We start from the raw sequence: 53,284 nt of genomic DNA, 5'->3' as shown, positions 1-53,284 counted from the left end.
GTCTCTTATCGCATCTAACACAACTTCAGGTGTCGCGAAATCCATATCAGCTATCCACATACGAATCAGTTCATCATGTTCTTCTAAATCTGAAGTATCTGCGTCTCCAAATAAATAGCCTTTATAACCTTCTACATTCATCGCATTTGTAGAACGACGGTCTATGATCTCATCAAAATTGTACGTCACATGAATGCCTCCTAGAATCATTGTTTAATAAGTCTTATTGTAATACTTCCCATTTATGAATTCACTTTTTAAGATTTCCACTTCTAAATATAAAAAGTGGGAGAAAGACAAAGAATTCATATAAAATTCTGCCTCTCTCCCTATTCTAAAAATTTACGCAAGTCCATCAATAACGTAAGTCACACCTAAAATTGCAAATGTGATGGCTATCATCGTTGATACTAGAATCATCCCCATCATAGGGTTAAAAAGTAAAATAATTCCTAATAGTAAGCCTAAAACGTTAACAATGATAGATAGTCCCTTCAAACGGCTTTGTTTTGAAATGGTCATTAGTCCAATAACTGAACTTACAATAAACCATGCGGCAAACATAAATATGAAGAAGGTTGAACTTGCCCCAACGTTAAATATCACAAGTAGTCCAAATATAATATCAATAATTCCTATGACAACAATTAATCCTGAACCGCTACCGGAAAGCGCTCTCGCAGCACGACGGAATAATAGTTGAATCACACCATTAATAAGAATTAATAAGCCAATAAGCCAAGTAAGTGTGTAGAAATTTTTAACAGGATAACTGAAAATAATAACTGCAACAATTAATAGTAACGTTCCCATAATTAAGCTTGACCATTTTAATTTTCCATTATCTTGTACCATTCAAAATCCTCCTCTCATTAAAAAATAGCCATTATATCAAGTATATTGAAGTTGCGTTGGACTAACAACGAATACATCTTACATCGTTTTACATGAAACATATTATATTTAATTCACGACTCTTCAGTTTCTTACTTTTCCAAAAAGGGTAGACTAAACGTAGTATAAAATTAGGAGGCGTATCAATGAATACAAAAAGAGCATTAGTTGTAGTAACAAGTGTAACGAAATATCCTGATATGAATCGTCCAACTGGATTATGGTTTGGTGAGGTTGTTCATTTCGCGGATGTCTTATATAAAAATGGTTATAAAGTACATTATATTAGTCCAGAAGGTGGCTATACTGCCATTGACCCTCAAAGTTTACAAGAAGATATGATGACAGATTTAGACTGGGAATATTATCAGAATAAAGACTTTATGACACGTCTTGGTCATACAGTTACACCTGACGCAGTTAAAGCTGAAAATTATGACGTCATTTATTTCGCTGGTGGTCATGGTACAATTTGGGACTTCAAAGATAATGAAGATTTACAAAAGCTAACTCAAGAAATTTATGAAAATAACGATGTTGTTGCTTCAGTTTGCCATGGTGCAATTGGCTTATTAAATGTAAAAGATGCTGAAGGTAAACATATTATCGATGGCAAAACGGTTACTGGCTTCTCAAATAGTGAAGAACAAGCAGTGGGCTTAGCCGACGTTGTTCCTTACCTTACTGAAGATGAACTTAAAAATCGTGGTGCAAACTATGAACAAGGTGATAACTGGACTGAGTTTGCAGTCGCTGATGGTCGCATTATTACTGGTCAAAATCCACAATCTGGTAAAGCCGTAGCAGAAAAATTCTTAGAATCACAAAAGTAAATTCTTAGACTACCCGCATAGTAAAATTTACAAAGATGCCTACATGATTTGGAACAATAACGCTTTGATTCCAATATGTAGGCATCTTTATTTATCTATATTAAATTACAACATATTCACTTTTAAAAAATCAATGACACCGCTAGAGGCACTAGTGAAAGCAAAGATTAATTTATTTAAATCTTGTGCTGTTATGCGTTGATTAATAATAAATACAAGTAAATGTACTAAATCAGCTGCATCGACGCCATATATATCTGCGCCAACAAGTCGTTTCTCTTCATCTAAAACGACATACATTTCTGCATCCGTTTCATTTTTATATTCAAATACCATTTGTTTACCAAACGGAATATGTTTAACTGTGTAACGTTCACTTTGCTCAGCTTCTTGAACACTAACACCAATTTGAGAAAGACGTGGTAACGAGTACAATACTGAAGGAATCGCTGGGTATTGTATTTCATCTTGCGTCATTCCTAAAATGTGAGCCGCTATATAATTTGATTCAAATGTCGCTGTTGGCGTTAATTTAGGTATATCTTTATCTAAGACATCGCCACTTGCATAAATATTGCTCACATTTGTTCTTAAATGACCATCTACTGAAATACCTTTCTTACTATATTCGATACCTACTTGATCTAACCCAATACCTTCTACATTTGGATTTCTACCTGTCGCATCTAAGACATAATCTGTATCAATCGTTAATCCAGATGCTGTTGAAACCTTGTATGCTTCACCTATTTTTTCTACTTTTTGCGTCTCTTCATCAAAGTAGAAATGTACGCCTTCGTCTTCTAATTTTTTAATGAGTTGTGTTACGTGTGTTTGGTTAAAACCTTTAAGTGGTTTATCAGAGTGGTGAATCATAGTCACTTCTACGCCTGATTTGATCATTATTGATGCAAATTCCACACTTATTATACCTACACCTATAAATGTCATACGTTTTGGAAGTTCATCCATAGATAAGAAGTCACGACTATCATGAGTTAGTTCTTTACCTTCAATATCTAATTTATTACTGTGCTGACCTGTCGCAATGACAATGTTCTCAGTTTGTAATGCCTCATCATTCACTGTCACTGTGTGTGCATCTTTAATTACACCAGCACCCATATAAACATCGATACCTTGTTGCTCGAACATACCTTTTAACATGCCGTTCATAGGATTAATCACTTGTTTTTTATAATCCATTAAGTTTTCCCAGTTCACATGCAAGTCTTGTGATTGAATAATACCGTTATATTGTGCTGATTCTTCTAACACTTCGTAAGGTCCTTCAAGTAAGATTTTAGCGTTACAACCATAATTTGTACATGTACCTGCAATCGTATCTTTTTCGATAATGGCAACATCTTTGCCTGCATGTTTAAGTGTTAGTGCTGCATGCCATGCTGCGTGTCCGCTTCCTATAAATACAACATCGTATTGTTTCATTTAACTCATCCTTTTTTATTTATTCGTGAGTGCTTTTAAGGACTGTTCTAAATTGCTTAAGACTGCTTTCGTTTCGTTATATTGAGTTTCATCAAATTTTGGAGGTAAACATTGTGCGACTGCCTCAAAGACTGCTTCTTGTTGCTCATGCCCCTTTTGCGTTAAAGAGACGACTAATTGACGTTTATCTGCCTCTGAACGTTGTCGTTTAACCCACCCTGACTGCTCTAATCTCTTTAAAAGTGGGGTCAATGTATTACTTGATAAATCTAACTGTTTACCTACTTCATGTAAGGGTTGATTATCGTGTTCCCATAAAGCGAGTAAAACCAAATACTGAGAATACGTTAATCCAAATGGTTTCAATTGTTGTTCATAAAATTTCGCGAATAAACGACTCACATTATAAGCAGAAAAACAAAGTTGATTTGCGAGTTTCATATCTTCGTTATTCATGGCATCACCTCTTTTCAATCGTGTACGATTAATTAAAGCTTAAACAATCGCGCACGATTAATCAAACAATCTGTTTAAACAGACATAAAATAACCTCCATACCTTTAAATAGTAGGAGGCTATGGGGTAATACATATTTATCTTAACTTTAAGCTATAATAAAGCATATTTTAAATTTATTATTTATCTAAGAAACCGTTTGGGTACACCATTACTTTCAAGGCATCACCTTTACTTGTACGTGTTAATTCCATGGCTTCTTTCGTATCATTTAATTCGAATTGATGTGTGAATAATGAATCAATATCAGCATCTGTTGTACTTAAAATTTGAATGCCTTGTGGGTACGTATTCGCGTATCTGAAGACACCCACAATATTAATTTCATGGTTCGCAATAAATGGCACATTGATTTCGTTCATATCTTCTTGAGGTAAACCAACAATAGCTAAAGTACCGCCATCTTTTAATGAATTTAATGCGCTTCTTAAGGCGATCGGGTTACCTGCTGTTTCGATTGCATAGTTAACACCTTGACCGTCTGTTAATTCTTTAATGCGTTCAACGACGTCTTCATTTTTAATATTTATTGCTGTTGTTGCCCCTAAACGTTTAGCCGCTTCTAAACGATTATCTTCTAAGTCTGAAACGATAATGTTTGTTGCGCCATAAGCTTTAGCAGCTACAACTGCCATTAAACCAACTGGACCCATACCCATAATCACAACAGTTGATCCTGGTTTAATATCCGCACGCTTACATGCTTGTAAACCTACTGAGAATGGTTCAACAAGGGTTGCTTGTTCATAAGTCACTGAGTCTGGTAAATGATAAAGGAAGTCTGCCGGATGGCTTACGTATTCACAGAACGCACCATCGTATGGTGGTGTCGCCATAAATTCCATATGTGGACATAAATTATATTGTCCAGATTTACAATATTCACATTCACGGCAAGGTTCACCTGGTTCGATAGCAACACGATCTCCTACTTTAAAGTCTGTTACTTCATCCCCAACTTGTGCTACCATACCAGCACATTCATGTCCTAATACGATTGGTTTTTCGACTACGAATTCACCAACACGACCATGTGCATAATAGTGAACGTCAGAACCACAAACACCTACTGCCATCATCTTGATTAAGACATCTTTAGGTCCTACTTTTGGCATATCTCTTTCGACAATTTCAATATCATAAGGTTCATGCATTAATGCAACGTTCATTTTCTCCGGAATAGTTTCACTCATAAATAACATCCTCCTAAGTTTATGTATCTTTTATTATTCTTTCACTGAAAAAGATATATGTAAACGATTTCATAAAAATTTATATAGTACTTTTAAACAAAAATAATGAATTCACAAGAATTTTTCGATAAAAAATACGCTTCCCTAAAAAGAGAAGCGCACATCATCTACTACATATTACCTATTGATAAATATTTCGTTTCTAAGTATGGTTCGATGCCTTCTGTACCACCTTCACGACCATAACCACTTTCTTTCATACCGCCAAATGGTGCATGAGCTGCTGATGGACCGCCATCATTCCAACCAATGACACCATAATCAAGTGAGTTATATAGATGGAAGCCAGTACGATAATCATTTGTGAAGAAGTAAGCAGCTAAACCAAATTGTGTATCATTCGCCATTTGAATGGCATCTTCTAGATCTGAGTATGTTGCAATCGGTACGATAGGTCCAAATGTTTCTTCTTGCATTGCAAGCATATCTTGATTCGCATTTGAAACGACGACAGGTTTTAAGAAATTGCCGCCCATTTCTTGTGCTTCGTCTAATGAGCGTGATAATTTAGCGCCCTTAGATTCTGCATCTTTCAATTGATTAACCACTTTCTTCACGCCATCTTCGTTAATCAATGGTCCAATAGTCACGTCTTCATCCATACCATTTCCGACTTTTAATTCATGGACTTTTTGCGTTAATTGTTGAACAAATTCTGCTTCAACCGCTTCGTGAACGTAAACTCGGTTCGCACAAATACAAGTTTGTCCTGCATTACGGAATTTTGAGGCAATTGTTTGATCTACGGCATATTCAATATCCGCATCTTCGTGAACGATTAATGGCGCTAGCCCACCTAGTTCCATTGTGACATTTTCAACTGATTCAGCAGCTTGTGCGATAAGTTTCTTGCCGACATTTGTTGAACCAGTAAATGTAACTTTCTGCATTACAGGATGTTTTGTGAATAATTCACCTGCATCTTTACCAGGCATAATGACATATTGAACGGCATCTTCTGGGATTCCCGCTTCATGCGCCAATTCAATGAGACGAATAGTAGTTAATGGTGTTTGCGTCGCAGGTTTACATACAATCGTACAACCTGCAGCTAATGCTGGCGCAATCTTACGCGTAATCATTGCGGCTGGGAAGTTCCATGGTGTTATTGCTCCTACTACGCCTACTGGGAATTTTTTCACAATAATATTTTTATTAGGTGTATTTGCTGGAATTGTACGACCGTAAATACGTTTAGCTTCTTCGGCATACCAAGAAACATATGAATTCGCATAATCCACTTCACCTTGTGCTTCTTTTATAGGTTTACCACCCTCTTTAGTAATCAGTTCTGCCAATTCATCTTTATGTTCATTAATTAAAGAGAACCATTTATACAACTTATCTGCACGTTCATGTGCATCTACTTCTCTCCAAGATTTGAACGCTTTATGCGCTTTCTCAATTTGTTGTTTGGTTGTTGATTCACTTGTATATTCTAATGTTTCAATTACTTCGTTCGTCGCTGGATTTAAGACTTCTAATGATGCCATATTCATCCACCCCTTTTAGAATTATTGATATAAGTATATACCCCTAGAAATAGATTATCTATCAAACCGTTTTCTATCATTACTAGTTTCACTTTCCTGTACCTACTTTACTTGATAAAATATGTAGACTACATATAACAATTAATGTAAGGAGTTTTTTATGAATAAAAAGATATTTGTCAAAGGATTCATACGAACTTGCACTGAATGATTGGTTAGGATCGGCACAATTTGACCGTCCAGATGATGAGGACTATTGGGCGAAACAATAGGCTGAAGCGTACGTGCGATTTGCCACTTTTGAAAAGAAAAACTATCTAAAAGAGATGGGCGTTCGCTTAACACCTATCTTAGTTTGGGCTGAACGTGGTGGCGCATCAGCTTCTGGTCATGGCAACTCTGTACCACGTGTCCATATTACTTGGAGTACAGGTCCAGGATTAGTGGAACCCTTTAGTCGTTTCGTACTTGAAAAAGAACAAGAAGGTCAATTTAAATTTTTGCCACGTCGCCAAGTGACTGACATTGGCATTGAACATAATCAAATCACTCACATTTCTGGCAACATTTTAGAGCCAAGTGACGTTGAACGCGGAGAGAAATCATCTCGTACCGTAATAGATACGTTCCAAAATGATGTCGATGAGTTGTTAATTACATCAGGCGGCATTGGTGCCAACATGCCACTTATTCGAAAATATTGGCCTAAACGTTTAGGTAATCCTCCACAGACAATGATACAAGGCGTACCTGTTTCAACTGACGGTCGTTTAATTCAAGTTACAGAAGATGCCGGTGCCAACATCGTGAATAAAGATCGCATGTGCCACTATACTGAAGGCATTCAAAACCATAGTCCCATTTGGTCTAATCATGGTATTCGTATCATTCCTGGGTCATCATCAATGTGGTTCGATGCGACCGGTAAACGTATGGCTGCACCAGATTACCCTGGATTTGATACTTTGCATACGCTAGAAACAATCATGAAGACAGGTTACGATTATTCATGGTTTATATCAACGGAAGATATTATAAAGAAAGAATTTGTACTTTCTGGCTCTGAGCAGAATCCAGATTTAACTGATAAAGATATCAAATTATTACTTCAAGAGCGTTTAGGTAGTAAAGCAACGTCTCCAGTAGAAGTCTTTATGGATAAGGGACCTTACTTCATACTTGCCGATGATTTAGGTACGCTAGTTCGAAAGATGAATGACTTAGCAGATAATGACTTACTTGACTATGAAACAATCAAACATGAAATTAAAGCTCGCGACTTACAAATTGATAATCCATTCACTAAAAATCCACAAGTCGCATTTATCAATAATGCATATCAATTCTTAGGTGATAAACTCGTTCGTACTGCTAAACCTCATAAAATATTAAGTGGAAAAAACGGACGTTTAATTGCCATAAAATTAAATATCATTAGTCGTAAAACGCTCAGCGGTATTCAAACGAATCTCGATGACCAAGCACTTAATCCAAGCATGCAACCGATTCAAGGACTATACGCTGCTGGGGAAGCATCTAGTTTTGGTGGTGGCGGTGTTCACGGATATCGTTCATTAGAAGGTACTTTCCTAGGGGTTTGTATCTTTAGTGGTATTCGTGCAACTGAAGGTATCCACCATCATATACAGTAAATTTCATAAATATACACTTCTAAAATAAAGTATTTTCAAAATGTATATCCCACCACTTTTTATGCATTTTGTTGTAAAATTATATTAAATATTATTTTTTAATTAATAGTTATCAATTTTACAATTTTTTGCAAAAGAAGGTGATGGTATGCCTCGCGATAGCTTGAAATCTTTGAAAAATAAAACTGTAACCGTAATAGGTCGAATTGAACATATTACTATAACACCTAAAGTAAAAATTCCAAACAAGCCTATTTTCTCAAAAATTTTATTATTAGATGTTAATATTGGCGGTCAGTATTTCGATCACGTTTGGGTTTATGCATCAAAGAGATACTTTCATAACCAAGAACCCTTTTTACAACAAGTTGTAAAGTTTAAGTCTAAAGTAACGCCTTATGTTAAACATGGCCAACGTGGCTACGTCGAAGATTATGGTATTGATTATGTCAAAAGCCTAAACATACTGCCTAATACATCAATGGAAGAATATGACGAAAGATATTATGATGATGATCTTACTGTAGACTTTTTCTTAACGAATTAAAAGCACATTGCAAAGCTTGATTAACTATCAAGTGCAATGTGCTTTTGTTATTTTATTTTACTTTTAAACCACGATAACGGTTCAATATTCCGATAAATTCTTGCTTACGAGGAAGCGCTAAATTACCAGGATGTCCATCAAAGTTAGATATCGCTTCGATGCCTTCTTCGTCAATTAAGTCGTACATTTGATTCGTTGCATCAATAAGACTCTTATGATTATCTATAAGGTGATGTCTAAAGTAATTCATCATAACGGTCAACGCATTGGTTTGACTGTCATCCACTAATTGTTCTAAACCAGATATATCTATTGCATCTTTGCCGTACATCACTGTGTGTAGCCCTTTGGCTTTCATTCGATCATCTTTCCCTTTTTTAGAGAATGAAGCATCTAAAGGGACACGAGATGGAATCGCACCAAATTGCGTATTTGCCTGTAGGTCACGTTGGTATCCATCTGATTGAGCAATCTCTTTCGCCTCAGTAGTTACATCTTTCAAATGATACTCATCCATCATCAAGACTTGATCGGCCACGTCAAAATAATCACCAGACCCACCAACAATTAGAATAGTTGAAACTTGATGCGCTTCAAAAAGTGGTCTCACTTTATTAGAAAATGGTGTTATTGGTTCTTTATCAGGCGCAATTAACTTCTGCATACGTCCATCACGAATCATAAAGTTCGTCGCCGATGTATCTTCATCAATAAGTAGCGTTGACGTTTGTGTTTCTAATGCTTCCATGACATTAGCTGCTTGTGACGTGCTCCCACTCGCATTGTCAGTCGAAAAGTGCGTTGTATCTTTCTTGCCAGGTAAGTTATCTATAAATGGACTGATGTTAACATTTTGAATTCCACGTCCATCTTCAGCTCGTATCTTCATAGCGTCATGACGCGTAATAACAAACTCACGGCCATCATTTGGAATATGGTCATAGACACTACGTTCAAGCGCTTCTAATAGGGTCGATTTACCGTGATAACCACCGCCAACAATCAACGTTATGCCTTCAGGAATAGACATCCCTGTGACTGCCCGACCACTTGGTAAGTTGAATGTTGTTTCGAAAGCTTGCGGGCTCGTAAATTGAATAGCACCTTTCATTGGCTCATCGGATACACCGCTTTTTCGTGGTAAAATGGCGTTATTTTCGACAAAAGCGACTAAGTGTTGTTGTTCAAGTTGATTCCTAATATACGTTTGGTCTAATTTTAATGTTACTTGATGTTGAAGTGCTTGTTGATCAATATTTTGATACATGATAGCTTGATTTACTATCTTTGGTAAGCCATTTATAAGTGTATGGGCCGCAACTTTTCCAAGAATCTTACGTCCTGTTGCTGGCATACCAACTTCAATGCGCACTTCAATTTCTTTATCATTAATTACGACTGATGTACGTTCTAACATTTCTTGACCACAATGATCGATGAAAATTTTACCGTTTTTAACTGAACCTTTAACAGTACGATTAAATGCCGAAGTTTGATGGCCAAATGCTCTAGTTAAGAAATCTGATACTGCAATACGTTTGTCTTTCTCATCTAATAATTCACTTGGAATTTTGGCGACATCACGTTGAATGATAAGACGCATTTTTGAAGGTGGCGCATAAGGATCCACCTGTACATGATCGATTGCTAAGTGAAATTGATCAAAGGCATATATACCTTTCATTCGTTTATACGCTCCATATTTTTGTCCATCTAACGATTTTAATGTCTTTTCGAGATCTATTGAGCGCTTCATCATTATTCCTCCGTTCAGTAAGTGTCTATTCACAGTTTACCCAACCTAACCGGCACGCATAACTTCATTCAAGAAATTCTTGATTTGAATATAAAAAATGCATCTCAAGCATTGGATTTTCAACCTTCAGCTGAGATGCATATCATCGAATTATTAAAACCTCTCAAAAAATTCTTTTCACTAATAATGAAAAAGTACAAAGACTCATCTTGCACTTTTCCAAATATAATTATAATGCAGTATAACCACCATCAATTGTAAATACGCTACCTTGTGCGAATGATGAAGCGTCAGATGCAAGGTATACAACAATGCCACCTAATTCTTCTGGTTCACCTGGACGACCCATTGGTGTCGCCCCCATCCAATAATCGATCATTTCGCCTCCAGTATTAAACATTGGTTCAGTTAGTGCCGTTTTCATGTATCCTGGCGCAATTGTGTTTACTTTGATGCCATATTTTGACCATTCCATTGCTAAACTTTTCGTTAACATGATAACGCCTGCTTTAGATGCATTGTAAGATGCTTGTTCTTGTGGTTTATTGGCAATTAATCCTGACATTGATGATGTATTAATGATTGAACCATAGCCTTGTTTTATCATTTGACGTCCTACTGCTTGTGCTACTAAGAAGACACCATTTAAGTTTAAGTTAATTACTTTTAACCAGTTTTCGTAAGATACGTCTTCTGCTTTTTCATTAATTGTCATACCAGCATTATTTACTAAGATATCAACTTTACCGTACTCATTCACGACGTCGTCTACCATTTTGCTAACATCTTCTGGATTTGTAACATCTACTTTTAATGCTGTCGTTTTAACGCCTTCATTATCTGTAATTGCTTTTGCTGTTTCTTGAGCTAAATCTAATTTAATGTCTGCAATAACAATATCTGCACCTGCTTGTGCTAATGCTTCTGCCATAGCTTTACCTAGTCCCATGGCACCGCCTGTTACGATTGCTACTTTACCGTTTACTTTAAATTGATCAATAATGTTTGTCATTTTTATCATCCTTTTTAATTTGATTGTGTATTAACTGTTGTTTTTACTTGTCTTCCAGCCTGTTGTACTTTCATAAAGAATGTAAGAACAAAGCCTAATACATATATCACTGCATATGCCCAAATCGTTACTTCAGCTGAAGCGAATATAAGCATGACACTTGCAAGTCCATAACCTAGGAAATTACTTAAACCAGCTGCTAAGTTATGTACGGACACAGCCGCCCCTTTATGTTCAGGTACCAACGTTGGGAAGATGGCTGACATTGGAACGAATGCAGCAACAGCGAAGCCGAACATCAGTGCAATTAAAGTTGTCACGAATATATTAGGTCCACTCCATGCAGGGAAATAATAGAACGCTAACGTAGAAACGGCCATACCAATACAGCCAAACCAGCGTACTTGGCGTACCCAACCAATTTTATCTCCCATAATACCCCAGAATAAATTAGTGAAGATTGTAATAATGTACATTAATCCCCAAACACGTAACCATTCTGACGTAGTGAAGCCGAAATCTGCTGTATAAACGTGTGGTAAGAATACAACCAATCCGAATAATGACAGTTGGTTAATGATTCTTACGACAAAGGCAACTGCAACGTTCTTATTCTTAAGAATTGTGATACCTCGGCCAAATTCTCTTAACATTTCTTTCTTAGTCATGCGTTGTGCTTCGACATCTTCGCCTTTTTTATCTTTAACTAAGAACATCGCGATTAATCCACCAATTAAGATGAAGATTAATGATGACCATAAAGTACCCATTTCACCAATGATTGGAATTGAAAAGCTTGGTAAATATGAACCTAGTACTCCAATACCGATTGAATACATTGCCCAGAACCAACCCATTGCTGAAGCTAGTTTGTAACTTGGTGAAGAATATGTAATCCATACGACAAAGCTATAAATAAACATTGGATATGCTAAACCACGAATACCATACATAATCATCATCATGGCATAGTTTTGTTGTTCTAGACCAAAGACTAAAAATCCAACATGGAAGATCATCCAAATAATAAACGCGAATGTCATCACACGTCGTGGACTGAAAATCTCAGCCATCACACCTGATAACCATGAAGCGATAGCTACGACTAAACCGTAAACGGTTAAGACATTGCCGGCTTCAGAATTATCAAAGCCAAGACTCATAATATATTTAGATAAAAATGCTTGCTCCATACCGTCTCCGGTCATAAAGATCGCTACGGCAATGTATCCCCATATTAATACCATAGGCAATCCTAGAAATTGACGTTCTCGTTTGTCTATCTCGTTCGCCATTTTAATCCCACTTTCTACCTTTGTTTTATTCATTATTTTTGTTCTGAATTAAATTGTTCATGTGCAAGACGTTCAAGTGGAATGCCTTGTTTAAAGCGTTCTGTATATTGCTCAAAGCTTGCAACTTCATCTTTAGTTGATTCGATTGTCATTGATTCTGTTCCTTTAAACGCAAAGTCATTCAAATATGTTGCTAAATTTGATGTCTCTGTTTCAATCATGTATCTCGCCAATACTGAGATACCCCAAGCGCCACCTTCACTTGCAGTTTGCATAACACGAATAGGACTGTCTAAGGCAGCTGCTAAGAATGATTGCGCAACTTTTTCAGTTTTAAAGATGCCACCATGACCAAACATTGAATCAATATGAATATTTTCTCTTTCTTTTAATAAATCAATACCAATCTTCAACGTACTGAAAGCACTGTAAATATGTGTTTTCATTAAGTTAGCTAAGTTAAAGTTACTGTCTACTGATCGTACAAGCATTGGATAACCATGTTGTACATCTGTGATAAATTCACCAGAAATATAACCATATGACAATAACTTACCTAAATCTTCGTCACCTTTTAAGGCACGTTCAAATAATTTGGTGAACAATTCACCTTTATCGTATTTAACTCCCATTGTTTCAAATACTTCTCCAAACAAATCGACCCAAGCGTTTATATCTGATGTACAGTTATTCGCATGAATCATTGCTACTTCATAACCATCTGGTGTTGTAACAATATCTACCTCTGGATAAACATCTTTGATTGGCTTTTCAAGGACAATCATCGAGAAGATACTTGTACCTGCTGAAATATTACCAGTTCTTGGTGCAACACTATTTGTAGCTACCATACCTGTAGCTGCATCCGCTTCAGGTGCACATAATGGACATCCGGCTTGTAGTTCACCGTTTGGATCAACTAATTTCGCACCCGTTTCAGTAAGACGTCCGGCATACTCCCCTGCTACAACTACTTTAGGTAAGATATCTCTAACATCTTGTGTGTAACCCTTTTCAGAAAACTTCTTATTAAAGCGTTCAATAATATCGTCACGATAGTCTTGTGTCTCACTATCAATTGGGAACATACCAGACGCATCTCCAATACCTAATACTTTCTCATCGGTTAGATACCAGTGTATGTATCCCGCAAGTGTCGTCATATAGCTTACTTTCTCAACATGCGCTTCTTGATCTAATGCAGATTGATAAAGTTGTGCAATACTCCAACGTTCAGGAATATTCACTTGAAAGCCCTCTCGTAAGATTTCAGCTGCTTTATTAGCATTGTTATTACGCCACGTTCTAAATGGAACGAGTAAATCGTCATTGTCATCAAACGGTAAATAGCCATGCATCATACCACTAATACCTAAAGAAGCAAGTTGTTTCACGGTTGCATCGTATTTCTCTTTTAACTCTTGAGTCATTGCGCCATATGCTTTTTGAATGCCTACCCATGCATCGTTCATCGAATACGTCCAATAACCATTACGGTAACTGTTCTCCCATTCGAATGAACCTGTTGCGAGGGTTTGACATTGGTCATCAATCGCAATTGCTTTAATACGCGTTGAACCGAACTCAATACCCACTGTTAAATGACCATCTTCAATAAATTGTTTGATTTGTGTATTATCCATCGTTTCACCTTACTTTTTATTATGAAAACGTTATCACAGACTTATCCTAGCATATGTATTTTTGATGAAACAAGAGAAAAGTAAGCGTTTTCCAAATTTGTAAGTAAAAAGACACCTTTATCTTCTATTTACAACAATGAAGATAAAGGTGTTTGCTTAAATGTATTATTCAATTATGTTTATTTTAAAATGTGATAGTCTCTCATACAGTCAACAGATGCTAGAATGGCTTCTTCTTGAGTGTAACTTGGCGTCCAACCTAAAACATTTCGTGCTTGCTGATTACTAACATTTCTATTCATTTCAAGTAATAACTTACCTTCTTGTGCTTCACTATTAAATCTAGCGCCTAGCTTAATTGCGAAATCTGGAATGGTCTTAGTTGAAACTTTACTTGCTAATTCAGGGCGTTCTTTTTTAATTAATTGTGCGATTTCAGGCATAGAGATTTGTCCATCTGCAGTGGCGATAAAACGTTTACCATTTGCTTCTGGCGTCTTCATTGCCAAAACATGTAATTGTGCAACGTCTCTGACATCTACGATATTCATTGGAATATTAGGGATACGTTTCATTTTGCCACTAGCAATATTTTCTACAAATTGAAAACTTAATGACATATGTTGATTTAATGATGGTCCAAGTATAGCAACAGGATTGATTGTCACAAACTCAATGTGATTTTCAGTAGCATTCACAAAGTCCCACGCTGCTCGCTCAGCAATTAATTTAGACTTCTCATAAACAGAAAGTCCTTTTTCATTTGGATTAGTCCAATGTTCTTCTGCTGTCACACTAGATTTATCTTTATTACTAAATCCTACTGCGCCAAAGTTTGCAGTCATTATTACACGCTTCACATTCGTTTTCTCGGCAGCTCTCAAGATACGCTGAATACCTTCAACGGCTTGTTTATTGATCGATTGTTCATCAGTTACGCTGACACTACCCATCACTACAGGCGATGCTACACTCATCACATAGGTGCAATCTTCCATAGCATCTTCCCAGTTATCATCTTTAGATAAATCCGCTTCAACAAATGCTAAATTTTGCGTATCAATATTTTGTGCCTTTAATGTTTCTAAAATAGTATCTTTCTTAGATAACGAACGAATTGTTGCACGTACACCATAATCTTGCTTTAATAATTCCGCGACAATACGTAAACCTTAAAAACCTGTCCCTCCAGTTACTAAAACTTGTTCCTTCATGAAACTTCCTCCCCTATCTTTCTCTTGGTAGGTACAGATTATAGCAGTTTTATCATATTAGTTTGATGAATTACACTTGCTTTCGACAAAGTTCATTCTTAAGTTGTAGACGCTCAACTTTATAACTGTATTTACTACTCTTTTGATACGCCTTGGTCGGATAATGCAATCTTAATGTGCTCTAAATGATGACGCTCATGCCATGATAATTTCGCAAGTAATTCTGAAACCGGTACATTGCTACCATCTGATAACTTGATAGAACGATTTAATTCACCTTCAGTAACATGATTTCCCATCTCTACAATGCGTTGGTTGAGTCCCTCTAAAATAGTAATTGAAACTTGCATAGGTAATTTAGAGTCTGGCAACTCTGCCCAACATTCTTGATTAAACATGAACGCCGTTACGTCATCTTCAGTCAGTGCCATTTTCAATCTTTCATACAAATTAATCTGAGAATCTGCAATATGATGTACTAATTGTCTAACCGTCCAACTTCCTTCTCGATAACGACGTTCTAACTGCTCATCACTCAATTGATGAACCGTTTCCTTCAACTGATCACTATATGCTTCAATTTCACTCATCCATTGTTTCACATCAATTAATGTTGAATTTGTTGGCGCTTCAAATTCTCCTATCGGAAATCTTACATCCATTATAAATCCCCCTTAGCTATCTTTATCTATACCTTCTATATACCCTTATTAAGGATAAATAAAAAAGAAGCGAGCACAGAAATTAATCATTACATTAATTTCTATCCCACTTCCTCTGGAAATTTAAGATATATATAATTTTCTCAAAATATTAAGCTAATAATAAAGGGCTTGAGAAAATAACTAAAAATACAATATTTAAAATTAACATTGTAATATTTATGGCTTTATTGCCTTTCAAGATGCCTAAGACATTTGCAATAATAGCTAATAACATCACAAACAATCCTGGAAGAAACCAGAACATGCTCGTAAACATGATAGAAACTACTAATAAAAATGATAATAAGCATAAAATACCTGAAACTAAATTAATACTATTTAAGTTCATAAGTTGCTCCTTTCAAATGGTGTTACACAGTATTATATACTAAAACTATTTTGAATTGAGCAAAATCTTTATAACAAAATCGACACATCTTTGTTATGTGTTGTTTTATAGATTTTTATAATCTTTTAAATAATTGATAAATCCAAGCATTTAAAGGGCGGGTTCCTATTTATTTAGAAACCCTCCTTTACATTGTTATGACAGCGTTTGTTAGACGTAATTCCTACTAACTTCAGACAAGCGTTAGTCTTACCTATCAAGCCTTTAAACAAATTTCCAAGTGCTTCTTGAGAAATTTTTAATAACCAATTATAAGCGCAATCGACATCGCCACAGCACAAATAATTACCCATAATAGTATCAACTTCCACACAAATTTAATCCATTGAGTATAAGTAATTCGTCCAACAGCTAATGCTCCCATTAAGATTGCTGAAGTTGGGAATAAAATGTTACTGATTGAATCACCATATTGGAAAGCGAGTACCGTTAACTGACGATTAATATGCAGTAAATCTGATATTGGTACCATTAATGGCATTGTTGTTAATGCTTGACCCGATCCAGATGGTATAAAGAAATTAAGTAAGAACTGTAATATAAACATAGCAATAATAACAAATGAAGCTGGTATATCTGATAGCAATGTTGTCATGCCATGAACAATCGTATCGATGATTTTACCATTTTCCAAAATAACAACGATTCCTTTAGCGAATCCAACAATCATTGCGCCAAATAAAATGTTCTGCATTCCTTCAATTAATGCGTCAAATGTACCATTTAATCCAAGTCCGCTTACTAAACCTGCAACAATACCAGCAAGTAAGAAATTGGCGCTCATCTCATTAAACGTCCAATCGAATACAAATATGCCAAATACGTTAAATAGAATTGTAGCAACTATAATAAGTAAGCTAGCTGCTTGTCTCTTACTAAAGTGTTGATAAGTGATTTCTTGAATAATATGACCTTCTTCTTTTTCTAGCTCATACACAATACTTTTTGACTTATCTTTCTTCACTTTACGTGCATATAACATAACTGTAGAAATGGCTGCAGTTAAGATAAATAAATAGATAATTGTACGTAAACCCCAGCCTGAGAACATTGGTAGTTCAGCAACGGTTTGTGCCACACCAACTGTAAAGGGATTTAACATACCTCCACTGAAACCACTGGCAGCACCTAAAATAACCATTGCAGCACCTGTTAAGGCGTCGTAACCTAATGTTCGAGCGATTATAATGCCAATTGGAACAAAGATAATTGTTTCTTCTGCTAATCCAATTGTAAATCCTAATATAGAGAATATCGTCATCGTCAATGGAATCATTAGGAAATTGGCCTTCCCTAACATTCTCATTGCTTTGTTTACACCATTTTCGAAAGCACCCGTCTTATGAATAATGCCAAAGGCACCACCTACTAGGAATATATAGAATACGATTTCTCCGCCACTGATTAGTCCTTCAGGAATTGACCTGAATATTTCGAGGAAATTGACATTTGCCGATTCCACAGTATGGTATGTTCCTGAAACGACAAGTGTTTGATCACCTTTCTTTTCACGCGCATATTCACCAGCTGGAATAATGTAAGTTAATAACCAAGCTAGAAAAATAACAAACATTAATAAAGCATATGTATGAGGCGTCTTAAACTTAAATTTCTTATGCTTCTTTTCTTCCATAACTCATCAACACCTTAAATAGAATAGAATGTATATCATCAGATGATTATATACATCATACCCTATTTATCATATGATATACATTTACAATTTAAATTACATTTGTTATTTTTATCATTTCAGCGATGTGCTAAACCTATAAATACTTACAATTAATGCTTTCACATTCTCAACTCAATAGAATTAGAATATTTATACGTTCAAGATACTATGAATCTCTATTTTCACAAACATATATACTCGTTTAAATGTAATTAGCATATTGTACTTACAAATCAACTCTAAAACGTAAAAAAATGAGATAGACGGATCATAGACGAAACATCCGTTACCTCACTTAAGTTATTCTCACTAAACTAATCAATTATCTTTAAAAAGTATACTTCCAATTAATAGTGACGAAATATGTATATTCAACTATGTATATATCTAAGCCTTATATTACAAGGAGGTTAGACTGCACGGTGTATAAAAGTTAGCAATTAACTGTTTGAATGGTCGATTTATACATTAACATTTTGGGATGGTGAGCAATCTAACTTCTCTTGAATATACTTTACAATAGTATCAAAAAATTCAAACCCTATGTTTGTCTATTCTCAAAAGATACGTATGAATGCCTAACTGTTATTCCCATTGCGAATTATGATTTTCACCTTTTAAAAAATGAGTAATGTAAGAAATAGTCCTAGCAACGTGAAAAAGAGTACTGGAATCGTAATGACTATTCCTGTTTTAAAGTAAACGCCCCATGATATTTTGACATCTTTTTGAGCTAAAACGTGAAGCCATAATAAAGTGGCTAATGAACCTATAGGTGTAATCTTCGGACCTAAGTCAGACCCTATTACATTCGCATAAATCATACCTTCTCTAAGGATACCTGTCACTTGTGATTGATGTATTGCTATCGCATCAATTAAAACGGTCGGTAAGTTATTCATGATAGATGATAAAATTGCAGAGATAAAACCTACGCCCATAATGCTAGTAAATAAACCATGCGCAGATATAGATGCAAATATATGACCTAAGATGGTTGTAATGACAACATTTTTAAGTCCAAATACGACTAAATACATACCTAATGAAAAAATCACGATATTCCATGGCGCACCTTTGATTACTTTTCCAGTAGAAACAACATCTGATTGGCGTGCCAAGAGTAGTAAGATAATAGCGACAATTCCGGCAATCAGAGACACTGGTACGTGTATAAACTCACTGACAAGATAACCTATTAATAATATTACTAAAACAAGCCAAGATATGCGAAATAGTTTCTGATCTTTAATCGCGGCACCAGGACTTTAAACCTTTCGAATATCAATGGTCTTTGGAATCGTTGTTCGAAAATAAATCCATAATACAATGATACTTGCTAGAAGTGAGAATATATTTGGTATTAGCATATGACTCAAATATTCTACAAATCCAATGTAGAAGTAATCCGCAGAAACAATATTCACTAAGTTACTCACCGTAAAAGGTAACGACGTTGCATCAGCGATAAAGCCACTTGCGATAATGAAAGGAAAGATCACTTTCTTACTAAATCCAAGATGACGTACCATCGCTAAAACGATTGGCGTTAAGATAAGTGCAGCACCATCATTCGCAAAAAATGCTGCCACTATCGCACCGAGGAGCATAATGTAAACAAACATTCTGAAACCGTCCCCTTTAGATGCTCGAACCATATGTAATGCAGCCCATTCAAAGAAACCAATTTCATCCAGAATAAGTGAAATCAAGATGACAGCGACAAATGTTAAAGTTGCGTTCCAAACAATATCTGTTACTTCCACGATGTCAGACCAACCAACAACTCCTGTAATAAGTGCTAAAACTGCGCCTACAACAGCAGTAATTCCTATATCTAGTCCTTTAGGTTGCCAAATAACAAAAATCAAAGTAATAACAAAAACGAGAATGGCTAAAAAAGTCATCATAAACGTTCACCTACAAAATGTCGTTGATGGCGATGTGAATAATGAGTTATAGATGATATATATTTATCTTTCATATCAGTCAAATCCTCCTATGTCATCAATAAGCATATCATGAGCAATGACATGAAATCTATGTGGCAAAGTTATAAGGCGAATGATTAAATAAAAATAGAACCTCATACATATAAAATGTTTGAGATCCTATTTTCGCGAGACTCAATGTCCCTTTTTCTTTTGCTTATTTTTTTGAACTTTAAGCTGTCGTTTGCATGCTTTTGTCTGTTCTTTCTTTAATTTCTTACTCTTTTTACTTTGCACTTTTTTCATTTCTTGCTCTTTTTTGATTGCTTTTTGAGCATAAGTAGAAGTTTTAGGTTGTTTCTGTTCTTTAGCAACTTGCCTTTGTAAACGTTTAGGATTTACTTTTTTTGGTTTCTTTTTTTCAATGGAAACTTTCGTTTGATTTATCAATTCATCTAAATGACCATAAATAAAATTAAAAATTTCAGCACTATTTGGCTCAGTTCCAAAGGTAAATTTCACCAACTTAACCCTATCTTCTTCCCTATATTCAACCAATCCTATGAAAAACTGACCATCATGAAATATTGATAATTCCAATGATTGTCCCTCCTCTATATATAACTTGAAATGAGGGACGACCTGAGGAGGAAGGTTACTGACAAATGATTACATTTGCATTGGGACTACCAACCCAATTGTGTTTTTACATTTCTCTATAAGCATAACTGATGTACACTAAGAAACCAATATGAAGCAATTAAAAATTTAATCATTTCGATGTGTATAAACCTCTAATGTATGAATTGAAATTTTTTATCTTATCTACTTTTGTTAATTGCATAAAATTATGAAATAATTGTGTAGATGATTTAATTTTTATAAGGAGTTTAGTTATGAATATTTATCAGACCTATGCATTATTGGTAATCGGTATTATCATATTAGGCTTGATTGTAAATGTTGTTGTGACAATAATAGACAAGAGGAAATTGATCAACCACATACATACACTTTGGCGTAATAAGAAGCCTATTGAGAACTTCATACGCCCAAATTCCCACTTCGATTATCAATTCAAACTCAAACGTGAACAACATAACAACCTCATCGATGATAAAACGTGGTCAGATTTAAATATGGAAGAAATCTTCCATCGTAGTAACTTTAACTTCACGGCTATTGGGGAAATGCGTTGGTTTGCCACATTACGCAATATGTTTAAGGTTAATAACAAACAACTATTAGACCAATTTAATAATGATGAAACATTTAGGGTCAATGTATCTTATCATCTCGCTTCTATTGGTAAAGTGGTGTACCCTATCTTCCCTGATCAACTTAAAGCAATAAAGCGAAATAATTTATTTATGATTTGTCCATTTCTACCATTTATTGGACTCATTATTTGTTTCATTTCTCCATCAACTGGAGTACTTATAACTTTATTTTCGATTCTACTAAATATTGTATTATCCGGTACCCTGAAACGTACTTATGATCAAGATTTAAAGTCATTATTCTATACAGCGAAAGTCCTTAAGGAAGGTTATCATCTCGACCAAATTAAAGGCACACCAGAAATTAATACGAACTTTAGTCACTTTAAAGGGGCACGTTTATTTAGTGGTCTACGAGGTAAAGTGGGCGATCAAGATATCGGCGGCGCATTTATCATGTTACTCAAGATGGCATTCATGGTAGATTATTTCCTTTTTCATATCATCCAGCATACGTATTATCGATATCAAGACGAGGTAATGGCCTGCTATGACTATGTAAGCACCTTAGATAATCACTATTCATTAGCCATGTTTCGACGCACATTAGACACTTATTGTGAGCCGACTGCCTTTTCAAATGAGCAAACATTAACATTCACTAATTTGATTCATCCTTTACTGGAAAATGCAGTCCCAAACGACCTCGACATTAACCACAATATTCTACTAACGGGGTCGAATGCATCAGGAAAATCAACATTTATGAAAGCTGTAGCAATTAACCTTATTCTTGCACAAACGATAGAAACTGCGACGGCGGATGCGTTTAGCTATCGTCCCGGCTTAGTTTATACGTCAATGGCTAATGCCGATGATGTTCTGTCGGGCGATAGTTACTTCATGGCTGAGTTGAAATCTATTCGTCGTCTTTTCGATATAGAGACGCATATGCCAGTGTACTGTTTCATCGATGAAATCTTTAAAGGCACGAATACAACTGAACGTATTGCAGCATCAGAATCTGTATTATCATATTTGAATCATCAACCAGAGTACAGAATTGTAGCAGCGACACATGATATCGAACTTTCAGAATTATTAAAGGACAATTATCAAAACTATCACTTTAATGAAACGATTGAAAACGATGAAATCCACTTTGATTACAAGATTAAAAAAAGGTAAAGCGAATACGAGAAATGCAATTGAATTGTTGCGAATTACTAACTTCCCTAACAAAATCTACAAAAGAGCTAAGGATCAGGTTAAAGATTTGTATTAACATTGTTTAATGTAAAACATTATCTATATAAGTGGGATGATGAGATCAAATTGTGATTTTGTCACCACGCTTCTTTATAGTTTAATTGATGATTTAAGGTAGATTTAAGACGAAATTATGCTAGATTTTATCATTATTGTTTACTGTGAGTATTGAGGTGACATTATGAAACGAATTACAATTGCCGATAGTTTAAGAGGGTTCAGCTTATTAGGTATATTTCTTGCTAATCTACTTATATTTCAATTTAGTTTATCTGGCAAAGACTACATCGAACATTTCCATTTAAACCCTGTAAACCAAGGAATATTCAACCTTATCATCATACTTGTTGAAGAAAGTTTTTTACCTATTTTTGCAATACTGTTTGGCTTTTCGATGGATAAACTTTATCAGTCTATGAAATTAAAAGGATTGCCACGGCCTAGATTAAAATTATTACGTCGTGCCATTTTCTTACTTATATTAGGCTTTATCCATGCAAGTTACATATGGGAAGGCGATATATTATTGGCTTATAGTTTAGCTATGTTATGTGTAATACCTTTTATTTCACTAAGTACCAAAGCTTTCAAATGGTTTAATATTGTAATTATTTCTCTCATGCTCGTGATGGGTATTTGGTCTATGTTTGATGATTCAAAAGCGTCTACATCATCTGACAAATATGATTCAGCTTCATATATTCATAAAGTGCAAAAGATTTATACAGAAGGTAGTTATAACGATATCCATCACGTAGATGATATAGCGACATCTCCTAAATTTGCGGAGTTAGAAGATCAATTAGGTGATAATAAAGGTGCTATCTTCTTGATAGCTATACTTTTTGAAATACCATTATTCACTTTAGGAATCTTTCTTTCTAGATGTGGTTGGTTCGAGAAAGATGCAAGGCACTTTTGGTCGTCGAAACTATTTATATACCTTATTCCAGTATCTATTATTGCCAAATCAACTCTACTTTGGTTAGGCAACGACAAAATTTCAGGAACGCTTGTAGCTATATTTGGACCTGTTTTATCTTTAGGTTACATGAGTTTATTTAAATGTTTATATCAACACTATGAGAAACATCCAATTTTTAAAGGTTTGGAAAATGCCGGCAAAATATCTCTTACCGTTTACATTACACAAAGTATCATTGGTACACTCATCTTCTATAGTTACGGTCTAGGATTATTTGGCAAAGATATACTCATTTACACAAGCATTTTATTCGTATTTATCTATATTGTTTTAGTGCTATTAGCAACATTGCATCAAAGACACTTCCGATATGGTCCATTAGAATATCTCCTACGCATGTTCACATATTGGAAATGGCATGTAGGTAAACGTAAATAGATATACTAAAAAGGTTCAACGTGGTTAATCATTAACTGCACGTTGAACCTTAATTTATGTTGATAAGCATATTGAATTAGAACATTGAATTATTCATAATGTCCTTTGAATTTAGGACTTTCTCCATATTTATTTTTATTAAATTTACTATTTAAGCATGTGATTACTAACTGATAAATTGAAATAGCAAATTGTACTAGAGCAAATAGGAGAATAAATAGCAATGCCCAACCATTTTCACCATTAGGGTCACTAATATTCCAAATCAATTGGACAATAAAAGATATCACACCTAATACAACTGATAAAATAGGAATAAACATCGTACGATTCGTATCATGGAAACGTCTGACTGTCATTGCTAAATTAGGAATGAATGTAATAATTGCGTATAAAACTATATAAATAATTGCGATAACTAACATAACTACGCTTACAATGGATAAAGCTTCAGATTGAAACCCTGCTGAGAGCATAATCATGATTAATGACATAATATAAAGAATCAGAGCGGGTCCATAAAATATTAAATGCCATAATTGCATAAACCAGTATTCACTTCGTCTTGAGCGACCTTTGAAATTAAAATAATTTTTCCAAAACAACTTAAATGCTTCGCCAAAACTTACTTTTGGATTCATAAGCATAAACTCCTTTGTATGATTTTAATTGCCGTCTTCCCCTTATCTTTATCGTATCATACTGCCATAATTATAAAACCCTATATAAAAAGTTCTCAAGCTAATTCAATTAACCTAAGAACTTTAGTGTGAGCTTATTAATTTTCTTGCTTTATAACTTTACCGTTAGCATCTAACTTAATAATTTTATTATTTTTAGTTTTATATGTACCTAAAATTTCTCCATCTTTATTTCGATAATTCACAATCCAATCCCCACTATGACCAACCATTTTAACATCGTCCCATAAATAGTTTGTCTTACCTACTGCAATACCTTCGAAATCTGAAATCATTTGATACACTTGGTTACGGAAATGTGTATTAACTGTTCCTGATTTCTCTAAGTATTCTGCAGATAATGGATTGTTATTTTCTTTATCTTTTTTAGATAAATTATCTACAATATTTATCTTATCAGTTAATTCTGGTAAAGCTTTGTTGTCTTTATTCGCTTTATAGACATCAATTAATTTTACTTCTTTACCTTTTCCTAATAAATCTTTGTAATCTAATGAACCAGATTGCATACGTCCGATAAAGATTTTATCATTACTAACTCCGATTAATGCTTCAAAGTTCCCTTTATTAGGTGATACATTATAGAAATTCATACCTTTTGGAGCATTTTTGATGCTATCATCGTACTTCACAAGTTTGAAATCAACTAGTTTAAAGTTTTTATTTCCAGTCGCAAGTTTGTATTCATAAATTCCAGTTAGAATTTCATTCTTAGTCAATGTATATCGGTCAACATCCTCCACACAGAAGGCAAGTGCTAATTTTTGTTTTTCAGAAAGCTTTGCTACTTCCTTTTCCAGCTTTTGGTCTTTTTTAGACTTCTTAGATTTTGTTTGTTCCGCGTTAGATTTCGTTTTAGCGCTATCTTCTTTGGAACCATCATTAGAACCACAAGCTGCAAGTAAAAGTAAAAACACCCCACACATAAATAATAGTTTCTTCATCTATGTCTCCTCATATCATTTGCATTTTTAAAATCAATTAATTATACTATATTTTATTTATAAAAGTGTACTTTGTAAATACTTATTTGAAAGTATTTCTTGCAAAAAAAGTGCTCCATTATAATTTTTGGAGCACTCTTTTTTAATATAATTTATTAATGTCGTTCCAACTATTTTCAACAGCTTGTTGAATCGTTCGAGTAAATTTATTCTGATTATTTTCTATTAAAGACAATACATAAGCTCCAATTACGGGTGGGAATTTAGGTATTATAATTTCATTACTTGGATATGTCTTCTTCAACTTAATAATAACGTTATCTTTAAACTCAAGATTAGAAAATAGACCCCCACATAATACGATAGGTGGTTTATATTGTTTTTTATCAATTGAAAGAAACGCACCCTTAACTAACTCAATCAATGAATCTATACTGTTATTAATAATTTCTATAGCAACATCATCACCATTTCGAGCAACTTCAAAAACTACTTTTGCTAATGAAGCGATATTTGATCGCATCTCTAAATTTTGATACACGTATGGAATTATATCTGTTTCATGTCTTAGACTTAAATGTTTCTTAATTGCTTCAGTTAATTGAGTAGACTTACCTCTTCCATCATAACTTTTCATTATTGCAACAAGTGCTTGCCTACCTATATCATATCCACTACCTTCATCACCTAGTACATATCCCCATCCACCAACTCTATTTAATTCATTTGTTTTCTTATTATAGCAATATGATATAGATCCAGTACCAGCTATAAGTACAATACCGGATTCTCCATATGTACCCGATGCCAAAGCACATATGGCGTCATTTTCAACAATAACTTTTATCCTATGCAATTTGTACTCTTCCAATGATTTAATGATTAAGTTTTTTTCTAATTCTCTCCCGGCACCACTTAAAGATAAATATATAGTGTTAATATCATTTAACTCTATCTTCGCTTGTGTTCTTAATATCGATATCATATTCATTAATGTCGTTTTGGCAGAATCTAGCCCTTTAACCTGTATATTTGTAGATTCAGCTATAGTATATCCAACTATTTCTCCATAGTTGTTACCAATCACACCTGCCGTTTTTGTTCCTCCGCCATCAATACCAATATAATATTTCTTATTAATATTCATTGTTAAATCAATCCTATTCTTTCACATTCAACACGAAAGATTGCCAAGGTTCTATTAAATCTAATAAAAAATGTTCATCTTCAGTAATTTTACCAATAACATTTTTCACACCACTATTTCCCATATTTTGAAGTGCTATCTGCATTTCTCCCTTATAATGACCATAAGTTTCATTACAAATTAAAATATCTCCCTTTTCAATTTTAGAAGTATTATGTGGTGGAAATTCTCTATCTTTAAAATGTACTCTACTCATTGTTGAGCGAATAACATAGTCTGAGACATCGCCACGATTAAAGTGCTCTTCTTCCAAAATAATCTTTTTTTCTAAATTTGAAATATCAGGGTTCAACTCAATATTAAGTGTAGGCATTGATAAATTAATCTTGGATAATGCATATAACTCTTCATTGGTAGCATAAGCGTTACTAATAATAATATCATCAATTAGTCCAGTCATTAATAAGTGCTTTGCTTGGACTTCAATGGGTAAATCTCTGTGGTCTTCTAATGTAGGTAATCCTTCCATTACTTTCCATGGTCCTATATTGCCATGTTGAGATGTTACGAATGCTGCAGTCGTCAATTGATGTTGCTTATATGATTCTGATGTTTCTTGAAAATGATTAAATGATAAACCTGTATATTGCTGTGGATAAAAGTTGTGACATCCAATCAAATTGTCTTTGTTAGGCTTATAATTTAGAACATCATTAATAAATGTTGCACTCGTACTTATATTTAATTCAATATACATATTTTGCTTATTATGAGTCATTTTTGCTACTTCTTGTGCTGAAAAGCCTGAATCAATTCTAATTCCAGAAACTCCCAATTGATCGAAAAATGTTAAATCTAAATTATCTATTTGAAGGTCTTTAAACACTTCTCGATTAATATCAGCTATGACCTCCATACCGTTCTTATTGGCATATTTAACAATTTCCTTAAACTTTTCAAAAATTTCACGTTCTTCTTGTTTCACAGATAGCAAATTAGTAAATATTCGTTTAAAACCATATCTCACACTATTATCAATATAATCTTTCATCATCTCTAAGTCAGATTGTGTAGGATAAATTGAGATACCTAATCGATGCATTTATTTGCCCTCCTCAGATTTATAGATAACACCTTTAATTTTTTTATTTTCAAGTAATTGTCTTGATTTTTCAAAAAATAAAATACTATTGAATGTAATCAAAAAATATATAATTATCCATCCGAATTTATTAATTTCATCGAAAATTAAAATTGGAATACCAATGATAAATGGCATAATTACTAAAAGTAACCATCTGTTAATCACTACTTTCTTAATAATCAATTGTGATAGCTTTAAGCAAAAAATTAATAGAATTAATAAACTTAATATATACAAAAGTCTCATGGAATATCACTTCTCTTCTAACTTTTTATATAGTTCAATCATCTTTTCAATTAAACTTTTTTCACTCAATGCTGTCATAAGATGGTCTTGTGCATGAATCATTAATAGCGAAGTATCTACTTTTTCACCATTAATTTCATCTTGAATTAAACGTGTTTGTGTTTTATGAGCTTCTGCCATTTCTTGCTCTGATTCATCTAAAAATTTTTTTGCTTCCTCAAAATTTCCTTCAGTAGCACTATTTAATGCTTCATAAGCTAAACTTTTCGCATTTCCTCCATGTGCAATAATTTCAAATATCTCTGCTTCATTTTTATTTTCCATAACAAGTCACCTATCCTATTCTTTTTCTGCAGAATCTTCATAAAGACTTTGTTCTTGAGCTAACATTTCACGCTCATATTTTTTAAAGAAAGGATAATAAAGCATGATTGCAATAAGTAAATTAATTAATACTAATATCAGTGCTTTCCAATCTCCGTTAGTGGCAAACAATGCACCGATAGGTCCTGGTAATGTCCAAGGTGCTAAAATTGTAATTTTTGCAATTAATCCTAATTTAAAAACAAAATACGTGATAGTCGTTAAAACCAAAGGAATAAATATGAATGGTAAAGCTAGAATAGGATTCATTACTAATGGAGTTCCAAAAATAAGAGGTTCATTTATATTAAATATGCTAGGAATAATTGAGAATCTCCCTACTTTTTTAAGATACTCTGATTTAGAGAAAACCATTAATATACACAAACTTAACGTTGCACCTGCTCCTCCAATCCAAACAAACCATTGGAAAAACGGTTCTACAACTATATTAGGAAGTTGCTCTCCAGCTGCCTTTGCGTCTATGTTTTGATCTAAAAGTGAGAACCAAATCGGTTGGAAAACAGCTCCCATAACAGCAACACCATGTATACCTGCAGCCCATAAAAGAACAATAAAGAATACTGGTATTAAAGCACCTAATAATGAATCACCTGCAAATTTGCCAAGCGGTTCAAATAGCATGTTAACAATCTTATTTAAATCTATATTTAAAATCACACGAATGAACCATGAAATGATAATAACTAAAGTTGCTGGAATTAAGGATTCAAAAGATCTGGCAACTGAACTAGGAACTTGTTCCGGCATTTTAATAGTAAAACCTGATTTAATAACTAATCGACTTATTTCTACTGCAAATATCATAGAAATGATAGCTACAAATAAACCAGAACCTCCTAAATCTGCCATAGGCAACACATATCCAACAGCATCTTTTTTAGCTAATTTATCATCTAAATTTAATGGAATATTCATCATTAGAAAGGTTGCTAATGAAAGTAAACCACCTGAAAGACCATCCATTTTGTATGATTTTGATAAATTATACCCCATACAAAACGCTGCGTATAAAGCCATTAAACCTAATGTCATTCTATTTGCGATCATTATCTTCTCAGCATGTGGTTGTACTAAATCTGCAAGATAGGGTATTGGTGGTGACGCAAATAAAGTGAAGAATGATCCGACAATAATCAATGGTAACGTTGCAATAATACCATCACGAATGGCAACTAAATGTCTTTGCTCAGATGCCTTTGCCATTGGTGTCATTAATACTTTTTCAAGCCATTGTAATATCTTTTGCATAAAACCATCTCCCAAACATTTATATTATTTATCGTATCCTTTAATTTGTTTTAAAATTTTAGGCGCACCTATTGGTGTATAACCCATTGGATCAACTACATCAACTGGTTTCCCAACTTCATCTCCCATCTTTTTAAACTTATCTAAACGATGCTTAACTTGTGGAGCAACTAGCCCTAAATCGTAATTTTCAATTTGATTCTCAAATTCCTCTGATCCAACCGCTTTAATTTCAAGATCATAATTTTCCTTATCTGCTTGTTTCTTTATTGAGTCAACAACCATTGCGCTTGACATTCCACCTGAACAAACCATAATTACTTTCATTTAAAACACTCCTCTATTTGAATTTATTATTTTTTATAGCTTTTCTTGTATTTTCTAGTTTCTGACGGTTGCTTAAATAATCATTACTAGCAATGCAAATATACAAAATATCAATGATACTTAACATTGCAATTCTTGAGCTCATTGCTCCACTTCTTTTTGCTTTTTCGGAAGAACTAACAAACAGCTGTACGTCTGATAAATTAGATATAGGATTATTACCATATTTCGTTATAGAAATTACTTTTGCACCTTTCTCTTTGGCTAACTGAGTAGAATTAACTATATCTTTAGTTTGACCTGAACTTGATATAGCAATTACTACATCTTCTGAAGAAAGATTAGCACTTAAAGTAACTTGTTCATCAAAGCTATTTCCGACATCACACCAATAATCAATACGTGTTAGTTTTTGCTTAAAATCTTGTGCAATAAGAGCTGAAGCTCCAATACCATAGATACAAGTTTTTCTCGAATTAACAATTAACTCAAAAGCATGTTTAATGTTTTCTGTTGATAAAATTCTTTCTGTATCTCTTAAAGTCTTAGTATTGTTATGAAATACAGATTGCGTAACTTCTTCAATTGAATAATCTTTATCTATTTCTGCATAACCACGTTGATAATTCCCCGGTTCGTTTAAGTCATAAGCGATTTTTAGCTTTAAGTCTTGAAAGCCCTTACATTTCAGCTTTTTTGATAACCTAACAACCGTTGCCACACTGACGTTTGTTAGGTCTGCTAGTTTTTGTACGGAATAATTAATAATTTCATCTGGATGCTCAAGAATATACTCTGCAACTCTACGTTCCGAGGGATTTAAATCGCTTAAAGATGATTCAATAATAATCAAACTACCATGCAATAAACATCACCTCTAAAAAGAATAATATTTCACTTTAATTACAATTTACAAAATATTATTACATTTGTCAAAATCTAATTTATATGTAATATTGTTATATTTCATCTTAATTCATTTGCTTTTTTATGCTAATCTTACATTGTAATGAATAATATGATATTAAAATATTTTTGGAAAGGAATTATATTGTGAAGAAGTTTCTTTCAATTTTAATTTTGAGTACCTTAATTTTATGTGCATGTAGCTTTGAACGAGACGTAGAAAATAAGAATGATCGTAATGCATCGACTAAAACTACTGGCAATGAACAAAAGAAGAAGGAAGTCATAAACGGTAGAACATACTATGACGGCATTTTAATCGTTAATAAAACAACTAAACTACCATCTGATTACAATCCTGGTGAGGAGCCTAAAGCACAACGTGCATTACAACAAATGTTTACTGATGCTGAAAGAGATGGTGTGAGTCTTTATAAGATTAGTGGATTTAGAAGTTACGAAACACAAGTGAATTTATATAATCAATATGTTGCGCGCGATGGTGAAGAAAATGCAGACCGTTATAGTGCACGTCCTGGCACTTCTGAACACCAAAGTGGGTTAAGTTATGATGTGGGTGCTATTGGATCAGATGCTAATTTACGTGAACAATTTGGAGAAACAAAGGAAGGACAATGGATTGCGCGACATGCGCATCGTTATGGTTTTATCGTGCGTTATCCAAAAGGTAAAGAACAGATCACAGGCTACCAATATGAACCGTGGCATTTGCGTTACCTAGGAAAAAACAATGCGACTAAAGTACAACAATCTGGTCAATCCTTAGAGGAATATGTTAAATATAAAGATCGCTCAGAAAACTAATATATTGCATTCTGAGCGTTTTTATATACTATTCAACTTTTTTTCTTTAACTACATTTCCATTAGCATCGAGCTTTTGAATTTTGTCATTCATATTTCTATAAGAACCAACGATTTCTCCATCTTGATTACGATATCGTACCGACCAATCTTCATTTGAATTAAGTAGCTTCACATCTTCCTATAAATAACCTGAATCTTTTAAACTAATACCTTCAAAGTCTGCAATAATTTGATAGATTTGATTTCAAAGATGTAAACCTACTACACCCGATCGTTCTATCTCTTTATTAGACATTCCATTCTCGTCATAACTTATTTCAGGATACTTATTATCAATATGCATTTTACTTACTAATTCTGGCAAGGCTTTATTATTTTTTAAATAGACATCTTTTAAATTTACTTCTCTTCCATGTTGCATTAATTCATTATAATCACTGATTGCAGCTTGCGTTCCTCCTAAGAATATCTTCTCATTATTCACACCGATGATGGCAGCGAAACTTCGTTTGTCAGGATATACGGTGTAAAAATGCATATCTTTTGGCGCATTTGTAATAGGTTTATCATATTTAACTAATGTAAAATCAACTAATTTATAGTGTTCCTCTCCAGCTGGATCTATAGGTAAATAAAATCCAGTTAAAATTTCATTTTTCGTTAATGTATATTGGTCAACATGGTCGACACAAAAAGCTAAAGCCAATTTTTCCCTTTCAGAAAAGTTAGGTATAATATCTTTGTTTTTTTCTTCATCCTTCTTTTTAATATCAACCTTATTTTGCTTTTTATTGTCTTTTGTTGTCTTAGTATCCGTTTGTTTCGTGTGAGATTCCGCTTTATTTTCTTTAGATGGTTCAAGTGTACTGCAGGCTGTTAACACTAACTTAAATGTGATGCTAAGTGATAGAAATTTTTTCATTAGCGATCCCTCTAATCTTATAACATTTTTATATAATATTATTATACTATACAAATGTTATAATTTTAGGTGATGTTTATAACACTCTGATACACAGCCCACACAAAAATCCGATAGCTTTTAAGCTACCGGATCAAATCAATTTTGTTATTTAGACTGCTGTCACACTTATTTATTTGATTATTGTTCCTTCTTTTTCATGAATCATTTGAATAATTTCATTCTTTTCATTCATAACAGCCACTTTAGGCGCATGGTCAACTAATTCACGTTCATCTAATTGAACATAGGTCATAATAATCACCACATCGTCAACTTCAACTAATCGAGATGCTGCACCATTAAGACAAATCTTGCCACTACCTCGTTCACCAGCAATAACATATGTTTCAAAGCGGGCACCATTATTGTTATTTACGATGGCTACCTTTTCATTAGGTAAAATGTCGACTGCGTCTAAGATATCGGCATCAATTGTAATACTTCCGACATAATTTAAATTTGATTCAGTCACACGTGCTCTATGAATCTTACCGTTCATCATCGTTCTAATCATAACTTACTATTCACTTCCTAAAATTATATTATCTATCAATCGTGCTTTCGAAAACTTAACAGCTAAAGATATAAAAATTTGTCCTTGTATTTCTGTCGCAACTTCTAAATCAGGGTAACTATAAATTGCAACTTCATCAATGTGACCACTTGTATATTCCGATAAATATGTCTTAATCTCACCAACAATAATATGGCTGCGTCGTTCTCCTTGTTTATACAATGTTTGAGCTATTTCTAAACTTTTACTCAAGTGAACAGCTTCTTGTCTCTCGTCGTCAGTTAAGTATACATTTCGCGAACTACGTGCAAGTCCATCCGCTTCACGTACAATATCAATACCTACAATTTCAATTGGATGATTAAAATCTTCTACCATTTTTTCAACAATTGCGAGCTGTTGTGCATCTTTCTTACCAAAGTATGCTTTATTAGGACTCATAATATTAAATAACTTGTTTACGACCGTAACTACACCATCGAAATGACCTGGACGTTGTGCACCTTCTAAGACTTCCGCTAGACGTCCTACCTTTAACGTGACACTTAGCTTGTTTGGGTACATTTCTTCTACTGCTGGATGGAATACATAATCAACATTAATTGCTTCAACTAAGGCTACATCTTGATCAATTTGACGTGGATAGGCATCGAAATCCTCGTTTGGACCAAATTGTAGAGGGTTTACAAATACACTAATTACAGTAATATCATTCTCTTCAACTGAGCGACGCATCATACTCAAATGACCTTCATGTAAGGCTCCCATCGTTGGAACAAAGCCTATCGTTTTACCTGTACGCTTCAATTCCTGTGTAATTTGTTGCATCTCAGATACAGTTTGAATCACTTTAGTCATTGTTGTTTACCTCATTCAATATCTTTTTCTTATATGTGTGGGCTTCAGCTGGAAAAGTGCCTGCCTTAACTTCTTCATCATAATGTATGATGGCATCAATTCCTACTGAAAAATCGCCAAATTGTTTTACAAATTTAGCATAGCGATCAACGCCATAATTTAACATATCGTGATAAACCAATACTTGACCGTCTGTGTCTTTTCCTGCTCCAATACCAATAACGGGTATATCTAATTGCTCACTAATTAAACCAGCTAAGTCACTTGGAATTGCTTCTAATACTAAAGCAACTGCGCCTGCTTCTTGAACTGCATGTGCCTCTTGAATTAACTGTTTAGCCGCATCTTTCGTGCTACCTTGTAATCGATATCCCATAACACCAACGCTTTGTGGCATTAATCCTAGATGCGCTACGATTGGTATTCCAATTTGTGTTGATTTCTTAATGAAATTAACTAAATGTGCACCTTCTGCTTTTAACGCATTGGCATTTGTTTCTTGATAAAGTGTTATCGCATTTTTTAAATCATGTTCATCACTTACACCAACTGCGCCAATTGGTAAGTCCACTACTACAAAAGTATCATCAGCACCTCTACGTACAGCTTTGCCGTGATGGATCATGTCTTCTAATGTCACTTGTGTTGTTGTTTCATAACCTAGTACCGTCATTCCAAGTGAATCACCAACTAAAATCATATCTATATTTGCATCCTGTGCTTGTTTGGCACTTGGAAAGTCATATGCTGTAATCATCGAAATTTTTGTTTTGTCTTGTTTCATTTCAACTAATTTTGCTAAATTTTTCATTTTAAATTAACTCCTATTATTTATGTCCACATTTTTAAACAAAACTTTATAAGTTGCTATCCCATTATTTCAATTCAATATTATATATCAACTTCTATATAAAATCATATCATTTTCTGTTCTAATATTTATCTTTGCTTATCCATCTTTTTAATTAAAAGATTAATTTACATAGAAAAGTAAAATGATTATACTATATGATTATATTTATGGTGCACAAATACTTCTATACATATATGTTTAATTCTAATCAGAAAGGAAGGTTTAAAATGAAAATTGCTGTTATTGGACCTGGTGCGGTTGGTACGACGATTGCTTATGAACTGCAGCAATCACTGCCAAACGTTACATTAATCGGTCGTGCTAATAAGATAATGACCCTCCAACCTGTAAATGAAACTATCAAAGTCCATAGTATTGATGACATAAATACGCAATTTGATGTTATTATCATTGCGGTTAAAACGCACCAACTTAATTCACTAATTCCAAAATTACATCATTTCGCACATAATGAAACGTGCTTTATTTTAGCTCAAAATGGTTATGGCTTATTGCCGCAACTTCCTTTCAAACACAAATATCAGGCAGTCGTATATATAAGTGGCCAAAAATCCGGAAACGAAGTCGTTCATTTTCGAGATTATCGTTTACATTTGCAAAAAGATGATACCACAACGCATTTAAAAGCATTATTCGATACAACCAAAATTGAAATGGTTTTAGAAGACAATATTGAAGAAAAAATTTGGTATAAATTATTAGTGAATTTAGGTATTAATTCTATAACTGCACTTGGTCACAATACTGCTCAAATCTTAAAAATTAACGAAGTCAAACATCTATGTCGTCAACTATTAAAAGAAGGACACCAAGTAGCCGAAGCATCAGGTATACAGTTTCCAAATACAATCGTCGATGACATTATACAAATTTATGCTGGCTATCCTGATCATATGGGAACAAGTATGTATTACGATATAATCAATCATCAGCCATTAGAAGTCGAAGCAATACAAGGTTTTATCTTTAAACAGGCAAAATCTCATAACGTGAACACACCACATCTAGATACAGTTTATGCATTGTTACGTTCTCATCAATCACTTATTAATTAAAAAAGATTCTGAGATGACTTACCGTCTCAGAATCTTTTTTATTTCAAACATATTTAGTTCTTACTTTGTTTCAATTTTAATGGCACTTTGATTTGTTTATCTACAGAGTCGCCTTTCATTAGTCCATTGACCACTTTAATTGCTTCTTTACCCATAAGTTCAGGTTGTTGAGCTATTGTCGCATCTAGTTTGCCATTTTTTATTGATTTCATTGCATCTTCGTTGCCATCAAATCCAATGACTTGAATATCCTTATCCCCAATTGCTTCGATTGCACCAAGTGCCATTTCATCATTTTGAGCAAAGATAGCTTTAATGTCAGGATGTGCTTCTAACATGTTTTGCGTTACGTTTAATCCTTCTGCTCTATCAAACTTAGCACTTTGTTTAGCAATTACTTTTAACTGTTTATCTGCAATTTCATGGAACCCTTTACCTCTTTCTCTCGTTGCACTTGCACCTGGAACTCCTTCAAGTTCTCCAACTTTTGCATTTTTACCTACTTTATCAACTAAGTAGTTGCCAGCCATTTTACCGCCTTCAACGTTATCTGATGCAATAAATGACGCAACTTCGCCTTTATCAACAGATCTATCTAACGTGATTACTGGAATACCCTCATTGTTCGCTGACTCCACAGCACTTGAAATCGCACTTGAATCTGTTGGGTTAACAATTAAGTAATCAACTTGTTGTTGAATTAAATCTTCAATGTCATTCGTTTGTTTAGCTGAATCATCCCGAGCATCTACAACTTTAACTTTCATACCTTGTGCTTTAGCATCTTTTTCAATTCCATTTTTAATTTTAACGAAGAATGGATTATTTAAAGTTGAAATACTTACGCCTATTGTAATTTCTGATTTTTTCTTATTTGTTTTACCATTTTTATCATTCTTCAATGGTGATTCTAAGGAACATGCTGCTAAAAATAGGACAAGTGCTAATGTCATGGCTAATAATTTTTTCATATTGTTATCCTGCTTTCTCTTATTTTTTACGATCAATTAATACCGCAATTAAAATAACTACACCTTTAACGACTTGTTGATAGAATGAAGAAACACCAAGTAAATTTAATCCATTATTTAAAACACCTATAATAAGTACACCTATTAATGTTCCAACAATTCGTCCTTTACCACCTGTTAATGACGTACCACCAAGTACTACGGCAGCAATGGCATCTAACTCATAAGAAGTACCTGCTGTTGGTTGTGCAGAATTTAAACGTGATGTTAATATGCCTCCGGCTAACGCTGACATTAGCCCTGAAATTCCATAAATTAAAATTTTAATTTTATTAACTTTGATACCTGAAATTTTAGCAGCTACTTCATTTCCACCAATCGCATATGTATGGCGTCCAAATGTTGTTTTTTGAAGAAGAATAAGCAAAATCACAAACACGATAATCATTGTTACTGCTGGTACTGGAATACCGATAAAGTAGCCTTTACCAAATAATTGGAATAAATAACTATCCCCTAAATTTGTTATTGGATTTCCGTCAGTAATAACTAATGTTAATCCACGGAAAATCGTCATCGTCGCAAGTGTTGCAATAAATGGCGCCATATTTCCTTTAGTAACTAATAAACCATTTACTGCACCTAAAACAAAACCAATCAGTACGCCAATAATTAATGCAATTATTGGGTCAACACCACTCGTAATCATTAATGCAATAAACGCCGATGACAATGCAAGAATTGAACCAACTGATAAGTCTATACCGCCAGTTAAGATAATGAATGTCATACCAAAGGCAATCAGACCATTGATAGAAATTTGTCTTAATAAATTGAGTAAATTAGATAAATCTAAAAATGATGGGTTTAAAATACTCACTACAATAATTAATAAAATCAAACCAATAAATGGAATAATCTTTTCCATGAACGATGTTTTAGCTGTTAACTGTTTCATTTAAAGTTCCCCCTGTAGCTAAAGTCATAATATTTTCTTCTGTAATTTCATTTCCTGTAAGATCCCCTTTGATATTACCTTCATGAACGACCATCACTCTATCGCTCATACCAATGACTTCAGGCAATTCAGATGAGACCATAATAATAGACACACCACGATCCGTGAGTTCATTCATAAGTTGATAAATTTCTCTTTTTGCTCCGACATCAATACCTCGTGTAGGCTCATCTAAAATAATGATTTGCGCGCCGGTACCAATCCACTTTGCTAATACGACCTTTTGTTGATTACCACCTGATAATGAGCCGGCCGGCAGTCTACCTGGAGATTTAATATTGAGTCTTTTACGCATCGTATCAACAAATTGCTCAGAACTTTTATCGTCTACGATGCCATGTTTTGAAAAGCTAAATAATGAAGGTAACACCATATTGTCTTTAATGGAGAAGTCTAAGATTAACCCTTCTTCTTTACGATTCTCAGTTATAAAAGCAAGTCCATGTTTCATCGCTTCGATTGGAGACGTTATAGATACTGTTTGTCCTTTAATTTCAATTTCATTATCTGCTTTATCGACACCGAACAAACTTCTCATCATCTCAGTCCGACCTGCCCCCATTAGACCACTCACGCCCAATATTTCACCTTCTTTAAGATAAAATGATTGATTCTCAATATGATGTAGCGGATTATTGAGACGTTTTACGTTTAAAACAACATCTTGTGGTTCATACGTTCTATGTGGAAACTGTTCATCTAGTTCACGTCCAACCATTGCTTTAACAATTTGGTTGTATGTTAGATTTGCCGTTTCATCATACATAACAGAGACACCATCACGCATCACCGTTATTTCATCCGAAATCTCAAAAATTTCAGCCATTCTATGTGAAATGTATACAAAGGCCACACCTTTAGCTTTTAAATTATGAATCATGTCGAACAATCGACGTATTTCTTTATCTGTTAATGTTGCTGTTGGTTCATCCATAATAATGATTTGTGCTTTAGTCATCATCGCTTTAGCTATTTCTATCATTTGTTGCTCACCAATTGAGCAATCTTTGACCACTTTGTTTAATGGAATGTAGAAATCTAATTCTTTAAACACTTGCTCAGCTTGTTGCTTCATTTCTTTTTTATTTAGTATTCCTATTTTGTTTCTGATTTCTTTTCCAACGAATAAATTATCAAGCACTGTTAATTCTGGATATAAATTCAATTCTTGGTGAATAAATGTTAATCCTTTTTCTTCCGCTTCTTTAGGATTGTTATAGTCGATCTCAATATCAGAATTAGTGATAACACCTTGATCTTTTTTATGAATCCCAACTAGAATTTTCATGAGTGTTGATTTACCAGCCCCGTTTTCTCCCATTAGTGCATGCACTGTACCTAGCTTTAGAGTAAAATCAACACCCTTTAGAACCTCGTTGTCCCCGAAGGCTTTATGGATATTAGTCATTTGAATCATTAATTTCACCCCTTAAAATATGACACCACTTTGAAGTATGATGTTTGCATATGGCGTTGCTTCCCCTGTACGAATAATTGTTTTAGCGTTTTTAGTTAATGCTTTAAATGTTTCGTGATTAACTTGTTCTATTTCTGAAAAGTCCTTTGTCACTTGTTCAAAGATAGGTGCATTGTCTACTTCCATTTCTTCAGCTATCGTTACGTGTTCAATTTCCATATGTTGCTTAAGTACTTCATAAACTTCTAGAAAACTTGGCTGTCCCAATGTTAAAGCAAGGTCAATCTTCTTAACGTCTTTAGGAACGGGTAACCCACAATCAGCTATTACAATTTGATCTGTATGTCCTAAATCACTGAGTACTTTTGAAATGTCGCTGTTTAATATGCCTGTTTTATACATCTAATTCACCTGCAATTTCTGAAAAGGTTGGCATGCCACCTTGAGCGCCCATACATGTTACTGAATGACTTGCTGCTAAATTCGCAAGTTTAAGTGCTTGTGCAATTGAATATCCTCTTTGTAATCCTACTGCGAAAGCCCCATTGAATGTATCCCCAGCACCTGTTGTATCTTTAACTTCTCGTTTAAATCCATCAATTTGAACCTTTTCAGTGCCGTTATGATACATAGCACCTTTATCTCCTAATGTAATTATTAACTTGTTAGGGTAACGCTCTAATGCTTTATCAATATCAGTCTGGAACATCGCATTGCTTTCTGTTTCATTAGGTGTAATGTACGTCGCTTTATCAATAACATCTGCCTCTACTTCTCGGAATGGCGCTGGGTTAAGAATTGATATCATATCGTGTTCATCACAATACAATACGACATCTCTTACTGTTTCAGCGGGAATTTCTTGTTGAATTAAAACAATGTCACCTGCTTGAGCTTGACTTAAAGCTTCCAACGCGTAATCTGACGTAACATAGTTATTAGCTGAAGGTACAACGATGATACTATTATCATTGTCAGATAAAGTGATATGTGCCGTACCAGATGCAGAATGTGTAACGGGTTTCAGAAATGCCGTTAAAACATGATTGTCTTCTAAGTTTGTAAAAATTTGATTCCCGAAATCATCATCACCGATGCGTCCTACCATATAAACATCATCACCGAGTCTTGCAGCTGCTACTGCTTGGTTTGCCCCTTTTCCACCAGGTGTCGTAAAGAATGACTCACCTAGAACGGTTTCACCTTTACTTGGTACTTTATTTGTAGAAACTACTAAATCAATAGATAAGCTTCCAACTACATATATACTTGTCATTTTTTCTTCCTCCTTGTAGATTCTCTATGAATGACATCAACATCTAATACGACTTTCGTCGTTATGTCATTGTGTTCTAATTGATTAATCAAACCTAATGCTGCTTGTTTCCCTATTTCATACGCAGGTTGTTCTATCGTTGTCAGACTTGGATAAAATAACTTGGCTAATGGAATATCATCATACCCAATGACTTGTACATCATCTGGAATATGGAAGTGTAAATCATGTAACCATTTCATGATTTTAAGCGCAGTTACGTCGTTACTACATATCACACTATCGATATAGTTATGGTTAACATATGCTTTCAGTTTATCAATTGTGATGTCATGCTCATTCTCAATCCATAATTGAATGTCATGATTCTTTAGAGTAGTCCTTGCACCATTAAATCGTTCTTCAAAAGAGCGATAATTCAAGTCTTGATGCAACAATAGTACACGCTGTGCATTTCCTTTAATAATTGTCTCAGCTTGTAGTTTCCCACCTTTATAATGGTCCGCTTCTATACATTGCTGATTATCTGTTACACGGTCAATTAGTACATAGGGTAATTGATATGAATTAAACTGATCAAAGGCAAATTGAGTTGATAACTGTGAAGCAATGACGCCACTACAATTATTCACTTTAAAAGTGGTTAGATAGTTTAGTTCTTTATGTTCTTGCATTTCACCATTGCCAATCATGACGTGATACCCTTTTTGAATTGCTGTGTCCTCTACACCTTTAGCAACAATTGTAAAGAACGGGTTACTCATATCTGGTAAAAGCAGTCCAATTGTTTTTGATTTTTTGGTAAATAAAGTTCTTGCAGTCTCATTAGGATAATAATCTAATTCTTTGATGACTTGTTCAATTCTTTTACGTGTTGCTTCTTTCACATAACCACTTTTATTAATCACTCTTGAGACTGTGGCTACTGACACATTTGCTTGTTGAGCCACTTCTTTAATCGTTCTCACTTTGCCACTCCTTTTGTGTAACCGCTTACATAAAAATTTATCACTTTTTCCTTTTAAATGCAATATTAAATAAAATATTTATAAATTAACTCTTTTGTGAATGGATGTCGTCTTAATATTTATGTTTATTGATATATCGCTACTTTTTAATTTTGGAATTATACACATCGTAAAAAGAATATGATACTATATAATTAATTTTCAAAGTAAATATATAATTGATGCAAAGGGGATCCAATTCTTGGATAAATCAACTCGTATACTCAATATTTTAACTTTGCTTTTTAAAGGTCACGTTGTTACGCAACACGACTTAAATCAATTTACTGATGTGAGTAAGAAATCGATACAGCGTGATATTAAAACTATTAACACATTCTTTTATGAAAATGAGTTTTGGAGTCATAGTAATACTAGAGTCGTTTATAATCATCAATTGGCAGGATATGAACTTAAGCAGAAAACACAAAGTAAACATAGTTTAGGCATCCTTAGTTTACTCATTAAACTTCAAAGTTTAACACCCATATTGCATCACGATATTCACAAATTTTTACTTAGCTCAATTAGTTCAATGAAGGTTTCAGATAAACACGTTTTAATGAGTACGTTAAATCAATTTAAAATTAGACAGGAATTATTGCCCGGGAAAAATCTTATGATTTTACAAAAAGCAATTGTGAATAAAGATATTGTTCGCATCGAGCTTAAAGATAAAAAGATAGTCATTAAACCATTATCTATTTTGTATATGCATTACGATTATTGGTTTACGTACGAAGAGGATCATGAAATTGAGACGATTCTACTTCGTGATATCTTGTCTGTGAAAGTTTTAAATTTGAAATTCAAGAAGGATGGCACTTGTAATCCTGTTTTATTCCAAATACACACACTTTTGGAACCAATTCCAACAGCAATTTTCTATTAAAGAAGTTGTTGAACGAAGTGAGGATTATATTACAGTATGGGTGAATTGTACGCGTTTCGATGCGTACTACATTGCTTATCAATTAGCGCCACATGCTAAGATTCTGAAACCACAATCGTATATTGATATTTTTGTAGAAAGATTAGATGAGATTAAAGGTATTTATAAATAATGAAAGTGTTCGATAAAGTAGTTTATAGATAGATTTCGCTTGCTTGAGTTATTTCTCTTTTCAGCGGGAAAGGCTCTAAAGCAGTTCTTTGATTTTAATCATTAGAACTACTTACTTAAGCGTATAAACACTTAAGATCCTTTTCCCCAGCTTGCTTTGCTTGTAGATTTTCTTGTTGAAAATCTCTTTGCTGGGGCCCCACGCGCAACAATATACATAATTCATCTATGTATCTCCAAAATACAATAAAATTAGGCACTTCGTTAATTTGGTTAACATCACTATGCTAAATTAACGAGGTGCCTTATATTGTTTATTTTAAAGGTTTATTCTTCTTCGCCGTTTTCATCATATTTCGTAACGCTACCGTCTGAGGTTACAATATATGATCCAGCTAATTCACCATTTTTATCAGTAAATGAGAAGCCCCAATCTCCGTCAGAATTTTTTTCTGGTTCTTTATATGTGTATGTGTCCGTATCTAAAGTATGCCCTTCGTATTCTTCGACTTTATCAATGACATTATCACGTGTCACCGTTTCGTCACTTGAACTACTATCAGAGTCTTCTGAGCTACTGTCATCTGAATTTGAACTATCATAATGTTCAGGTTGTCTAGGCGTATCAGATGTAATGTAACTTGCTACTTTTTCAATATCTGAATCCGAAGCATTCTTAATCTTCTTTGTTTGACCATTTTTCAAAATTCGAGCTGTTTCTTGTTTAGAGTAGCCATCTTCGGTCCAACGATGGTCTTGGAAATGACTTAGTACATCGTAAAATGTGACTGTCCCATCATTATTATCTTTAAAAGTAATGTGACCTAGAGCTGTAACGGATGGACTTAATACAACGGTTCCTTCAGGATACACTTCTGAAGCATCTTCATTATATGGATTAATCGGTTCACCGGACATATCTACAGGTTCATACGTATGGTCCTCTCCGTTAAATATGTCATCTGCGTCATTTCGTGCTGTCAGCCATATTTTAGCAAAGTATTCTTTCGTATTTTTATTATTACTATTAGCAGAATGTGCACTATTAGAACCACCACTAATAGAAATTTGTTTTGCGACTTTTTTATAATCTGAATCTTTGCCATATTTATGATATAAATCTTTAACATCAAGTTCATGTCCTAAGTCAGATTGAATAAATTGTCGGTATTTGCCTGTACTTTGTGTACCTATTACTGCTACTTTATCATCACTCACACCGATTAACGTCGCAAAGGATCCTTTGCTAGGTGAAGCACTATAAAATGTCATCCCTTCTGGTGCGTCTTCAACTGCTTCTCCAGTTGCTTGTAATTCGTATTTATCTATACTTTGTTGCTTTTTCCCAGTATTACTATTTTCAATATATGAATGACGTTTTAAATCATTGGCAGTTATAGCTACATTAGATACACTGTCATCACTTAGCGCTAATGCGACTTTCTCAGCTTGATTTAAATCTTTAACACTCTTTACCGAATTCGCATCATTATTTTTCTTATTATTAGTACTATTATCAGATTTCGAATTACTATCTTTATTCGATTTATCCGTTTGTGATGATTTGTTGTTATCTTCGGATGCTTCATTTCCAAGTCCAAAATCACTTAAACTACAACCAGCTAATAACATTGTTCCAGTAAGCGCACCAATCATTAAATAATTTCTCTTCAGTTCTCTCCACCCTTTATTCCCTTTGTATAATAAATTGCAAAACGCTTGTAATTCAATTTATTCAATCAAATTACTTAATATGTTGACGAACAAATTTGCCAGCATATCCTTTGAAAGACTCTCCTCCAGAAGTTTCTTGCTTAGCATACATATCGGTCGCAGTACCACCTAAATTGTGTCCATACGTTCTCATACCGTACATTGTAGTATATTTGCTATTTAACATAGGCGAACCTGACGCACCTGATCTAAAAATGTCTTTCGTTTGAATTTCTGAACCATTAGGAGAAAATTGTGTTACGCGAAATTTACTAAGATATGGTTTTGTATTGTCGCCATTAATTTTTGAGTAACCTAATGAATATAGAGGTGTATTAAATTTCAATTTCTTAATTTCAGAATCTGTCGCAATACGCATTGGTTTAGCATACTTCGACATATTTTTTTTAGTGTGGACTATCGCAATATCATATTGCGGTACCTTAATGACTTCATTTGCATGAAAAGTATAAGGTATTGATTTACCATTACGATTCAATTGAAATTTAATATATTTTGGTGCTGCAGCTTTACCATATTTATCATCAATAACATGTCCATTTGTAACAAAGGTATGCGCACCAATAACCGTACCAGTACCCATTGAGTCTTGACCTTTATATTCTGGAATCCCCACTTTCCAACCATTTAAATTCGAAACACGACCAATAGATTTCAAATTACTTTGGGATGCCTTTGGATAATATTTGTTTGAAATTGAACTGTTACTGATCTTTTTAGCTTTTAAATATCCTGAGTACTCACCTGCATGTAAGCCATCATAATAATAGTTACCAACAGCTTGCGCGTCATCATGATGACCGGCATAACCAAACATCGTTGTTCCAATCACTACACTTGCAATAAATGTTTTACCAAATTTTGATTTCCACATATTATTCTCCTCAATACCTTTCTTTTATATAGCTATATCACGACATACATCGCTCAATATAATAATTTTTCAATATTATTATATAATATTAGTCGGACAATATATGTCTTTAGATGTATTAATTAATAAAACTTTAGACTTATTTTTTAATTTAATAATAAAAGCAAAGTATTTTTTGTTTACAAAATAAAGTGATAGAGGTAAAATATAAAACATATTAAAAAAATATATTTATGGAGGGGTACTCAAGCCTGGCTAAAGAGGCCAATCATTTATGATTGGTAGGAGCTTTTTGCTCGCGTTGGTTCAAATCCTTCCCTCTCCGCTATTTTACGACTGAAACGATTATCGTTTCAGTCTTTTTTATGATTTAAAGATCGTTCCAACTCGTTGCCATATAAAAACGATTCCTACTAAGTCATTGACAATTGTTAGTGAGCAAGGTTACTATTTGTTTAAATTACTTTGAAAGAGATACGTTTTTTCACTTAAGGTATCCTCGCAATACATATTTTTTTACCTCATTTTGTAAACGCTTTCTCTTTTAAAATGAAAGGGAGGTCATTATGGAAGCTATTAAAGCGATCTTTAGCAAATTGTTTGAGTTCTTGCCACGAGCAATCATTAATTTATTTATCTAATATGGATTCATAGATTTTCATTTTCAAAAATTAAATAAAATAGAGGTGCAGTTTATGAAAACAAGAGAGAACAGATTTAGTATTCGTAAATTGAGCGTAGGCGCGTCATCAGTTGTAGTAGCAACGTTGCTATTCATGGGAGGTGGCTCAGCACAGGCAGCCGAGAAACAACAGGAAGTGGGAACTCCTGAAACGGCGTCAGCACAATCTATTGGGGATAAAGACACACACGCGACTCAAAAGGGGCAAGTTCAATCAACTGAACAAGATAAGTCGCAAGCGTCTCAAACTGAAAATAATACAAATAATTCACAAACTAGCTTACATAATGAACATAATCAAACTGACGATGCATCTACAACGAATGAAACTATTACAACTTCAGATGAGACGCATCAAAGTACCACAGTAAAATCTGAGAAGCCAGCTTCAAATAGCGATAACCAACAAACTGAAGCTAAACAAACTTCTAAACAATCACTTTCAACTGATACACAAACTTCTAAACCAACTACTAACGACGGCATAACAAAGCAACAATCTGAATCATCTAAACAGGAAGAACCGTCAACACAATCAACTGATACAGCTTCTAAAGAAGACGACACAATTAAGAAAACAACTGCACATACGCAATCACAAACTAATGAAACGTCTGATAATAAAAAAGAAGCGTTAAATCAACTACATTCAAATGTTGTTAAATCTGAAGATGCAAATACTTCTTCAAACGAAACTAATCCAAACACAATTAAATCAACTGAACAACAACAGTCAATAGAATCAAATGCGTCAGATAAACCAAAAGTCGACAATCAACAAGCACAATCACAACCAAAGGACAATCAAGGTGACGCACTTAAAACCGCTACACAATCTCAGCAACAAACGTTAACTAAGAAGGAAGCGACAACCTCTGAAGTAACGAATCGTCTTAATACACAAAATAGCGATAATAATAATATTTCAATTGATGGGCAAACTAACCCTACTTTAGATGGTGATAAGTCTTCTAAACAAAATAAAGATGCACAATCTGGGTTAAATACACTTAAAAATAACGCAGTCGCAACGACAAACACTCAATCTAAATCACAAGCTGCAACTGGAACGAAAGATCAAACCAATAAAGTTGCGAAACAAGCTCAGTATAAAAATCAAGACCCTATTATTTTAGTTCACGGATTTAATGGTTTTACTGATGACATAAACCCATCCGTACTAGCGCACTATTGGGGGGGCGATAAATTAAATATACGCCAGGATTTAGAAGAGAACGGCTATGAATCTTATGAAGCGAGCATTAGTGCGTTTGGTAGTAACTACGATCGTGCTGTCGAACTTTATTACTATATTAAAGGTGGAACTGTGGATTATGGTGCTGCACACGCTGCCAAATATGGTCATGAACGTTACGGTAAAACATATGAAGGCGTATATAAAGATTGGCAACCAGGCCAAAAAGTACATCTTGTAGGACATAGTATGGGCGGTCAAACGATTCGTCAATTAGAATCATTATTAAGAAATGGTAATCCAGAAGAACAAGAATATCAACGTGTACATGGTGGCGATATTTCACCTTTATATCAAGGTCAAAACGATAATATGATTTCATCAATTACGACACTTGGAACGCCACATAACGGCACACATGCGTCAGATTTATTAGGTAACGAAGCGCTTATTCGTCAAGTTGTCTTTGACGTAGGAAAAGTACTTGGCAATAAAGATTCACGTGTAGACTTCGGTCTGTCTCAATGGGGTCTAAAACAACAGCCTAACGAGTCTTACGTTGACTATGTCAAACGTGTTAAAGATTCAAAATTATGGCAAACCAAAGACAATGGCTTTTATGATTTAACACGTGAAGGTGCGACAAATCTTAATCGTCAAACATCATTAAACCCTAACATTGTGTATAAAACTTACACAGGAGAATCAACACATGCATCGTTATTCGGACGTCAAAAATCTGATTTAAATTTATTCTTCCCATTTACCCTTACTGCTAATGTAATTGGTAAAGCAGCTGAAAAAGAATGGCGAGAAAATGATGGCTTAGTGTCTGTTATTTCATCACAACATCCATTTAATCAAGCTTATACACAAGCAACGGATACAAATCAAAAAGGTATTTGGCAAGTAACACCAACAAAACATGATTGGGATCATGTAGATTTTGTCGGCCAAGATAGTACTGACACAAAACGTACTAGAGCTGAATTACAACAATTTTGGCATGGCTTAGCAGATGATTTAGTCCAAAGTGAGAATTTAACACGCAACGCTTAATACATTTCAAGTTTAATCAAAAGGAGGTCTCGTTATGTCTGGTACTTTTCTTCAATTAATAGGTTCTCTATTTAACATCTTAAAAGTATTATTCTCATAAATGCGTCATAACATGATAAGCACCGCCTATTAAAAAGCATTCGCTTTTCATAATAGGTGATGCTTATTTTCATTCGTATATTGCTGTTGAAATCAAAAGTTCTTACACTAACATTTTTAATAATCACTAATGTTTATTCCGCGCCTTTATTAACAAATTGCGAGCTACTGGAGGCACTGTCTGCAGCAGATAAGGTCACTTTAATTGCGTCATTTGATTCATCGACTTCGTGCTGCAACTCACTATTGAGTCCTAACAAGTTATTCGCTTGTGTTTCATCACTATTAAGCTCTTCCAAACCATTTACAATCCCAGTCGCTAAAAATTCACATGCTTCGTCACTTTCAACATACACTTTTTCTTTTACAATACTTTCAATTACATCGATTAATTCTGATTTTTGAATTTGAATATCAATCATGAAAATTACTCCCTTAAATTGTTGTTGACATCAACAAAATTTTATGTCTTTAATTTTATACTCTTTTTAAGCATAGATATTCAAAATTGCATACATCTAATAACCCTAAACCCCTTATAATATCTAGCTTAACAAGCTACTTGGAAGGCTTGTTAAAGGTATTATACATTAATTTAAAGGGAGAAAATACTTAATTTTTTTAATATGACAAATGTGTCATATTAATGAATAATGATATGTTTAAATTACTTTAATTGTTGACCTTTTTCGGCACAAAAACTTCTGCCTCACTATCATCTGGATAGTAAAATCCATTAGGTACCGTTTGTAATTCAATTAAGCTTCCCCACGGACTTTTTACATAAACAGTTTGATTACCTTCAGTGTCTTCATATTTCGTATTCACATGCGGCTCTGAAATAGGTTGACCTCCAGCTTGCGTCAACTGTTTAACGGCCTCATCAAAGTGTTCTGCCTCGATATAAAAAGAGATATGCGTATAACCAATGTCTTGTAACGTTTGCGCTTGACCTTGATGTGCATCTTTAAATTCAAACATTTCAATATTCGGTCCATTACCAAAGACCATCATACGTTTATGAATAATGGATGCCCCTTCTTCTAAACCAAGAATGTGTTCAACTGTTTCCCCACCACGAGGTTCATCCGTCTTTCGTTGACTATCATAAGCAATCTTGCCGTTGAGCCCTTCTTTGAAAAAGGCTGTCGCCGCTTCAATATCCGGTACTGTGAGTCCGATATGATTGATTCCTCGATTTATATTCATACACCATCACCTCTAATAACAATGTTTTAATATGCGAGTTACGTATGTTCACCACGACGGATGCGATCTATAATTTTTTGTAGTCTATTACGTTTATCTTCCTCATTTTCAACAAAAAAGACAGCACCTTCCCCTTCAATCGCAACCCAAGGTACAATAGCATCGAAATCTAGGTCTTGAATCAATTCCAGGCTTTTTAATGGATGTTTGTCGGTCACTTGAATTGAAAATAACAGTACGTCATTCCCCGTCATCTACACATAAAAAGTCGCCTGTAAAAAGGAAACGATGTTCACCGTTATCCCACAGAAACATCGTCGTACCTGGCGTATGTCCTGGAGTAGGAATGACTTCTAAATCATCTGCAATCGGCTTACGTTGTTCAAACTATCCATCAATCCGGTACCGTTCGATTGATTGCTGCTACATCATCACGATGAATCCAAAATGGTATATCTATACTAGGTGTTCCGCCTAAGGATTCATGCTCATGATTCATTAAAACACATGAAGCGCCGCCTAATAATTGGATATCTGTCACTGCTTCATTTAAAACTGGTGAATGATAAATGACTATATTGCCTTCTGATCGTTCTAGCACAAATGACTTAATACGGTGGCGTTTATCAAATGGCAAGACTGCCTTTGTTGTTTCATATAATCCTTTCTGAATACGTGTTAATGTCTCTAATTGTTTATTATCCATAAATGAATCACCCTTTTCGCAATTTGATATCTTAAGCTATACCCTTTTTCTTCATCATAAATATGATTAGCACTGACTCTATACATCTCTTCATTAAAAAAGCGAAACAGTATTCATAATGAACACACTGTTCCGCCCCACCGCATGAGTGACTTTAACTAAAAAACTTGATATAAGCGTCTTATCTTTTCAGTCAGTTACGCGTTTTTTCATTATTAAATTGAAGTATTATTTATAATCGATTACACGATCAACTGGCATTCTAAATGATGTGTGTGCCTCTTTAGCTTTCTTGCCTATTGCGACAATCATCACTGGAACATAACGTTCTAAATCATAGCCAAACGCTTTACCGATTTCTTCATGTTCAAAGCCACCAATTGGATTTGTATCATAACCGTGTTGTTTAGCAACTAACATCAATTGCATAGCAGCTAAGCTACTGTCTACTTTAACAATGTCATTCATTGATTGGCGTGTGCGATTTTTATAATTTTCTAAGATAATCGGTAACATTTGTTCTTTAACTTCTTGTGGCATGTGACCATTGACAACCGCTTGTTCATAAATATATTCGCCTTCTTCATAGCATTGTAAATCCCCAAAAATAACAATCATTGCTGATGATGTATCATTTTGGTTTGTATTAAATTGAATTAATGGACGCAATTTAGCTTTCGCTTCATCACTTTCAACCACAACAAAACGCCAAGGTTGCATATTCACTGATGAAGGTGCTTTCGTTGCTTTTGCAATCATTTCATTCATTTCTTCATGAGGAATTTTATAAGCTGGGTCGAAACCTTTAACTGATTTACGACCTTCTAATATTTCATTAAAATCATTAAGCATGATTAGCCTACTTTCTATCTTTTTTCTATAGTTATAATTTAAATGCAATTCACAAATATGTACAATTATATGTTTTTAAAAACTTTATATTTTAGACAGTAGGCAGTCTTAATTATAGGTATTATAGTCAAAGAAATGCCTATTTCACGCATGATGATGACATCATACACCTCTCTTATTTACACTTACTATTAATACGAAAATTTGTATAATTCATTGATTAAAAATTAATAAATAGGGTATCATTAATTTTAACAAAAAAAATTAATTACATAATTTAATACAATTAATTAACTAATCATACAGAGTATTCGTAGTCAGTCATAATTTTAAGTCACATATATACTCATGAAGGGGACGAACATTATGGCAGATAAACTGCAAAGGGAATTAAGCAATAGGCATATACAACTTATTGCAATTGGTGGTGCGATTGGTACCGGATTATTCCTAGGTGCAGGTGAATCCATTCACTTAGCAGGTCCATCGATTTTACTTACTTATATTATCGTTGGTTTCGTATTATTTATGTTTATGCGAGCAATGGGAGAAATCTTATTGTCTAATCTAGGATTTAAATCATTTGGTGATATTGCCCATCATCATATTGGTCCAATGGCAGGCTTTATGGTCGGTTGGACATACTGGCTAACTTGGATTATTTCAGGTATGGCTGAAGTAACAGCCGTTGCTAAATACGTTGAATTTTGGTATCCAGCAATACCTAACTGGTTAACAGTTGCATTTACGATTCTTGTACTTGTAGGTATGAACTTATTTAGCGCCAAATTATTTGGTGAACTTGAATTCTGGTTATCACTAATTAAAGTTATTACGATTATCGCATTAATTGTTGTAGGTATTGTTATGGTCATCTTTGCAATGAAGACTGATTATGGTACAGCAAGTGTAGCGAATATTTGGAGTCATGGTGGATTCTTCCCTAATGGCATATCTGGATTCTCAATGGCATTCCAAATGGCAATCTTCTCATTTATTGGTATTGAGTTAATCGGTATCACTGCAGGGGAAACTAAAAATCCATATAAAACGATTCCTCAAGCAATTAACAATGTACCTTTCCGTATATTAATATTCTACATTGGTTCATTAGCTGTTATTATGTCAGTTGTACCTTGGAATCAATTAGATCCTGCGGAAAGTCCATATGTAAAATTATTTGGTTTGGTTGGTATTCCATTCGCAGCGGGAATCATTAACTTTGTAGTTTTAACAGCGGCTGCATCTTCATGTAATAGTGGTATCTTCGCTAACAGTCGTACACTATTCGGTTTAGCTGGAAGAAAGCAAGGTCCACCATTCTTACATAAGACGAATAAACATGGTGTTCCATATTACGCTATCTTACTTACTTGTGGTTTATTAAGTATTGCGATTATTTTAAACGCAGTATTTAAAGATGCTACGAAGGTATTCGTTCAAATCACAACGTTCTCAACAGTACTCAATATTATGATTTGGACATGTATTATGATTGCGTATCTAGGTTTCGTGAAGAGAAACCCTGAATTACACAAAGATAGTAAATTTAAAATGCCTGGTGGCAAATACATGGCATATGCCATTCTTGCCTTCTTTGCATTTATCTTTATCGTTTTACTTATTAATAGTACGACACGTTTTGCAGTACTATTCGCACCAGTTTGGGCAATCGTACTTGTCATCATGTATCAAAAGTATCGAAAAGAATCTGAAAAAGCGACAATCGCTATGGAAGATGAAAAAGATTTAGAAAGAGAATTAAAAGATAAATAGATATTAATTAACTTTATCTAGTAATATCAAGTCATATAATTAAGGCTCTATAATAAATTGGACTGATGACTAAAAA

Annotated in this window: 50 protein-coding genes, 1 tRNA gene and 3 pseudogenes; 12 read left to right on the top strand and 42 right to left on the bottom strand. The window is 34.1% G+C overall.

Annotated elements, in window-relative coordinates; translation table 11 throughout:
- Both HMPREF2715_RS06920 and HMPREF2715_RS06915 read right to left on the bottom strand, forming a co-directional pair.
- Nucleotides 1–189 (bottom strand): annotated as a pseudogene (locus HMPREF2715_RS06920) (aminotransferase); the annotation flags it as partial.
- A gap of 153 nt (nt 190–342) precedes the next feature.
- Complete coding sequence (locus HMPREF2715_RS06915; RefSeq protein ID WP_070440427.1) at nt 343–855, bottom strand: DUF308 domain-containing protein; 513 nt, start codon at nt 853–855, stop codon at nt 343–345.
- 185 nt (nt 856–1,040) lie between these two features.
- Between HMPREF2715_RS06915 and HMPREF2715_RS06910 the strand changes: the two genes are divergently transcribed.
- Nucleotides 1,041–1,727, top strand: coding sequence for a type 1 glutamine amidotransferase domain-containing protein (locus HMPREF2715_RS06910; protein ID WP_011274547.1), 687 nt, complete (start codon nt 1,041–1,043; stop codon nt 1,725–1,727).
- A 105-nt stretch (nt 1,728–1,832) separates the two neighbouring features.
- Here the strand turns inward: HMPREF2715_RS06910 and HMPREF2715_RS06905 are convergent, their stop codons facing one another.
- From HMPREF2715_RS06905 to HMPREF2715_RS06890, 4 genes are all read right to left on the bottom strand, one after another.
- Nucleotides 1,833–3,176, bottom strand: coding sequence for a dihydrolipoyl dehydrogenase family protein (locus HMPREF2715_RS06905; protein WP_070440425.1), 1,344 nt, complete (start codon nt 3,174–3,176; stop codon nt 1,833–1,835).
- Nucleotides 3,177–3,191: 15 nt separating this feature from the next.
- Complete coding sequence (locus HMPREF2715_RS06900) at nt 3,192–3,632, bottom strand: MarR family winged helix-turn-helix transcriptional regulator (protein WP_011274545.1); 441 nt, start codon at nt 3,630–3,632, stop codon at nt 3,192–3,194.
- 179 nt (nt 3,633–3,811) lie between these two features.
- A complete protein-coding gene (locus tag HMPREF2715_RS06895; protein ID WP_011274544.1) occupies nt 3,812–4,885 on the bottom strand; it encodes an NAD(P)-dependent alcohol dehydrogenase in 1,074 nt (357 codons plus the stop codon).
- A gap of 170 nt (nt 4,886–5,055) precedes the next feature.
- A complete protein-coding gene (locus HMPREF2715_RS06890; RefSeq protein WP_070632272.1) occupies nt 5,056–6,438 on the bottom strand; it encodes an NAD-dependent succinate-semialdehyde dehydrogenase in 1,383 nt (460 codons plus the stop codon).
- A 284-nt stretch (nt 6,439–6,722) separates the two neighbouring features.
- Between HMPREF2715_RS06890 and HMPREF2715_RS06885 the strand changes: the two genes are divergently transcribed.
- Both HMPREF2715_RS06885 and HMPREF2715_RS06880 read left to right on the top strand, forming a co-directional pair.
- The gene (locus HMPREF2715_RS06885) at nt 6,723–8,090 is read left to right on the top strand and encodes an FAD-binding dehydrogenase (RefSeq protein ID WP_083307977.1); all 1,368 of its coding nucleotides are present in this window, start codon (nt 6,723–6,725) and stop codon (nt 8,088–8,090) included.
- A 148-nt stretch (nt 8,091–8,238) separates the two neighbouring features.
- Nucleotides 8,239–8,637, top strand: a complete 399-nt coding sequence (locus HMPREF2715_RS06880) for a hypothetical protein (protein WP_053036177.1) — start codon at nt 8,239–8,241, stop codon at nt 8,635–8,637.
- 52 nt (nt 8,638–8,689) lie between these two features.
- Here the strand turns inward: HMPREF2715_RS06880 and HMPREF2715_RS06875 are convergent, their stop codons facing one another.
- The 10 genes and pseudogenes from HMPREF2715_RS06875 to HMPREF2715_RS06830 form a co-directional block, all read right to left on the bottom strand.
- Nucleotides 8,690–10,393: an ABC-ATPase domain-containing protein gene (locus HMPREF2715_RS06875; RefSeq protein ID WP_070839712.1), complete on the bottom strand. Its 1,704-nt coding sequence runs from the start codon at nt 10,391–10,393 to the stop codon at nt 8,690–8,692.
- 229 nt (nt 10,394–10,622) lie between these two features.
- Nucleotides 10,623–11,405, bottom strand: a complete 783-nt coding sequence (locus HMPREF2715_RS06870; RefSeq protein WP_070839709.1) for a glucose 1-dehydrogenase — start codon at nt 11,403–11,405, stop codon at nt 10,623–10,625.
- A 14-nt stretch (nt 11,406–11,419) separates the two neighbouring features.
- Entirely contained in the window at nt 11,420–12,700 is a 1,281-nt protein-coding gene (locus HMPREF2715_RS06865; RefSeq protein ID WP_070440420.1) for an MFS transporter, read from the bottom strand.
- Between the two features lie 32 nt (nt 12,701–12,732).
- On the bottom strand, nt 12,733–14,343 hold the full coding sequence (locus HMPREF2715_RS06860) for a xylulokinase (RefSeq protein ID WP_070440418.1): 1,611 nt from the start codon (nt 14,341–14,343) through the stop codon (nt 12,733–12,735).
- Between the two features lie 179 nt (nt 14,344–14,522).
- Nucleotides 14,523–15,506 (bottom strand): NAD-dependent epimerase/dehydratase family protein, encoded by a 984-nt coding sequence (locus HMPREF2715_RS06855; protein ID WP_141738614.1) that lies wholly within the window; start codon nt 15,504–15,506, stop codon nt 14,523–14,525.
- A gap of 185 nt (nt 15,507–15,691) precedes the next feature.
- The gene (locus HMPREF2715_RS06850; protein WP_053038229.1) at nt 15,692–16,219 is read right to left on the bottom strand and encodes a YfiT family bacillithiol transferase; all 528 of its coding nucleotides are present in this window, start codon (nt 16,217–16,219) and stop codon (nt 15,692–15,694) included.
- Nucleotides 16,220–16,370: 151 nt separating this feature from the next.
- Entirely contained in the window at nt 16,371–16,610 is a 240-nt protein-coding gene (locus HMPREF2715_RS06845) for a hypothetical protein (protein WP_011274531.1), read from the bottom strand.
- A 298-nt stretch (nt 16,611–16,908) separates the two neighbouring features.
- The gene (locus tag HMPREF2715_RS06840; RefSeq protein WP_016930542.1) at nt 16,909–18,303 is read right to left on the bottom strand and encodes a YfcC family protein; all 1,395 of its coding nucleotides are present in this window, start codon (nt 18,301–18,303) and stop codon (nt 16,909–16,911) included.
- Nucleotides 18,304–18,962: 659 nt separating this feature from the next.
- Nucleotides 18,963–20,252 (bottom strand): annotated as a pseudogene (gene arsB / locus HMPREF2715_RS06835) (arsenite efflux transporter membrane subunit ArsB).
- A 219-nt stretch (nt 20,253–20,471) separates the two neighbouring features.
- A complete protein-coding gene (locus HMPREF2715_RS06830; protein WP_053024374.1) occupies nt 20,472–20,876 on the bottom strand; it encodes a YjdF family protein in 405 nt (134 codons plus the stop codon).
- Nucleotides 20,877–21,172: 296 nt separating this feature from the next.
- Between HMPREF2715_RS06830 and HMPREF2715_RS06825 the strand changes: the two are divergent.
- Nucleotides 21,173–22,781: pseudogene (locus tag HMPREF2715_RS06825) on the top strand (MutS family DNA mismatch repair protein).
- A 165-nt stretch (nt 22,782–22,946) separates the two neighbouring features.
- Nucleotides 22,947–24,128: a DUF418 domain-containing protein gene (locus HMPREF2715_RS06820; protein ID WP_070839706.1), complete on the top strand. Its 1,182-nt coding sequence runs from the start codon at nt 22,947–22,949 to the stop codon at nt 24,126–24,128.
- An 89-nt stretch (nt 24,129–24,217) separates the two neighbouring features.
- On the opposite strand, the gene HMPREF2715_RS06815 is transcribed toward HMPREF2715_RS06820, so the two are convergent.
- The 8 genes from HMPREF2715_RS06815 to HMPREF2715_RS06775 all read right to left on the bottom strand — a co-directional run bounded on the left by HMPREF2715_RS06815 (nt 24,218) and on the right by HMPREF2715_RS06775 (nt 31,137).
- Nucleotides 24,218–24,769, bottom strand: a complete 552-nt coding sequence (locus HMPREF2715_RS06815; RefSeq protein WP_053024371.1) for a DUF805 domain-containing protein — start codon at nt 24,767–24,769, stop codon at nt 24,218–24,220.
- 137 nt (nt 24,770–24,906) lie between these two features.
- Nucleotides 24,907–25,773, bottom strand: a complete 867-nt coding sequence (locus tag HMPREF2715_RS06810) for a hypothetical protein (protein ID WP_049394779.1) — start codon at nt 25,771–25,773, stop codon at nt 24,907–24,909.
- Between the two features lie 142 nt (nt 25,774–25,915).
- Entirely contained in the window at nt 25,916–26,920 is a 1,005-nt protein-coding gene (locus HMPREF2715_RS06805) for an N-acetylglucosamine kinase (protein WP_053024369.1), read from the bottom strand.
- Between the two features lie 13 nt (nt 26,921–26,933).
- Nucleotides 26,934–28,022 (bottom strand): DUF871 domain-containing protein, encoded by a 1,089-nt coding sequence (locus tag HMPREF2715_RS06800; RefSeq protein ID WP_070440412.1) that lies wholly within the window; start codon nt 28,020–28,022, stop codon nt 26,934–26,936.
- A gap of 294 nt (nt 28,023–28,316) precedes the next feature.
- Nucleotides 28,317–28,634 (bottom strand): PTS lactose/cellobiose transporter subunit IIA, encoded by a 318-nt coding sequence (locus tag HMPREF2715_RS06790; RefSeq protein WP_053016156.1) that lies wholly within the window; start codon nt 28,632–28,634, stop codon nt 28,317–28,319.
- 15 nt (nt 28,635–28,649) lie between these two features.
- On the bottom strand, nt 28,650–29,945 hold the full coding sequence (locus tag HMPREF2715_RS06785) for a PTS sugar transporter subunit IIC (RefSeq protein ID WP_070839703.1): 1,296 nt from the start codon (nt 29,943–29,945) through the stop codon (nt 28,650–28,652).
- 24 nt (nt 29,946–29,969) lie between these two features.
- On the bottom strand, nt 29,970–30,272 hold the full coding sequence (locus HMPREF2715_RS06780) for a PTS sugar transporter subunit IIB (protein WP_011274517.1): 303 nt from the start codon (nt 30,270–30,272) through the stop codon (nt 29,970–29,972).
- Nucleotides 30,273–30,285: 13 nt separating this feature from the next.
- The gene (locus tag HMPREF2715_RS06775; protein WP_070440408.1) at nt 30,286–31,137 is read right to left on the bottom strand and encodes a MurR/RpiR family transcriptional regulator; all 852 of its coding nucleotides are present in this window, start codon (nt 31,135–31,137) and stop codon (nt 30,286–30,288) included.
- Between the two features lie 188 nt (nt 31,138–31,325).
- Between HMPREF2715_RS06775 and HMPREF2715_RS06770 the strand changes: the two genes are divergently transcribed.
- Nucleotides 31,326–32,003: a M15 family metallopeptidase gene (locus tag HMPREF2715_RS06770; protein ID WP_037550859.1), complete on the top strand. Its 678-nt coding sequence runs from the start codon at nt 31,326–31,328 to the stop codon at nt 32,001–32,003.
- A gap of 21 nt (nt 32,004–32,024) precedes the next feature.
- On the opposite strand, the gene HMPREF2715_RS12250 is transcribed toward HMPREF2715_RS06770, so the two are convergent.
- The 5 genes from HMPREF2715_RS12250 to panB all read right to left on the bottom strand — a co-directional run bounded on the left by HMPREF2715_RS12250 (nt 32,025) and on the right by panB (nt 35,152).
- Nucleotides 32,025–32,177 carry a hypothetical protein gene (locus HMPREF2715_RS12250; protein WP_240556536.1) on the bottom strand — a complete coding sequence of 51 codons (153 nt, stop codon included), beginning with the start codon at nt 32,175–32,177 and terminating at the stop codon, nt 32,025–32,027.
- Between the two features lie 72 nt (nt 32,178–32,249).
- Nucleotides 32,250–32,927 (bottom strand): hypothetical protein, encoded by a 678-nt coding sequence (locus tag HMPREF2715_RS06765; RefSeq protein ID WP_240556292.1) that lies wholly within the window; start codon nt 32,925–32,927, stop codon nt 32,250–32,252.
- Nucleotides 32,928–33,099: 172 nt separating this feature from the next.
- Nucleotides 33,100–33,483 (bottom strand): aspartate 1-decarboxylase, encoded by a 384-nt coding sequence (gene panD, locus HMPREF2715_RS06760; protein WP_011274512.1) that lies wholly within the window; start codon nt 33,481–33,483, stop codon nt 33,100–33,102.
- 6 nt (nt 33,484–33,489) lie between these two features.
- Nucleotides 33,490–34,341, bottom strand: coding sequence for a pantoate--beta-alanine ligase (panC, locus tag HMPREF2715_RS06755; RefSeq protein ID WP_037550861.1), 852 nt, complete (start codon nt 34,339–34,341; stop codon nt 33,490–33,492).
- Complete coding sequence (panB, locus tag HMPREF2715_RS06750) at nt 34,334–35,152, bottom strand: 3-methyl-2-oxobutanoate hydroxymethyltransferase (RefSeq protein WP_070440403.1); 819 nt, start codon at nt 35,150–35,152, stop codon at nt 34,334–34,336. Before panB ends, panC begins: the two co-directional genes overlap by 8 nt.
- A gap of 269 nt (nt 35,153–35,421) precedes the next feature.
- Between panB and HMPREF2715_RS06745 the strand changes: the two genes are divergently transcribed.
- Nucleotides 35,422–36,270 carry an oxidoreductase gene (locus HMPREF2715_RS06745; protein WP_037550864.1) on the top strand — a complete coding sequence of 283 codons (849 nt, stop codon included), beginning with the start codon at nt 35,422–35,424 and terminating at the stop codon, nt 36,268–36,270.
- A gap of 53 nt (nt 36,271–36,323) precedes the next feature.
- Here the strand turns inward: HMPREF2715_RS06745 and HMPREF2715_RS06740 are convergent, their stop codons facing one another.
- Genes HMPREF2715_RS06740 through HMPREF2715_RS06715 form a run of 6 tightly spaced genes read right to left on the bottom strand, consistent with a single transcriptional unit; the run spans nt 36,324 to nt 41,920 of the window.
- Nucleotides 36,324–37,241, bottom strand: a complete 918-nt coding sequence (locus tag HMPREF2715_RS06740; protein WP_037550866.1) for a D-ribose ABC transporter substrate-binding protein — start codon at nt 37,239–37,241, stop codon at nt 36,324–36,326.
- A gap of 19 nt (nt 37,242–37,260) precedes the next feature.
- A complete protein-coding gene (gene rbsC, locus HMPREF2715_RS06735; protein ID WP_037550868.1) occupies nt 37,261–38,199 on the bottom strand; it encodes an ABC transporter permease subunit in 939 nt (312 codons plus the stop codon).
- Nucleotides 38,180–39,676 (bottom strand): sugar ABC transporter ATP-binding protein, encoded by a 1,497-nt coding sequence (locus HMPREF2715_RS06730; RefSeq protein ID WP_037550870.1) that lies wholly within the window; start codon nt 39,674–39,676, stop codon nt 38,180–38,182. The genes rbsC and HMPREF2715_RS06730 overlap by 20 nt, the downstream gene beginning before the upstream one ends.
- A gap of 12 nt (nt 39,677–39,688) precedes the next feature.
- The gene (gene rbsD / locus HMPREF2715_RS06725) at nt 39,689–40,078 is read right to left on the bottom strand and encodes a D-ribose pyranase (protein WP_037550872.1); all 390 of its coding nucleotides are present in this window, start codon (nt 40,076–40,078) and stop codon (nt 39,689–39,691) included.
- Complete coding sequence (rbsK, locus tag HMPREF2715_RS06720) at nt 40,071–40,952, bottom strand: ribokinase (RefSeq protein WP_070440399.1); 882 nt, start codon at nt 40,950–40,952, stop codon at nt 40,071–40,073. The genes rbsD and rbsK overlap by 8 nt, the downstream gene beginning before the upstream one ends.
- On the bottom strand, nt 40,949–41,920 hold the full coding sequence (locus HMPREF2715_RS06715) for a LacI family DNA-binding transcriptional regulator (RefSeq protein WP_070440397.1): 972 nt from the start codon (nt 41,918–41,920) through the stop codon (nt 40,949–40,951). Before HMPREF2715_RS06715 ends, rbsK begins: the two co-directional genes overlap by 4 nt.
- Before the next feature lie 241 nt (nt 41,921–42,161).
- Between HMPREF2715_RS06715 and HMPREF2715_RS06710 the strand changes: the two genes are divergently transcribed.
- Together HMPREF2715_RS06710 and HMPREF2715_RS12245 are read left to right on the top strand one after the other, a co-directional pair.
- The gene (locus HMPREF2715_RS06710) at nt 42,162–42,851 is read left to right on the top strand and encodes an HTH domain-containing protein (RefSeq protein ID WP_240565780.1); all 690 of its coding nucleotides are present in this window, start codon (nt 42,162–42,164) and stop codon (nt 42,849–42,851) included.
- 40 nt (nt 42,852–42,891) lie between these two features.
- Nucleotides 42,892–43,023, top strand: a complete 132-nt coding sequence (locus tag HMPREF2715_RS12245; protein ID WP_256323876.1) for a hypothetical protein — start codon at nt 42,892–42,894, stop codon at nt 43,021–43,023.
- A 326-nt stretch (nt 43,024–43,349) separates the two neighbouring features.
- On the opposite strand, the gene HMPREF2715_RS12425 is transcribed toward HMPREF2715_RS12245, so the two are convergent.
- Nucleotides 43,350–44,240, bottom strand: coding sequence for a hypothetical protein (locus HMPREF2715_RS12425; RefSeq protein ID WP_370863064.1), 891 nt, complete (start codon nt 44,238–44,240; stop codon nt 43,350–43,352).
- A 526-nt stretch (nt 44,241–44,766) separates the two neighbouring features.
- The gene (locus HMPREF2715_RS06700; RefSeq protein ID WP_070839700.1) at nt 44,767–45,630 is read right to left on the bottom strand and encodes a trypsin-like serine peptidase; all 864 of its coding nucleotides are present in this window, start codon (nt 45,628–45,630) and stop codon (nt 44,767–44,769) included.
- A 235-nt stretch (nt 45,631–45,865) separates the two neighbouring features.
- Between HMPREF2715_RS06700 and HMPREF2715_RS06695 the strand changes: the two genes are divergently transcribed.
- Both HMPREF2715_RS06695 and lip read left to right on the top strand, forming a co-directional pair.
- Nucleotides 45,866–45,955 (top strand) — tRNA-Ile (locus HMPREF2715_RS06695).
- A 370-nt stretch (nt 45,956–46,325) separates the two neighbouring features.
- Nucleotides 46,326–48,566 carry a YSIRK-targeted triacylglycerol lipase gene (gene lip, locus HMPREF2715_RS06690; RefSeq protein WP_070440387.1) on the top strand — a complete coding sequence of 747 codons (2,241 nt, stop codon included), beginning with the start codon at nt 46,326–46,328 and terminating at the stop codon, nt 48,564–48,566.
- 233 nt (nt 48,567–48,799) lie between these two features.
- Here lip and HMPREF2715_RS06685 read toward each other — a convergent pair whose 3' ends face one another.
- The 5 genes from HMPREF2715_RS06685 to HMPREF2715_RS06665 form a co-directional block, all read right to left on the bottom strand.
- The gene (locus tag HMPREF2715_RS06685) at nt 48,800–49,087 is read right to left on the bottom strand and encodes a hypothetical protein (protein ID WP_037550880.1); all 288 of its coding nucleotides are present in this window, start codon (nt 49,085–49,087) and stop codon (nt 48,800–48,802) included.
- A gap of 250 nt (nt 49,088–49,337) precedes the next feature.
- On the bottom strand, nt 49,338–49,874 hold the full coding sequence (locus HMPREF2715_RS06680) for a VOC family protein (RefSeq protein ID WP_053036203.1): 537 nt from the start codon (nt 49,872–49,874) through the stop codon (nt 49,338–49,340).
- Between the two features lie 38 nt (nt 49,875–49,912).
- Nucleotides 49,913–50,128: a hypothetical protein gene (locus HMPREF2715_RS12420; protein WP_053036204.1), complete on the bottom strand. Its 216-nt coding sequence runs from the start codon at nt 50,126–50,128 to the stop codon at nt 49,913–49,915.
- 140 nt (nt 50,129–50,268) lie between these two features.
- On the bottom strand, nt 50,269–50,580 hold the full coding sequence (locus HMPREF2715_RS12415; RefSeq protein WP_306419607.1) for a hypothetical protein: 312 nt from the start codon (nt 50,578–50,580) through the stop codon (nt 50,269–50,271).
- 228 nt (nt 50,581–50,808) lie between these two features.
- Nucleotides 50,809–51,432 carry a nitroreductase family protein gene (locus tag HMPREF2715_RS06665; protein WP_053036205.1) on the bottom strand — a complete coding sequence of 208 codons (624 nt, stop codon included), beginning with the start codon at nt 51,430–51,432 and terminating at the stop codon, nt 50,809–50,811.
- A 366-nt stretch (nt 51,433–51,798) separates the two neighbouring features.
- Here HMPREF2715_RS06665 and HMPREF2715_RS06660 point away from each other — a divergent pair, with 366 nt between their 5' ends.
- Nucleotides 51,799–53,208, top strand: a complete 1,410-nt coding sequence (locus HMPREF2715_RS06660; protein WP_053036206.1) for an amino acid permease — start codon at nt 51,799–51,801, stop codon at nt 53,206–53,208.
- Nucleotides 53,209–53,284: the final 76 nt, after the last annotated feature.

The organism is Staphylococcus sp. HMSC062A01 (assembly GCF_001836805.1).
Taxonomy (GTDB): Bacteria; Bacillota; Bacilli; order Staphylococcales; family Staphylococcaceae; genus Staphylococcus; species Staphylococcus haemolyticus.
The sequence above is the reverse complement of the archived record's forward strand: the minus strand, read 5'-3'. Positions and strand labels throughout refer to the sequence as shown.

Bases quoted from the DNA above. Each gene is read 5' to 3' on its own strand.
- HMPREF2715_RS06915 (WP_070440427.1), bottom strand. From the start codon at position 855: ATGGTACAAGATAATGGAAAATTAAAATGGTCAAGCTTAATTATGGGA.
- HMPREF2715_RS06910 (WP_011274547.1), top strand. From the start codon at position 1,041: ATGAATACAAAAAGAGCATTAGTTGTAGTAACAAGTGTAACGAAATAT.
- HMPREF2715_RS06905 (WP_070440425.1), bottom strand. From the start codon at position 3,176: ATGAAACAATACGATGTTGTATTTATAGGAAGCGGACACGCAGCATGG.
- HMPREF2715_RS06900 (WP_011274545.1), bottom strand. From the start codon at position 3,632: ATGAATAACGAAGATATGAAACTCGCAAATCAACTTTGTTTTTCTGCT.
- HMPREF2715_RS06895 (WP_011274544.1), bottom strand. From the start codon at position 4,885: ATGAGTGAAACTATTCCGGAGAAAATGAACGTTGCATTAATGCATGAA.
- HMPREF2715_RS06890 (WP_070632272.1), bottom strand. From the start codon at position 6,438: ATGGCATCATTAGAAGTCTTAAATCCAGCGACGAACGAAGTAATTGAA.
- HMPREF2715_RS06880 (WP_053036177.1), top strand. From the start codon at position 8,239: ATGCCTCGCGATAGCTTGAAATCTTTGAAAAATAAAACTGTAACCGTA.
- HMPREF2715_RS06875 (WP_070839712.1), bottom strand. From the start codon at position 10,393: ATGAAGCGCTCAATAGATCTCGAAAAGACATTAAAATCGTTAGATGGA.
- HMPREF2715_RS06870 (WP_070839709.1), bottom strand. From the start codon at position 11,405: ATGACAAACATTATTGATCAATTTAAAGTAAACGGTAAAGTAGCAATC.
- HMPREF2715_RS06865 (WP_070440420.1), bottom strand. From the start codon at position 12,700: ATGGCGAACGAGATAGACAAACGAGAACGTCAATTTCTAGGATTGCCT.
- HMPREF2715_RS06860 (WP_070440418.1), bottom strand. From the start codon at position 14,343: ATGGATAATACACAAATCAAACAATTTATTGAAGATGGTCATTTAACA.
- HMPREF2715_RS06850 (WP_053038229.1), bottom strand. From the start codon at position 16,219: ATGGATGTAAGATTTCCGATAGGAGAATTTGAAGCGCCAACAAATTCA.
- HMPREF2715_RS06845 (WP_011274531.1), bottom strand. From the start codon at position 16,610: ATGAACTTAAATAGTATTAATTTAGTTTCAGGTATTTTATGCTTATTA.
- HMPREF2715_RS06840 (WP_016930542.1), bottom strand. From the start codon at position 18,303: ATGGAAGAAAAGAAGCATAAGAAATTTAAGTTTAAGACGCCTCATACA.
- HMPREF2715_RS06820 (WP_070839706.1), top strand. From the start codon at position 22,947: ATGAAACGAATTACAATTGCCGATAGTTTAAGAGGGTTCAGCTTATTA.
- HMPREF2715_RS06815 (WP_053024371.1), bottom strand. From the start codon at position 24,769: ATGAATCCAAAAGTAAGTTTTGGCGAAGCATTTAAGTTGTTTTGGAAA.
- HMPREF2715_RS06810 (WP_049394779.1), bottom strand. From the start codon at position 25,773: ATGAAGAAACTATTATTTATGTGTGGGGTGTTTTTACTTTTACTTGCA.
- HMPREF2715_RS06805 (WP_053024369.1), bottom strand. From the start codon at position 26,920: ATGAATATTAATAAGAAATATTATATTGGTATTGATGGCGGAGGAACA.
- HMPREF2715_RS06800 (WP_070440412.1), bottom strand. From the start codon at position 28,022: ATGCATCGATTAGGTATCTCAATTTATCCTACACAATCTGACTTAGAG.
- HMPREF2715_RS06790 (WP_053016156.1), bottom strand. From the start codon at position 28,634: ATGGAAAATAAAAATGAAGCAGAGATATTTGAAATTATTGCACATGGA.
- HMPREF2715_RS06785 (WP_070839703.1), bottom strand. From the start codon at position 29,945: ATGCAAAAGATATTACAATGGCTTGAAAAAGTATTAATGACACCAATG.
- HMPREF2715_RS06780 (WP_011274517.1), bottom strand. From the start codon at position 30,272: ATGAAAGTAATTATGGTTTGTTCAGGTGGAATGTCAAGCGCAATGGTT.
- HMPREF2715_RS06765 (WP_240556292.1), bottom strand. From the start codon at position 32,927: ATGAAAAAATTTCTATCACTTAGCATCACATTTAAGTTAGTGTTAACA.
- panD (WP_011274512.1), bottom strand. From the start codon at position 33,483: ATGATTAGAACGATGATGAACGGTAAGATTCATAGAGCACGTGTGACT.
- panC (WP_037550861.1), bottom strand. From the start codon at position 34,341: ATGACTAAAGTGATTCAAACTGTATCTGAGATGCAACAAATTACACAG.
- panB (WP_070440403.1), bottom strand. From the start codon at position 35,152: ATGAAAAATTTAGCAAAATTAGTTGAAATGAAACAAGACAAAACAAAA.
- HMPREF2715_RS06745 (WP_037550864.1), top strand. From the start codon at position 35,422: ATGAAAATTGCTGTTATTGGACCTGGTGCGGTTGGTACGACGATTGCT.
- HMPREF2715_RS06740 (WP_037550866.1), bottom strand. From the start codon at position 37,241: ATGAAAAAATTATTAGCCATGACATTAGCACTTGTCCTATTTTTAGCA.
- rbsC (WP_037550868.1), bottom strand. From the start codon at position 38,199: ATGAAACAGTTAACAGCTAAAACATCGTTCATGGAAAAGATTATTCCA.
- HMPREF2715_RS06730 (WP_037550870.1), bottom strand. From the start codon at position 39,676: ATGATTCAAATGACTAATATCCATAAAGCCTTCGGGGACAACGAGGTT.
- rbsD (WP_037550872.1), bottom strand. From the start codon at position 40,078: ATGTATAAAACAGGCATATTAAACAGCGACATTTCAAAAGTACTCAGT.
- rbsK (WP_070440399.1), bottom strand. From the start codon at position 40,952: ATGACAAGTATATATGTAGTTGGAAGCTTATCTATTGATTTAGTAGTT.
- HMPREF2715_RS06700 (WP_070839700.1), bottom strand. From the start codon at position 45,630: ATGTGGAAATCAAAATTTGGTAAAACATTTATTGCAAGTGTAGTGATT.
- lip (WP_070440387.1), top strand. From the start codon at position 46,326: ATGAAAACAAGAGAGAACAGATTTAGTATTCGTAAATTGAGCGTAGGC.
- HMPREF2715_RS06685 (WP_037550880.1), bottom strand. From the start codon at position 49,087: ATGATTGATATTCAAATTCAAAAATCAGAATTAATCGATGTAATTGAA.
- HMPREF2715_RS06680 (WP_053036203.1), bottom strand. From the start codon at position 49,874: ATGAATATAAATCGAGGAATCAATCATATCGGACTCACAGTACCGGAT.
- HMPREF2715_RS12420 (WP_053036204.1), bottom strand. From the start codon at position 50,128: ATGACGGGGAATGACGTACTGTTATTTTCAATTCAAGTGACCGACAAA.
- HMPREF2715_RS12415 (WP_306419607.1), bottom strand. From the start codon at position 50,580: ATGGATAATAAACAATTAGAGACATTAACACGTATTCAGAAAGGATTA.
- HMPREF2715_RS06665 (WP_053036205.1), bottom strand. From the start codon at position 51,432: ATGCTTAATGATTTTAATGAAATATTAGAAGGTCGTAAATCAGTTAAA.
- HMPREF2715_RS06660 (WP_053036206.1), top strand. From the start codon at position 51,799: ATGGCAGATAAACTGCAAAGGGAATTAAGCAATAGGCATATACAACTT.